We start from the raw sequence: 57,671 nt of genomic DNA, 5'->3' as shown, positions 1-57,671 counted from the left end.
GGCGCCACCAAACAAGGTTATAAAGGAATTTAAACCTATATTAAAGGAGGCACCAGCGGCAATAAGCGCATAAATTTCCCAACCAAAATAAATATAGGGCGTGCTTAATATAAAGGAAATAGCCACTGCAAAAATCATTAAATACCATTTAGACTCTAGGTATTTCCGGTATGAAATATTCTGACTCATCATCATTTTATAATACTCGCTGTCCCAGGAAGGCACCAATTGCCCAAAGGTTAGCAAAAAACCTCCGGTAACAAAAATACTTGCAAAGGCTAAAATAGCGGGTGTATCCTTGTAAGTATCCTGCGGAAAAAACACCAAACCATAAAATAGAAAGAGCACAGACATTTTTAAAACTTGCTTGGGCCTAGCGTTGCGCCAAATTAATTTAATATCGTTTTTAATAAAGGGCGCCACACTGCCAAACCTATTAAACCAAGATAAATCTGTTGTTCTTACCGTTTCTATTTTCCTTGAAATGACACCGTCTAGATAAAATCCTTTTTTAATGAAATTAAAATTTAGGGTGTACAAAAACACCAACAATAAGGCCGGCACACCAGCTAGGTACGGATTGTTATACAGTGTATTAAAAGCAAAACCAATAGGCTCCGAGGCGGCATATATACCGTAATATTCCAATCCTATAAGGCTTAGTAACAACACAGCTGTAATATAAAATCCAATATTACTTTTGTTAACTAAAAAATTCAGAAAATTTATAGACCAGGTTATAAACAACACTGCTAGAAACCAGAACACCACATTTACAACTGGATAGCCATTTACTAAAAGAACGATACTAAAAGGCAAAAACAAGAAAAGAGCCAAAAAATTAAAAAAAGATAACATGGTTTTACCCAGTAAATAATGAATAACAGCATCTCTTTTTACAGGAATAACCATTAAGGGTTTTACATTCATAACCGGCAACTGTTGCATAAAATAACGCAACAAAATTTCGAATAAAAACCAATAAATTATAAAATTATTAATCGTGACTACCGGATCTGTTTCTGGCAGTGCTTTTTTAGCAATAAAAAACAAGCCTACCCCAAGAAATAAGGCAATACCACCAAAATATAAAGCGCCTAGGATAAGAAAAATTTTTACGACTATGCCTTTTTGAAAATAAGAAGCTCTTAAAAACTGCTTCCATTCCAAGGTTATAAAATGTTTTATCATATGTTTATGTTTAGTTTACGACTCCACCAAGCGGTATTCTGGGTACGTATTTTGCAGATGAAATGTAGCATTTTTTGGTAACACTACGACAGAAATATAGGTATAAATTATAACGACCGTAAAAACCACTGCACAAATAAGCGGCACACAGCCAGTAAAACCACTGGTATCTGTAAAGGTTAAAATTTGAAAAATTTGCGGCCCTATAAACAAAGTGCCCATGGAGGCGTTACGGAATATAATATCCTCCAAAAGCCACAGTTTTTTATTTGCTTTTTGTTTCTGTTTTATTTTGCGGTTTAAAGCAATGGTTTTTGCAAAAAGTATTAGGCAAAGTAGTAAAAAAAAGGCAACAAAAATTAAGCCGCCATTTTCAAAGGAAAATACGGTATAAAGCGAACCAAAAATAGCCATAGTTACCAAAATTTGAGGCAACCTAAACCAATCTTTAGCGTAATTCCAGAGCAATTTCATATATATTTTAGACATGGCTTTTTGCCGTTCTTCTACCACTTCCATAAAGCCAAAAATGCCAAATTTTTTAAATGATGCATCGCGGGCTTCTTCAAAAGTCATCTTGGGGTTTTCCTCTAGAATAACTTCAATATCATTTGCCATGTGGTCTACGAGTTCTGTTTGCAAATCGTAATATTCCACATAATGTTTTCTGGTAAAAGCGTATAAATCTGCAATGTGTGCTTCGGTTAATGCCATATATTATATAACGGGTTTATATTTTGAAACATAAAATAATCGTAATTGAAATGCTTTAAAAACCAACAACAGAAGTAGCCATATAATAACAGTCGTAAACAATACTATAAATAAGGTTGGACTAGTTTCAATTGTTTGATTCGCGTTGTAACTATTATAAATCATATTTAATACATGAAAAAGAATCACAAAATAAAAACCAAGCCGTTCTAACAACGAAAAGCGCTCTTTTTCAATTCTAGTAAAAATAAAATACATGGAACCCAAAACAACGAATAATGTCATTGGTGCATATTTTAGAATGGTATGTGCTAAATCTGGTTCTAAATAATTTCTAATAAATAAAAAAAGTAAACCCAAGCCTCCTAATGATACAATCCCAAAACCAGAAGTCGTCATTTTAAACAAGGCCTTTACATTACGCTTATCTGCTAATTTATAATAGCCATCGCTTTGTTTTAACAAATGGCGTTTGTTGTTAACCATGTAATCTTTAAAAATACAATAGAAATCGGTTGCCTCATTTTCTTGCATGCGTGCTTCAATTTCCGAAGCCACATGATCTACCATTTCCAAACGAATATCCGTAAACACAACACCCGAATTTTTTAGATAGGTTTCAATAAAACGTATTTCGTTTGCGGTTAATGACATCGTTTAATAACTTAATTTCGGATTAATTAAAGCTTGCAGTGTGGCAATATATTGTTCTAATTCAGAAATTTTATGTACCGTTTCTGTAGTGCCTTTTTCGGTGAGTTTATAATATTTGCGCAACCTGTTGTCTACTTTTGCCACCTCAACATCCAGCAGTCCTTCGGCCTCCAACTTATGCAGTGAAGGATACAGTGCGCCTTCGGTAATTTGAAGCTCCCCTTTGGTTAACGCCTTTACTTTTTGCGTAATTTCATAACCATACATTTTACCATGCTCACTTAAAAGCTTTAAAATGATGGTGTTTAAGCTACCTTTATATAATTTGGAGTTTGCCATATTAAATCAAATATATACATAAATTTCTTATGTATTCAAATTTTTAAATAATTTTTAGCAATTATATGCTTAAAAACAAAGGCTTCACTATTTTTGTGAAAAATCAAATTTATGTCGCATTTCCATACACTTACTGTACAAGAAATTCATAGAGAAACCGATAAATCTGTTGTCATCACCTTTCAGGTTCCCGAGCATTTAAAAGAAACGTATCAGTTTCAAGCAGGCCAATATATTACACTAAAAACACGTTTAAATGGGCAAGAAATTCGTCGCGATTACTCCTTGTGTTCGTCGCCTAAAAGTGGCCAACTGCAAGTTGCTGTAAAAGCCGTTGCAGATGGGATTTTTTCGGCCTATGCCAATAATACGCTGCGCGTGGGCGATACACTAGACGTGGCACCACCTAAAGGCCGATTTGTTTTTGAACCAAACGATAAAAAAACAAAAAACATAGCCTTATTTGCAGCTGGTAGCGGCATAACACCTATTTTAAGTATTATAAAGTGTGCTTTAGAAGAAGAAATACACAGTAAAATTATATTGGTTTATGGCAATAAAAGGCCACAAGACACCATGTTTTTAAACACGCTTTTAAATTTACAACAGGCGTATCAAGACCGTTTTACCATACAATTTGTGTTTAGTCAGGCCGATGAAACCGATGCTATTTTTGGACGCATAGAAAAGAGCACGGTTAATTATGTGATGAAAAATAAACACAAAAACATTGTGGTAGATGCTTTTTATTTATGTGGCCCTGAAGCTATGATCCATACGGTTAAAGATGTTTTAACCGAACACAGCATCCCAACGGAGCGTATTCATTTTGAATTATTTAAAGCTGCCAAACCTACCGAAAACACCAGCAACAATGCCATTCCTGAAGGAAAAACGCAAATTACTGTGGTGGTAGACGAAGAGGAAACAACTTTTGAAATGAGCCAAAAACAAACCGTTTTAGAAGCCGCACTGGATGAAGATTTAGATGCACCTTATTCCTGCCAAGGTGGTATTTGCAGTAGCTGTTTGGCACGTATTACCGAGGGCGAAGCCACCATGCGCCAAAATAATATTTTAACTGATAGCGAAGTTGCCGAAGGTTTAATATTAACTTGTCAAGCACACCCAACCACGCCTACACTAAAAGTAGATTACGACGATATTTAAATAAATACACAAAAAACCTGTTACAGCAAGGAAGTCCCAATAGCTAACATAACGCTATTGGGATTTTATTTTAATGGGCATTTGGTAATGGCTCTGTAAGGAAACCAAGAGCATAAGTTGCAGTAGTTGTTGTAAAACCGACTTTTTTACATTTTACAAAACCCTTATTCCATTACCGCTATCACTTTTTCAACCACGCTAGAAACTGGAATACTACCAGCAGCATCTTTATAATGTTTCGGGTATTTATTACCGTATATAGACGTTGGAATTTTTGGATACTGGTTTCTATCGGCTAACAAGGCATAATCCTCTGGTTGGTTAAAAGGGGCAAAGCCCGCATATGGGTGCGTTACACCCCAAATAGTGACTACTTTTACACCAAGCATAGCAGCTAAATGTGCATTCCCAGAATCCATGGCTAACATAACATCTAAATTGGAAATAAGATCCAATTCCTCATTAAAGTTTAAGGCCCCTGCCACATTAACAACAGCAGGTGGTGTAGCTAATTGATTTAAAATTTGAATTTCCTTTGGTCCACCACCAAACAGCAGTACCTGGTGTTTTTTAGACAAGGTGGCAATAACCTGCTTCATTAGGTTTAGTGGGTATTTTTTGCCATCGTGAGCCGCAAAAGGAGCAATACCAATGCGTTTACCTGATTTTTTGCCCACCAATTTCAAAATATGAGCGTTTAAAGTTGCGGGTTTCGGAAAACTAGGCTGACTTAAACTTATGGGAAAACCCAAGGCTTCAAACACATCCAAATAGCGTTGTTGTGTGGTTTTTAACTGCTTAAAAACCTTGCCTTTTACAAGTTGCTTTTTAGCCTTTCTACCTTTATCTATTGTTACCACCTTCCGAATGCCAAGTAATGGTTTTAGCACTTTGGTGCGCAACACCTTATGCAAATCTAAAACAGCATCAAAACCTTCTTTTTTTAAGGCTCTGGACAATCTGTATAGCCCTGGCAAGCCTTTATGTTTGCCTTTAACATCGGCATGAAAAACCCGTACATTTTCTAAATTACGAAATAACGGAGCAAAATTACCACGTGTTAACACTGTAACCTTTACCTCTGGGTATTGCGCTGTAAATGCCCGCAGTACTGGAACGGTCATTGCCACATCGCCCATGGCAGAAAGTCGGATAACAAGTATGTGTTTGGGTTTAGACATGGCTAACGGTGTTAGCTTTAGTATTACTTAAAGTAACCAATGGACACTTAAAAAAAGGGATATATCAGTTTATTTTTGAGAGCGCAGTACAGGGTTTAGCTCATCATCATTATACATTTTCATTTGCTTGTACACCTTCATGTATTTATCGCCTTTTTCAATGTCGGCTAATAGCGTATCAATGGCAGTGGATAAATCCACACGCTGCTCCAACAAAACGTCAAGTTTACTTTGGCAGGCTGCTAGGTGTGCTTCTGAAGCATCTGTACGCGTAGCCTCTTCGTGCATATGGTACACTTTTAAGGCTAAAATAGATAACCTGTCAATTCCCCAGGCAGGGCTTTCCGTATTTATAGTTGCCTGTGCTTTTGGGGTAACATGCTTGTATTTATCTAAAAAATAGCTATCTATATATTCCACCATATCGGTTCTATCCTGGTTGGAGGCATCTATTTGACGTTTCAGTTTTAAAGCCGCTACCGGATCTATTTGTGGGTCGCGAATAATGTCTTCATAATGCCACTGTACGGTGTCTATCCAACATTTTCTGTATAGTAAATGCTCCAATGTTTGTGTGTCCTTATCGTAAGGATTGCTAAAAGGTTGGTCTACGGAATCAACAACATGATAGGTTTTTATAACCTCTTGAAATATTTTATTGGCTTTTTCTGAAAACATAATGTAAAAATTTTGAAAGACAAATATAAACCTATTTATTAACTTTACGGTTCAAAACAAAAACAGGATGCATATTCATAATATTTCGGACAACAATTCAATTTTAAATACTTTCATTTCTGAAATGCGCGACAAACACATTCAAAAAGACGCCATGCGTTTCAGACGAAATATAGAACGCATTGGCGAAATTTTGGGATATGAATTAAGCAAATCGCTGCAATACGAACCCATAAATATTCAAACACCACTGGGTACGGCTTCCGAATTTATAGCCACAGACAATATTGTTTTATGCTCCATTTTACGCGCTGGTGTTCCGCTACATAACGGTTTACTAAACTATTTTGATAAGGCAGAAAATGCTTTTATTTCAGCTTACAGACACCATAAACACAACCCGGAAAGTTTTGAAATAGTTGTTGAATATTTGGCCTGTCCAGATTTAGAAGGCAAAACACTTATTTTGGCAGATCCTATGCTAGCCACTGGGCAGTCTATGGTAGCTACTTTTGAAGCGCTAAAGCCTTTTGGAAAGCCAAAAGCGGTTCATTTGGTAAGTGTTATTGGTGCACAAGAAGGTTTGGAATACGTTGCAAAACATTTTAGTGCGGACACCCACCTTTGGATTGCCACGGTAGATGCCCAATTAACCAACAAAGGCTACATTATGCCTGGCTTGGGCGATGCTGGCGATTTAGCCTTTGGCCAAAAACTACAAAATTAGACCAAAACCTGTAGCTACAATAAGCAGCCAAATTAAAATTTCGCGAAACCATTTTTCCGAAATATGTTCTACATAGTTTGTTACAATAAGTGCCAACGGACCCACCAAAAAAATAAACTCGGCGCCCGTTTTTTCTGGCGCAATACCAATAATTAGCAAACCAATAATGGCCGTTAATAAAATAAGCATGTAGGAGGGCCTGTAATTTTTGGCTTTGTTTTTAATATTAAATAGGTAATAAACCGAAGCCCAAACAAAATACGACAAGTAACAAGTAGCTCCAATAATAATCTGCCGCGTATTTAAAGCACTAAAATCCAAACTAATGCTGGTATTAATTTGCTGTATAAAATACAAAACAGGAATACCCAAAAGTATTAAAACCGTGCAACCAATTAAGCCCACAGATAAAGCCCCTACAACCGGAATAAGCCAATTTTTTGTGCCGTTTATAACATACAACACAAGCGCTGCGTAGAGTATTACAAAAAATAAGATGCTCCAAAAATAAAACAAGCTAGCCAAACTTATCCAAATGGCAGCATCTAATATTTTTTTCTTAACATCTTTTTGCGAGCGCAAGCTAACCAAGCGCCGTAAAGCTAGTAAGATGAAAAAATGCGCCACAATTAATTTTGTATGTGTTAATGTTTGCAACATTAACAGCATAAACAAGCCATAAAACAGGAGGTTGTAACTGTTTTTTTGTGTGAGTTTGTTTTTGCTTGAAAAGAACTCGAAAACAAATAACGCAGCGAAACAAATAATAAAGATTCCTAGTTTTTGAACTGCCCATAAAATAGAAACTTCAGAACTTAAGCGATAATTGGCAATGCCGAAACCCACAAACAAACCAAGTAATACAAGCACAAAATGTACGGGTGTGGATTTTTTAAAAAACTTTGAAATCATTATTTTGGACGCACTAAAATATTTGGACGTTAAGTAAATTGGGTAAATTACTAATATTCTCAACAAATAATTTACATTTCTTTTGAAAAAGATGTAATTTTGCCTTTACAGAAGTTTATACAGACATTCAACGCTCATAATTTTGAGCTTTAAAAATTTATATCATGACAGATTTCTTTTATGCCATCGAGGACTTATTTGTAAATGTATTATTTGCTCCTTTTGATGCTTTTGCTGTTTTAGAGTTAGAAAATTGGTTTGCAGCCAATGCCGTAAATTGGCTTTTTATGATAATTGGAGCCGTAGCATTTGTTTACTGGATGATTCAACTAAAGAAGTTTAACGACAACAACGAGGAAGATAAAAGCATTACCTCGCACAGTTATCTATAAATCGAATCCAATATCTTTTCTATAATACATCGTATCAAAATATAGCTTATCTATGTTTTGATACGATTTTTTTAGTGCCTCTTGGTACGTATTGCCATAGCTAGTAACGGCCATAACCCTTCCCCCCGATGTAATTACCTTTTCATTTTCAAGTATGGCACCTGCGTGAAATACTAGCGAATCGGTTATGGTTTCTAATCCGCTTATTTCCTTCCCCTTTTGGTAAGCCTCTGGATAACCCCCAGACACCAACATTACAGTTGTAGCGGCGCGCTTATCAATTTCAATATCAATAGCATCTAGTGTTTCAGTAGCCATTGCCTGAAATATCTGAACCAAATCGTTTTTTAAACGGGGTAAAACCACCTCGGTTTCTGGATCGCCCATACGCACATTGTATTCAATAACTTTAGGGCTATTGCCTACCTTTATTAAGCCAATAAACACAAATCCTTTGTAGGGTAAATTGTCTTTTTGAAGTCCGCTAATTGTTGGTTTTACAACCTGCTCTTCAATTTTATTTAAAAATTCTGCTGTGGCAAAAGGCACAGGCGAAACGGCTCCCATACCACCCGTATTTAAACCTGTATCGCCTTCTCCAATACGCTTATAGTCTTTGGCAGTTGGTAATATTTTATAGTTTTTACCGTCTGTTAACACAAAACAACTTAATTCAATACCGTCTAAAAATTCTTCAATAACTACGGTTGTTCCTGCGCTGCCAAATTTAGAATTTAACAACATATTTTTTAGTTCGGTTTTAGCCGCTTCTAACTCATTAAGTATAAGCACGCCCTTTCCGGCCGCCAAACCATCTGCTTTTAAAACATAAGGTGGTTTTAAGGTTTCTAAAAAGGCACAACCAGCTTCCACTGTTTCGGCATTAAAACTCTGGTAAGCAGCGGTAGGTATGTTATGGCGCATCATAAATTGTTTGGCAAATGCTTTACTACCCTCCAACTGGGCGGCAGCTTTTTGCGGACCAATTACCACTACATGTTTTAGAGCCGCGTCCTGTAAAAAGAAATCGTGAATACCTTGTACCAGCGGATCTTCAGGGCCCACTACTACCATAGTAATATGTTTATCCAACACCAGTTCTTTTATGGCCTTAAAGTCTGTTACACTTACGGGCACATTGTTTGCAATGGCTGCCGTTCCGGAATTACCCGGCGCTACAAAAAGTGTGTTACACAACGGGCTTTGTTTTATTTTCCATGCAAATGTATGTTCTCTGCCGCCAGATCCTAGTATTAAAATATTCATATTTTTTGTATTGTAGTTGTTGCTGTTTGCTGCAAAAATAATTGCTTTTAAACTTAAAAAGCAATTATTTTACAAAAACATATAAACGCCATTTGGTTTGAACTTATTCGATTTTTCATTAAAACTTAACGGATTCCCCATAAAGCTAGCCGAAAAACATTTAATGGTTGTACAAAACCTAAAAGCCGATGCGTTTAAAGCCTATGTAGCAGAGAAAAAAACAGATATTGTTGCCTACCATATGGCAAACAATCCATTTTATCAGGATTTTGTAAAAAACATTAACCCGGAAAGTTGGAGCCAAATACCCATTATTACCAAGCAAGACTTACAACAGCCGTTGGCAAAACGTTTATCTAGAAACTACAGTAAAAACCAAGTTTATATTAATAAAACCTCCGGTGCTTCTGGCGAACCTTTTATTTTTGCGAAAGATTATTTCTGCCACGCCCTTACTTGGGCTGTTATAAAAAACCGATTTTCTTGGTATGGTTTAAACTTTAACAATTCCAAACAAGCCCGGTTTTATGGCATTCCACTAAACACCAAAGATTATTATAAAGAGCGCCTTAAAGACGTTTTAAGCAACCGGTATCGGTTTCCTGTTTTTAATTTAAGTGCCGCGGCTCTGGAGGCTTATTTAGAAAAATTTAAGTCTACCGCATTTCAGTATATAAACGGCTATACCAGTACTATTGTACAGTTTGCCAAGTATTTGGAGCAGAAGAATCTAGTTTTAAAAATAATATGTCCTACACTAAAGGTATGCATTGTAACTTCCGAAATGCTTTTTGATAGCGATAAAAAACTTATGGAAAAACAGTTTGGTGTTCCTGTTGTAAACGAATATGGTGCATCGGAATTGGACATCATTGCTTTTGAAAATACCCAAAACCAGTGGCAAATAACCAGTGAAACGTTGTTTGTTGAAATTGTAGATGAACAAAACAAAATAGTACCATTGGGCCAAGAAGGCCGCATAGTTATTACTTCTTTGTACAATAAAGCACATCCGTTTATTCGATACGATATTGGTGATATTGGAAGCCTTACGGAAAATAGTACTTTACAAAAACCCATACTTAAAAAGCTAACAGGGCGCTGCACAGATTTTGCCATGTTACCCAGCGGTAAAATAGCTCCCGGCTTAACCTTTTATTATATAACCAAACAAATTATTGAAAATGAGGGCTTGGTACGCGAATTTACCATTCAACAATTGGAGCCTAACACCTTTAAAATAACCTATGTTAGTGCAAGCAGTTTAACCCATGCTAAACAACAAGAAGTTATTACCGAAATGACGCGTTATTTAGAACCTAATTTAACCTTTATTTTTGAACGCACCACCAACTTAAAGAGAAGTAAAAGTGGTAAATTAAAACAGTTTTCCTCTGTTGTAAAGCAACCCTAATGGCCAAAAGTATTTTAATTATTACTAGTTACTACCCGCCAGAAAGCGGCGCTGCTGCCAACCGTATATTTGAATTGGCAACGGGATTACAAAAACACCATTTTAGGGTATCTGTAGTTACGCCCATGCCCAATTACCCAAAAGGAAGTATTTTTAAGGCCTACAGCGGTAAATTAAAACAAACGGTTCTAGAACAGAATGTCACAGTACACCGGTTATGGTTGTACGCTAGCAATTCTAAAAACAAGTTACTACGCTTGTGGGCCATGATATCCTATAGTTTAAGTTTAATTTGGTTTTTTATTTGGCATAAAATTCCGGATACTGTTATCGTGCAATCGCCCCCACTGGTAGTTGCGTTTACTTGCATGTTGTGCTTAAGACGCAAAAAAAGAAAACTTATTTTAAATGTAAGCGACTTATGGCCTATGGCGGGTTTAGAATTAGGCGCTTTTAAAAAGAATTTTAGTTATAAAATTTTGGAAAAAATAGAGCGATTTAATTACAACCAAGCCGATTTACTATTGGGACAAAGCCACGAAATTATTGCGCATATACGTGGTATGTTTCCAGAAAAAAAAACCTTCTTATACCGAAATTACCCCAACTTTAAGCCGCCCATTTTATTAGATTCCTCAAAAAATGCTAACAAAATTACGCTGGTTTATGCCGGCCTCTTGGGTGTTGCACAAGGTATTTATAAACTCTGTACCAGTTTGGATTACACGCATATAGTGTTTCATATTTATGGGGCAGGTGCAGAAAAAGAAAGCATCGTTCAGTTTATTAATAGCAACCCCCAATTACCCATCGTGTACCATGGCGAAGTGTCCAGGAACGCGCTACACCAAGTGTTAGGCCGTTATGATGTTACCATTATTCCGTTACTAAATAGAATTTATGGTTCAGTACCATCCAAAATATTTGAATACGCCAGGCTAGGAATTCCTATGCTTTATTTTGGTGGAGGCGAAGGTGAAACGCTCATTAAACAGTACGAATTAGGATGGGTTGTTGAAGCTGGAAATTATCAGGCATTAAACCAAACCATTAAAACGCTAACAACAGCGGGAATAGACAGTAAAAACCGTCTTATTATACAACAAACGGCTCAAAAAAATTTCGACTTTAACAAGCAACTCTCACAGCTGAAAAAATTGCTTTAATAGGCTTTTTCTTCGCCTTTAATGGCGTTTAAAAAGGTTTTAATAATGATTTTTAAATCTAATAGAAGCGACCAGTTTTCAATATAAAATATGTCGAATTTAACACGGCCAATAATGTCCTTATCGGTTTCTACTTCGCCGCGGAACCCACTAATTTGAGCCAAACCTGTTATTCCTGGCTTTACAAAATGGCGTACCATAAACTTATCTATACGCTTGGCATACATATTTGTATGGCTTACCATGTGTGGTCTGGGCCCTACTACAGACATATCGCCAAAAAACACATTATAAAATTGAGGCAATTCGTCAATGCTGGTTTTGCGTATAAACCTACCTATTTTAGTTATGCGCTGGTCGTCCCGTGTAGCTTGATACAAATGTGCGTCCTTATTAGGCATCATGGAGCGGAATTTATAACAATTAAACTCTTGGTAATTAAACCCATTTCTGGTTTGTTTAAAAAACACAGGACCTTTGGATTCTAATTTAATAAGGATAGCAATAATGGGTGTTAACCAGGATAAGATGAAAAGAATAACACAAGCAGAAAAAACAATATCGAAAAAGCGCTTTACAAATAAATTTGCGGGATCGTCCAGAGCGATATTTCGAAGAGATAAAACCGGAATATAATCGTAGTATTCATAGCGCAATTTTTTGGCATAAATATCCTTATTATCTGGAATAAACTTTAGTACAATTAAATTGTTATCGGCAAAATCGATAACCCGACTCATTTCCGAATTGGTAAGTTCAGATACGGAGCAGTACAGCTCTTCGATAGCTTCTTCTTTAAGAAACTTAAAACAGGCTTCTAGCGTGCTACCATTTTTATCTTTTAAACTAAAGGTTTTTTTTAGCTTATAGCCATATTCGGGTCTGGTATTGAAAAATTTTTCTAAATCGGCGGATTGTTTATTCCGTCCAATAATAACGGTAGTTCGGAAATTGCCTCCTAAAACACTTCGGTATTTTTGCAACAAATAATAAAACGTAATTTTAAATGCAGTAACAATTAAAAATACGGCACCAATGTATTTTAAAATAGTGCGAGGTTCCAAATCTAGTTCGCTATAAAAGCCAGAAAAAGCAAATACAAACAACCCAAACAGCACCATTTGCTTAAAAGCCAATGAAATAATGGTTACCTCTTTTGTGTATCTAAAAACCTCGTAAAATCCAGACTTTACAGATATAAAAATCCAGCCCAAAGTAGTTACAATGGTAAAAGGAATAGGGTTAATGTTAGGAAAAAAGTAAAACACCGCCAAGATATTTATAACACCTAAATCGAATGCATATGAAATAGGCCTTATATAAATGGAATATCTACCGTGTTTTATTTGACTCATTATGCTTTAATATGCTTGGAAAAATCTTTGTGCTCGCTTCTGTTTAGTTCCTCTGGTGTTAGCTGCTTAAAATATTGAAACGTTTTGGCCATGCCCTCTGCCCGGTCCACCTTTGGTGTCCAGTTTAATAGTTTTTTTGCCAACGAAATATCTGGTTGTCTTTGCAACGGATCGTCTGTTGGCAAAGCTTTGTAAACTATTTTTTGATTGGTACCGGTTAGTTTTATTATTTCTTCGGCAAAATCCTTGATAGTTATTTCGTGCGGGTTACCAATATTTACGGGGTAGGCGTAGTCACTAAAAAGTAATTTAAAAATACCATCTACCTGATCGTCTACATAACAAAATGAACGCGTTTGTGCACCGGTACCAAACACCGTTAAATCTTCGCCACGTAGTGCTTGCCCCATAAAGGCTGGAATTACACGCCCATCATTTAGGCGCATTCGCGGTCCGTAGGTATTAAAAATACGCACAATGCGGGTTTCTAAACCGTGAAATCTGTGGTATGCCATAGTTATCGATTCCTGAAACCGTTTGGCTTCGTCATAAACGCCACGTGGTCCTATGGTATTTACATTACCATAGTAGTTTTCGGTTTGTGGGTGTACAAGCGGATCGCCATAAACCTCGGACGTGGAGGCAATTAGTATTCTAGCCTTTTTAGCCTTTGCCAAACCCAATAAGTTATGAGTCCCTAAAGAGCCTACCTTAAGCGTTTGGATGGGTATTTTTAGGTAATCGATTGGGCTTGCCGGCGATGCAAAATGTAAAATATAATCCAAAGGTCCATCTATTTTTACAAATTGCGTTACATCGTGTTCAATAAATTCGAAGTTTTCATGCTCCATTAAATGCGCAATATTTTTTTTATCGCCCGTAATGTAGTTATCCATTCCGATAACCTGAAAGCCCTCTTTAATAAAACGGTCGCTTAAATGCGAACCTAAAAAACCTGCTGCCCCTGTTATTAATACCTTTTTCATAAATAAATTAATGCTTTAAAGCCAATTACTAGAGCCTTATGCTACCTAGCAAATGTTGTAATTATATCCAGTTATTATTAATTAGTTAGACTGCATAAAATTTGGCCGTTGGCTTCCTATTTTATAGTAAATAAACCCTATATCTTCCATTTCTTGTTGGTTTAAAATACCCCTACCGTCAAATACAAATGCTGGTTTTTCCATGGCGTCAAAAATGGCTTGCCAGTTATAAGTTGTAAATTCGTCCCATTCGGTTAAAACAGCAATGGCGTGCGCATTTTTACAAGCTTTGTAAGGGTCCTTTTCAACCGTTAAAAGTTGTCTGTTTTGCTCTGGCAACCGGGTATTTAAATATTCTAAATCTGCATAAATACGCTCCGAAGCCACTTTAGGATCGTATACAACTACATGAGCTTGCTCGCTTAACAAATTATCGGCTACTTGAATGGCTGCCGACTCGCGCGTGTCGTTTGTATCCTTTTTAAAGGCCCAACCCAGAAGCGTTATTTTCTTGCCAGAAACGGTATTGTATAGCGTTTTTACAATATGGTCTGAAAAGCGTTGTTTTTGATGATTATTCATAAGCACCACCTGCTCCCAGTAATTGGCAACCTCATCTAAACCGTAGGATTTAGCAATATAAACAAGGTTTAAAATATCTTTTTGAAAGCACGACCCTCCAAAACCTACGGATGCTTTTAAAAATTTTGGTCCAATGCGGGTATCCATGCCAATAGCTTTGGCTACCTCATTGACATCGGCACCTGTTTTTTCGCAAATTTCGGACATGGCATTAATGGAAGAAACGCGTTGTGCAAGAAAGGCATTTGCGGTTAGTTTGGATAATTCTGAAGACCACACATTGGTAGTTAAAATTCGGTTTTTAGGCACCCATTGCGCGTAAACATCCACTAGTGCTTGAATGGCTTTTTCGCCTTCTGGTGAGGTATCGCCACCTATAAGCACGCGATCTGGATGTAACAAATCCTGTACAGCGGTGCCCTCGGCTAGAAACTCGGGGTTCGATAATATTTGAAAAGAAGCCTTGTTGCCTGAATTGTCTAAAATACTTTTTATGGCCGATGCCGTACGTACGGGCAATGTCGATTTTTCAACAATTATTTTATCCTGTTTGGCCACTTTAGCAATTTGACGGGCACATAACTCGATATATTTTAAATCGGCTGCCATGCCTTTACCTTTACCATAGGTTTTGGTTGGTGTATTTACAGAAATAAAAATCATTTCGGCGTTGGTAATGGCTTTTTCTACATCTGTTGAAAAAAACAAATTTCTATTTCGTGCTTCCTTAACAATGGCATCTAAACCTGGCTCGAAAATAGGTAGATTATTTAAATCTGCATCATTCCAAGCAGCAATACGCGCTTCGTTAATATCTACTACCACCACGTTTATATCCGGACATTGCTGCGCAATTACAGCCATAGTAGGGCCTCCAACATAACCAGCACCAATACAACAAATGTTTTTGATTTTCATAATTTAAATTTTTAATATTTTGTAAGAACGCTTTCAAACAACCTTAAATATGCTTGGTTAATTTTTTCCCAATTAAATTTAGTAGCAATTTTATTTACATTGTTAGTAATAAGCGTTTTGTTATTTAATTTGTTTAAACTGTTTGCAAAAAAGACAACCTCTTCAGGGGTTTTAAAGTAATAAGCGTCCTCTGCAAGAATAGCTTTATTGAAAACATTATTGTGCGCAATAATTAACGCATTACTAGCCATGGCCTCCAATAACGATGGATTTGTACCACCCACAGAATGCCCATGGAAATACAGATTAGAAAAATAGCGTAAATTATTTAAATGTGCTAAATTATATACCCCACCAATGAATTTAATGTGCGGATAATCCTGATATTTTTCTTTTAAATAGGCTCCAAACTTGTTAACATCGTGTTTGCCAACCACTAGAAATGTTTGTTTGCTATTTGCCTGACTTATGCCATCTAAAATTGTTTCAATATTATTTTCTGGCTCCAAACGTGCCACAAGCATATTATAGTTATACGGCGCTACGTTATACGCTTTTAAAACAGTGCTATCTGGTGTTTTAAAAACATGTGCCCCATATGCGATATAAGTGGATTGTTTTTGGTACGTATCCGTTAGGTAAGCTTGTATTCCAATAGAATCGGCCACTAAATGATGACTACTTTTAACGGCCAGTTTTTCGGCATATTTTAAAAAGGTTTGTACTTTTCTAGAATATTTACTTCGTTTCCATTCCAGACCATCCATATTGGTTATAATAACGGCATTTTTTGGCAAAAACCAATGCCACACAGAACTACTGGTATAACCTAACTGCAAAATGATATCGAAGTTGTTTTTTCTGGTATCCAAAATGCACATTAAGTCGTAAACAAATTGAGCCGGCGTGCCCAAGGTTTTTTCCGGGTCCAAACAATGTTTAATTTTTACACCCTTAAAATAGCTTTCTTTATGGGGGTGTTGGCTGGAGTTATAAACCGTAACATCGTGCCCCTTTTCAACTAAAAAAACAGCAAAAAACTCTGCAAACTGCTCAAATCCACCATGGTAATTAGGAATGCCTCTTGTTCCTAAAATTGCTATTTTCAAAATAAATATGTTTTGCTATCAGAAGTGTGTTAAAAAAATAGAATAGAATAATGCCTATATTTCTCACTAAAATTACTTCAAAGATAAAAACAAATGACACTAAAGCTATAAAAAAGATGTGCAAAATGCTTTTACTTCGTATAGCCATGTAACAACTATATACCATATAGCAGATAAAAAACAAGCATGTAAAAACGCCATACGTAATAAACATATGAATGTACTGATTGTGAATGTTTTTACCTTCATTCCAATTAGGTGCTAAATTGTACGATAGGTAATAATAATCCAGATTATCTTGAATATCCCCTTCGCCAAAACCGGTTAAGGCATTTCCAGACTCTAGGGTGTGATAAATACCTAAAGTTGCCATAATATACCGCAACTCTAAATCGCTAATGGCTTGCTTTTCTTCGTAAGTAAAAATTTTCTTTTCCGGATAAACATTGGTGGGTTTAAAATTAAGTGTGCTTTTATGAAATTTTAAACCATCTACAAATCGTTCCTTTACAAAGGGTGTATTGTACACTAACGCCACGACAAGCAACCCAAGCACAAATTTAAGCTTGGCTTTTAGATTGTTTAATTTTAGAACCAGTAAAACGGTGTAAGCTACCGCATTAAAAAACAACACCGCCTTGGAAGCGCAAAAGGCCAATCCTACTATTAAAACAAAAACAGCATACGCTTTTACATATTTAGAAATGGATTGCCCATTAACATACAAAAAAATTAAGGCCAAGGATAACAAGATAGCATAGTAAACCGGATGCTGATCATAAAGTGCTGTAAACTCATGAAAAACCGTACTTGTAATACTGGCGCCATTAAACACTTTAATACACACATGCACTAGCAAGGCCGATACACTTAACACCGCTGCATAAAATAAAAACCGAAATACAGTAGTAACCGTTTTGGTATTAACGGTAGCATTAGCAACAATAAATGCCAATAATACCATGAGCAAATTTAGGTCTATAGACCGTATCCCTTCCTGAAAATTTCTGCTAAATACACTACTTAAAACAGTAATAACAAAAAATACTACCGGAAAAACAAAAACAAAGGATTTAAGTTTTTTAAGCGTTTCTCGTTTAAAAAAAACAATATTATAAACTACAGCTAGTATTACAGCTAGGTTGGCAATGTTTAGTTTAAAAAGTAACGCAGCAGCAACAAGCCCCAAAAGCACGTCTTGAACGCTTTTAGTATTGTGGTTCCTAATTTGTGCTAGCATTGTTTACAAGGTTTAACAGTTGTTGCGTTTTCGATTCCCAGGAATGGTTTTCTAAAACTAGGGGCGCTTTCTTGTTTTCGGTGGCGTTTATTTCATTTACAAACTCTTGAGGTGTATTAGCAATGTAAACATATTCCGATAAATCTTCCAACCCATTTGCATTGGTACCTACAACTTTTTTAGCCGTTGCTAAATACTCGTAAACCTTTATTGAGTTAGCGCCAGATTTTTTTTGATCTGCCACAACATACGGCACAATACACACATCAAAATGTTTAACATAAATGGGGTAGGTATCGTAATGCTTATCGCCCAGAAAAAAAACATTAGGCCGTTTAATAATCTGTTTGTAAACTTGTTTATCCAATATTTGCCCTACAAACACAAACGATAAATTTGGTGCCAATTTGGTAACTTTATTAATTAGGGCTACATCTAGCAACTGACTTATTTTACCCCCAAAACCAATTATTGGGTGCGGAATAGCCTGCATATCCTTTGGTTTTGGTAAAACGGTATTTTGCACAAAACGCTGGACATCTACACCATTTTTTATGAGCACCAATTTCTTTGGTTTGTAAGCCTTGTTAAAAGCAGTAATATTATCTTTAGAATTTGTAATCCAAAAATGCGCTCGGTTTGCATACGTATGGTAGCCCGCTTTTATTTGCGGCATTAAATGTTTGTACACTTTAAATTTTAAGAAATTATCCCAAGCATCTAATATAGAAAGTGGGGCGTGTAACTGTTCCGATAATTTATATGCAAAAATATTTTGATTAAGTAGGCAGTATTTAGACTCCATGTTTAAAAGCCTTAAACAGTCCTTTATAAAGGCCAAGTACTGTTTGTTGCCATATTGATTTATAAACCATTTATAGCCTGTAAACGCCTGTGAGAACATGTTTTTAGAAACATAATCTACAAGATAGACATCTTTTTTTATCTCGTATAATTTAAAATTGGACTTTGCCAGTATTACCTTACCTGAAATGAGATTTGGTTTTTTCTTTATTAGAATTTCTAAAAGGGTTGTTGGCCTGTTAATAATAAGGGTTGTAACACCAGGTGTTTTGGTTAATTCCCCTATAAAGTGAGCGTCCCGAGTCCTGCAACCTTCTAAAATAATTTTACGCCAATCGTGGAAGGGAACAACTACAATATTCATTAATTTGTGCTTTGTTTAAAAATTCCAAATACTGTTACCATTATTCCAATATCACCAAAAATGGTGGTCATAAAGGCATATGTACATAAAACAGAAAAAACAAAGATAGTTTGATACCTAGGAACATCCAAACTTTTTGCGAGCCGGAATAACAAAATAAACAATAACAATAGGCCCAAAATCCCCAAGTCGGCGTAGCTCCAAATTATCTGCGAAAAATGCTGGGTATTTGTAAATTTCCCTTTCAGAATATTGAAATAAGAGTACGGTCCGTCTCCAATAATTTTAAGTGGTACGTGTGTGGCGTAAGCTATAAGAACTTGAGGCCGTTTGGCTATGCCTCTTTCAAAATTTCTTATCGATTTTTCTTTATTATATTCATTGTAAATAAAATGAATTTCGCTCTGTACTGGTTTAATCTTTTTAATTTGAGAAATAAAAACAGTGGAAAAAGCTAAAGCAATAAAAAAGCCAATTAGTTTTAATTTTCTGGGTACTATTTTATAAATAGAATATACCGAAATAAGGATTAAAATTAATTTAGAAATATTGGATTCCGAATATAGAATTGTAAATGCCAAATACAAGAAAATTAAAACGGGGTACTTTGTAATCTCTTTATTCTTGTTGTTTTCAAGAATATTAAAAACATTTAATAATAAAAATAAACCTAAAGCGTGGTCGGCCTTTAAAAAAAAGGTTCCAAACATAATATCGGCTTCAATAATACCTTGACCACTTCTATTAATTTGAACAAGAACCGGATACGCTATTTTTTGGAGCATCATTAATGGCAACTGAACACAAGCAATAATCAAGAATAAGCGGTTTATAAACAACTGACTTATATAGCCCTCTTTTTTGTTAATACGAAAAAACAAATACACGCCTAAAGGCAATAAAAAAAAGAGTAAATACAGTACTGTTTTTAACCCCGATGTTAAATTAGTTAAAGCACTTAAGACTATTAAAAACCCAAACGCTAAAAACCACAGCACAACCCTATTTAATATTACAATTTGCTTGGTATAATAGTAAGCCGTAATAAAAAACAAAATAATAAATATTGAGATATAGGTTAACAGCGTATTAGGGAACCCAATAATAAGTTGTAAAAAACCGCCTGCCACAAAAGTGATAGCAATAATAGCATAAAAGCTAATAATAAACAGTTTTCTTAAATACTCCATATTTTAAAACTAGGCTGTTGGGTAATACTTAAAATTTAAAATTAATGGTTACAATGGCTGTAATGTATTCTTTTAAGGAAGCACCCGTCATTCTGTGGGTTAACAAGCGCCAACTAGGCACAAAAAGTGTGACCGCAGCAACTACTAACGACCACGCCACCGCTTCGATACTATAATTAGCGCCAATATAAATAAATATTGGCATTATTAGAACGTTTAGTAGGTTCCAATAAAATTCCAAATCCGTTCGCCCTGTGGCCGTAACTAAACTTCCAATTGGATTTCCAATAGCTCTAAAAATCATGTATAAGCTTAATATGCGCACAAGCGTAACAATGTTATCGAAACCAGCACCATACATAATGGTTACAATAACAGGTGCAAATACGATGATAAGAATATAAACTGGAATATTTATAGACGACACTATTTTTATTAGCTTCAAATAATTTGTTTTTAACAAGGCCTTATCCATTTGAAATTTTGCCAGTGTAGGCGAGGCCACTTTAATTAAAATTGGATTAATAATTTGTGCCGGCCTAAATACCAATTGTTTAGCTAAACTGTAACCACCTAAAATTTCGGTTGAAAAGAATTTACCAATAAGTAATATGTCTAAATCTCTATTAAAATAATTAACAACCTGACCACCTACCTGATATATTCCTATTCTTAAAAAAGGTAAGGTTTCGTGAAATTTAAAATGCATGAGTAAGCCATATTTTTTTAGGCCTAAAGCTATAAACAATAAATTGGCTAGCGCATATTGAAGTAACGCTGAATACACCAAAGCCAACACACCGTAGTTATTTACCGCAAGCCAAATGGCTAAAACTAACGACGCCACAGCGGCTATCATATCTATAAGGCTGATACTTTTAAAATTAAGATGTTTGGTTTCAATGGTTTTAAACTGAATGCCAGCACCTGAAATTATAAGGTTTAACCCTAACAACGGAATTAAGGTATTTAGCGCGGGTTCTTGATACAAGTTGGCTACCAATGGCGTTATTACCCATAATAAACCGTAAAGCCCCAAACACAAAACAATATTAAACCAATACAAGCTGGCGTATTGTTGTTTGCTAATAGTTTGTTTGTGCAAAATAGCCGTGGACAAGCCCATGTCGCTAAACAAGTTCATAAAGCCCATAACAAACGTTATTAAAGCCATGAGTCCAAAATCTGACTTATCTAAAAACCTAGCTAAAATACTTATTTTAAGGATAGCCACCACTGCTAAACATGCGGTAGCAAAGGTTGTCCATTTTAAACCTAATATTACTTGTCCTTTTAGCGACATATGGTTACATAATGGTTTTTATAAGCATGTTTATGTTTTGTAAAACCGCGTTTTCGCTAAATATTGCTCGTAGCTGTTGCCTGTTTTCTGTTACCACCGCGGCCTCTAATTTCGTGTTTTTAAATTTAGGGAAGTCTGTTTCCAGATTAAAAATAGTTATGTTTTTGGTACGAAAAAAATTAAAAGCTGGATTCTTTTCAGATAAATATACTCTGCAGCCTAAATACAGCATGGCAATAATGTTTCCCATGGCTTGTTGCCTGTAATGATAAAAAATACCTGTAGAACACGAAGCTAAAATTTTTAAATAATCCTGGCGCGGCATAAAATCTAATAAAGGCACAAAATTATCCTTAAAATGTGCTTTCCCTTCCTTTAAAACATAGGCTTTGTATTTTGGATTGTCTCCATAGCTTAAAGGTGTGTATAGTTTTATATTGTTGTGAAGCTGCTGTTTGGCTAAAAATGAAAAAACATCCACATGATTGCTCTCTATGGAATTAGAATTTCCAATTAAAATATGCGTAGCGTCGGTTTGCAAAGTTAGATGTTCGTTACCACCTAAATACTGATTTAGCGTACTAAAAGGAGAATAAATAAATTGAAACTTATTGGGGTAATATTTAGAAAAGCACTCGAAATCTTCCTGCAAATAAGAAACAAAGTAGTCTACTTTTTTTAATGCTTTAAAAATAGTGGTGTATCGGTCTTTTTCTCGTGTATCAATTTTAAAATATAAATCCCTTGTGCATCTATTTTTTAAAATTAATCTGCCCAACCTTAAGTTTTTAACAGTGTTTATTAAGTACTTGTTGGTAAAATAGGCATAGGTTTGTGGTTTTATTCTGGGCAACCCATAAATATCAAAACCCCACGGGTACCAAGCTATTTTAAGGTTTACCGTGAGTGCATTAATAACCCGGGCATATTCCAAATGACAGGCATGCATTAAAATAGCGGTAACTTGTAATTCCTGTACTAAATTATTAATATTATTTGAGGCTTCATTGAATTTTATAAGCGACCCCGCTCTGGATGTAATGTATTGGTAAGGCTCGTTTTTGTTTTCAACAAACACCAGAAACCGACTAGTTTTGTCCACTTTGCTAAAGTTTTCAATAATCTGATCGGTTACCTTTTCGTCTATTACAAAATGTAGAAGCATTACAATTGTACCTCGTTTAAAAGTTTTATTATTTTATTGGTATCTGCCACAGAAAGTTCATAATACATAGGCAAGCGCAATAGGCAATTTGAATAATGATTGGTTAAAGGCAGTTGTCTACCGTCGTGTTTATTTTTGTAAAAAGGACTTTCGTGTAGGCTTAGATAATGAAAAACCGACAAAATGCCATGGGATTTTAATTTTTCAATAGCCTTAGCGCGTTTAGTCGTATTTTTAAAAACTAAATAAAACATATGGCCATTATTGGTGGCATATGTAGGGATGTGTGGCATGCTAATATTGTTTTGGGCTGCCCAATCTTTTAATCCTTCGTAATAGGTTTGCCAGATCTGTATTCGTTTGGTTTGAATAGTTTCTAAATTTTCCAGTTGTGCCCAAAGAAAAGCCGATATAATTTCGGATGGTAAAAATGAAGAACCAACGTCCACCCAACCGTATTTATCTACTTCACCTCTAAAAAATGAAGATCGGTTTGTGCCTTTCTCCCAAATTATTTCTGCCCGATCCATAAATTGCGGATCATTAACTACCAGCATACCGCCTTCTCCCGAGATAATATTTTTGGTTTCATGAAACGAAAATGTAGCTAAATGCCCAATGGTACCCAAAGCTTTTTTAGTGCCGTCTGGGAACGTATAATAACTGTCTATTGCTTGAGCTGCATCCTCCACAACAAACAAATTATAGGCATTGGCTAGCGCCATAATTTTATCCATATTACAAGCAACACCCGCATAATGAACTGGTACAATGGCTTTGGTTTTTCCTGTTATAGCATCCTCTATCAAGTCCGCATCCATTCCGGGATGATTATTTTGGCTATCTATAAATACAATTTTTGCACCTCTTAATACAAAGGCGTTAGCCGTAGAAACAAAGGTATAAGATGGCATAATTACCTCATCGCCCGGCTGAATGTTAATTAAAATAGCCGCCATTTCTAAAGCGTCTGTACAGGAAGTGGTAAGCATGCATTTACCAAAACCATAGGTGTTTTTAAAAAAATCTTGGCATTTTTTGGTGTATTTTCCGTTACCCGAAATTTTTCCCGTTTGTACAGCATCGGAAATGTAATGGACTTCTTTGCCTGTTAAAAAAGGCTTATTAAAAGGAATGTCGTAATTCATGTAAATTTCAATCTAAATTTTTTAACGAAATTCAGGTTTTTTTAATTTGCACTGCGGCTTTGTTAAGCAATAATAATTCTTTTTCGCAAACTGCAATGCTTTTACGGTAAGCTTAAATAACCTCGTTGGTGCTTTAGCTTATTTTTTGCGCTACTAATATATACTGTATTTGGCACTGTAACGTTTCGGAATTGTGCTATTGAAACACTATAACATACTTATTGGCTAGACAGCGTAAACCGGCGCCATCCTGCTGTTACAACAGGCGTTTTATTAACGCTGTTTCTTGTTTTAAATACATGGTTGTAAGTTTTCTGTTTTTAATAAAAACACCTGTTTTATAGGTGAGTTGTGTTATATCTTTAAGATTGCTTAACAGATTAGAACCTATTATTTGTGTTACTGTTTTCAATTCTATTTTGCTAAAAAAACGTTTAATCATTTTATGCCTTATAGCTCTAATTCTATCTTTTTTATTAGCAATGGTCTTGCCGTTATAAACGGATCGTATTTATTTTCTATGGTTTTTCTTAAATAGCCACCTTCTATTTTTGTAACGTATTCGTTTGGCTGAAAAAAGCTATCCATAAGGGTATCATCTATGGCTATAACATTATTGTTTAACGTTAGTTTTATGCTGTTAATAAAAACAGGGGTTTCAAACTTATTACCATTGTCACCTATATCCAGCCTCATTTTATAAGGAAGACTGTTTTTAGGTAATTTAAATTCGATGGTTTGAAAATCTGAACCTGCTTCAATACTTTTTGCCATACGTTTCTCCCGCGTAAAAGGTGCATCTGGAAAATCGTCCACATAATACAATTCTAAAATATCAGCCTCTTCCGTTTTTAGTTCCACGCTAAACGTAAAGATGTTGTCTGTTACTTTAGCAATTGGTTCCGGTTCCTGTAATTCTTGGCTTTTAGTATTGGTGGTCTCATTTTTACAAGAAAAACAGAGTATCAGACCTAAAAAAAGTATTGTTTTTTTCATAGTAATTGAATTTTACAAGTAATACAAACCTAGTAAATTGAAACCAGTTACAAGCATGCCCTTACTACTAATTTTGATACCTAGTATGGTAAGATGCCATTAGCGTTTTAATTAAAATACAATAACTTTTTTTTAAGGTTTTTATTGTACCAACCTGCAGGATTAGGGGAATATGAGAACCTGAATTGTTTGCGTATATTTTACTGTTTACACCACCATACCAGCAGCTACTGTTTCGTGTGTGGCATCGTCTATTAAAATAAAACTACCCGTGGTTCTGTTTTCGCGATAGGCGTCTACCATTAAAGGTTTTGTGGTTCTAATGGTTACTTTGCAAATATCGTTCATGGCAATTGCTTTAGTATCTGTGTTGCGCTGTAAGGTTTCAATATCTATTTTATACAATACTTCTTTTATCATAGCTTTTTGGCTGTTATTACAATGTTGCACGCTATATTTTGTTCGCGGTTTTGCGGGATCATTATGCAGCCAACACAGCATAACTTCCAAATCTTGTTTTGCTTGTGGTTTGTTGTTTTTTCTTACAATCATATCGCCACGACTAACATCCATGTCATCTTCCAGCGTCATGGTTACAGACATGGGTGCAAAAGCTTCCTGAATTGTTTTATAACCCCAGTTAATCGATTTTATTTTTGAAGAAAATCCGGATGGCATAATGGTTACGTCATCGCCAACACGAAAAAAACCACTTGCAATTTGTCCGGCATATCCCCTGTAATCTGGTATATTAGCTAACTGTGGCCTAATAACTGTTTGAACCGGAAAACGAGCATCCACCCTATTGGTATCGCTACTTATATGCAAGGTTTCTAGCATGTGCAACAAAGGGGCGCCTTGGTACCAGGGCATTTGTGTTGAACGGTTTACTACATTATCGCCTTGTAAGGCGGAAATAGGAATAAAGCGTACATCCTTAACTACCATTTTAGCAGAAAATGCCTCGAATTGATTTTGTATTTCTTGAAATTTAGTTTCCGAAAATTGGACCAAATCCATTTTATTTACACAAACAATTATGTGCCCAATTTGTAATAATGACGCTATAAAAGCGTGTCGTTTTGTTTGTTCCACAACACCATAGCGTGCATCAATTAAAATAATAGCAGCATTTGCTGTGGAGGCACCTGTTATCATATTTCGCGTGTACTGAATATGACCGGGGGTATCTGCAATAATAAATTTACGCTTTGGTGTGGTAAAATATCTGTAGGCTACATCAATAGTAATGCCTTGTGTCCGTTCGTCTCGCAAACCATCGGTAAATAAGGCCAAATCGATACCTTGAAAACCTTTTTTCTGACTAATGGTTTCAATGGCTTGTAATTGGTCTTCGAAAAGCGACTTAGAATCGTATAATAACCTGCCTATTAGGGTGCTTTTACCGTCGTCCACGCTTCCAGCAGTTATAAATCGTAGTAATTGGTTCGTTTCCAACATAATCTGTGTGTTCTATAAATTTACAGAGTCTTAAAATGTTTATTCAGCGGCGTATAAGCATCCGTTTAAAAATAACCTTCGCGTTTTCTGTCCTCCATAGCAGACTCCGATCGCTTATCATCGCTTCGGTTACCGCGTTCTGTTTGGCGTATGGCGGCCACTTCGTTAACTATTTCGGCCAGCGTTTTGGCCTCGGATTCAATACCTCCGGTTATGGTAATATCGCCTAAAGTTCTAAACCTAACCGTTTTGGTTACTACAACTTCTTGATCCTCTAGCACCAGAAATTCAGAAACTGGAATCCACGAATTTTGGCGCCTTACTACCTGCCGTTCATGCGCAAAATATAACGAAGGAATGGCAATTTTTTCGCGTTTAATATAATTCCAAACATCCATTTCGGTCCAATTGCTTATAGGAAACACCCTAAAATGTTCGCCTTGAAAGTGGGAGCCGTTGTATATATTCCATAGCTCTGGTCGTTGATTTTTTGGGTCCCATTGGCCAAAATCGTCTCGATGCGAAAAAATACGTTCTTTGGCTCTGGCCTTTTCTTCGTCCCTACGGCCGCCACCAATGGCGCAATCTATATTGTGCGCTTCTATTGCATCTAATAAGGTGGTAGTTTGTAATGCGTTTCGGGTAGCATTTTTGCCTTTTTCTTCGGTTACGCGCCCGTTGTTAATAGATTGTTGCACAGACCCAACAATAAGCTGAACGCCAAGTTCTTTTACCAAATCATTTCTAAACTGAATGGTTTCAGGAAAATTATGACCTGTATCTACATGTAATAATGGGAAAGGTATTTTGGCCGGATAAAAAGCTTTTTTAGCCAAATGGGTTACTAAAATAGAATCTTTACCTCCCGAAAATAAAATAACAGGGTTTTCAAATTGCGCCCACACCTCACGAAGAATATACATGGCTTCGCTTTCTAACTCGTCTAAATAATTTAAGTAATACCTACTCATGTTTGTGTAATAATTTTGGCATAATACTATGTAAAATGCGTTTGGCGGCAGCTTCCACTAATTCGTTTGCTGTGTGTATTTCTAAATCTGGATTTTCTGGTGCTTCATATGGCGCAGAAATTCCGGTCATGTTTTTTATAATTCCAGCACGGGCTTTTTTATACAAACCTTTTACGTCGCGTTGTTCGCAAACTTCCAAGGGTGTATTGATATATATTTCAACAAAATTTGCTTCATTTACAATTTTCCGCACGCCTGCGCGATCCTTTTTATAAGGTGAAACAAATGCAGCCAAAACAACCAAACCGGCATCCAGCATTAAATTGGCAACCTCGGCAATGCGTCTTATGTTTTCGGCTCGGTGTTCTGGGGTAAATTGTAAATCGCTGTTTAATCCGCTACGTATTACATCGCCGTCCAAAGTATAGGTTTTTATCCCCTTGGCATGTAGCAAATTTTCTAGGGCATTGGCTATTGTAGATTTACCAGAGCCTGATAGTCCTGTAAACCATATTAGTAAAGGCTTGTGCCCTAACAACTTTTCGCGTTGCGCTTTTGAAATACTGTAATTATATGGTGTTATATGTGTTTCCATTACTACCTGTTTTTTCGGTTGGCTAGTCCGAAATTAATTTTATACCAAACACGTTCGTGCATGTAATATAACAACATTTTGGTAACTACTTCGGCCGTACCTATTTGTAGTGCGGCCACTGTACTGCCAGATATAAACCAAGCCAATAATACTGTGTCCAAAGTACCAATTACACGCCAGGTAATAGTTTTTAGAACATGACGCTTTTTACTGGATAACTTAACCCCTTTTGAGGTTAAATTAATTTTATACCAAATACGTTCGTGAATATAATATAAAATACTTTTGGTAGTTACCTCGGCAATTCCTAATTGAATGCCTACAAAAGGGTTTCCCGTAATAATCCATGATAGCAAAATGGTGTCTGCTGTTCCTACAAGGCGCCAAGTAATGGTTTTTGCCAAATGTCTCCTATAGGATATATCGTTCATCAGGCTTGCACTAAAAAATTGCTATTTAGAAGGTTTTCTTTATTATACTGTAATGGTTTGCGCGTATTCATAGCTATAACTTTTACACCAACGGCATTACAAATGGCCTGTCCAGCAGCTGTGTCCCACTCCATGGTAGGTGCAAAACGGGGATAAACATCTGCTAAGCCTTCTGCTACCAAACAGAATTTTAGAGAACTTCCTTTAGATACGATTTCTACTTTTTTCCCGGAGGTTTTTATCTGCTCTACAAAGTTTAATGTGGCTTCATTCATGTGCGAACGGCTTCCAACTACCAAAATCGTTTCCGTTTTGTTGGTTTTAGGCTTCACGGGTTTGGCTTGTTTCAACACCGTTTCTAGAGGTGTGCGATGGGTATTTAAATGAGCTTTAAAGGCCTGTTTGTTAAGAACATTTGCGTAATACAGGGTTTTAGTTGCTGGTACGTAAATGACACCTAATTGCGGTATTCCATGTGCTACCAAAGCAATATTTACCGTAAACTCGCCGTTTCGGTTTACAAACTCTTTTGTCCCATCTACCGGGTCTACAATCCAGCATGTTTCCCAAGATTTTCGAGTGGTGTAATCCGTTTGTTTATTTTCTTCAGAAATAATGGGCATATTCGTTGGTTTTAAAAAAGCGTTTATAATAGTATTGGCTTCTTTGTCTGCTGCCGTTACAGGCGATTGGTCTTCCTTTAAGGTTACAGAAAATGAGGTATTATAGACATCCATAATAGCTTCTCCGGCTTTTAGCGCGGCTTGTATAGCTGTATGTAGGTGTTTATTCATAATGCTTTTAGGGCTTTTTGTAAGCTAGTGCGCCAATAAGGAATGCTTATTTGAAACGTGTCCTTGATTTTGGTTTTATCTAACACGCTAAAAGCGGGTCTCTTTGCCGGCGTTGGATATGCTACAGTTTTTATAGGAATTACCTTAATGGTGGTTTGCGTTTCCTGAAAAATAGCTTGGGCAAAATCGTACCAGCTTGCCACACCTTCATTACTGTAATGATATAATCCGTATGCCGTTTGGTTTGTTGTAATTAACGTTAAAATAACTTCAGCCAAATCTTTGGCATAGGTAGGGGTTCCTATTTGATCGGACACAATACTTAATGTATCTCTCTCCTTGGCTAAGCGCAGCATTGTGCGCATAAAATTATGGCCGTGCTCCGAGTATAGCCAAGAAGTGCGCAAAATAAAATACCTTTTTAAGTGCTGTTGTATTTCAATTTCGCCTTGGTATTTTGTTTTACCATACACGCTTTGCGGGTTGGGTTTATGGGCCTCGGAATACAAGGTAGATTGTGCGCCATCAAAAACAAAATCTGTTGATATGTGGATAAGTGTAGCCTGATTAGCTTGACAAGCTATGGCGAGATTTTTAGCCCCCAACTGATTTACATTTTTAGCGGTAATCATTTCATTTTCAGCACTATCTACAGCTGTATAAGCCGCGCAGTTTACACAGTAATTAACGGTGTGTTTTGAGAAAAATTGAGTAACCGCCTTGTTATCTGAAATATCTAAAGTATGCGCATCTGTATAGGTTATATGAACGTTTTTATAATTAGAGGCTAAATCTTTAATACAGCTTGCCAACTGGCCGTTTCCGCCTGTTACTAAAATATGAATCATAACCGCGCATTAGAAAATTGAGGTAACAACTTATCTTTGTCAGAAACAAGGATATCTGAATCTGGTAGTTGCCAATTAATTTTTAAATCAGGGTCGTTGTAAATAATACCAGCTTCAGCTGTTTTATTATAGTAATTATCGCATTTATAAGAAAAAACTGCGGTATCACTCAGCACTACAAACCCGTGCGCAAAACCTCTAGGAATAAATACCTGCTTTTTATTGTCGGCCGATAACTCTACCGCTATGTGCTCCCCAAATGTGGGTGACTTAAGGCGAATATCCACAGCCACATCTATAACCCGTCCGGCAACAACCCGTACAAGCTTGGCTTGAGCATATTCCCCTAATTGATAGTGCAAGCCTCTTAACACCCCTTTGGTTGAAAAGGATTCATTATCTTGAACAAAAATAGTATCTGTTTGGGTTAGCTTATTAAAGTGTGTTTGGTTAAACGATTCAAAAAAATAACCACGACTGTCGCCAAAAATTTTTGGTTCTAGAATAAAACATCCTTTTAAATGCGTTTCTGTTACTGTCATTTATTTTTTACTTAATAACCCTAAAAGGTTTTTACCATAACCACTTTTTAATAAGGGCTCTGCTAGTTGTTTAAACATGTCTTCGGTAATATAACCCATTTCAAAAGCTGCGGCTTCTATGGAGCCTATTTTTAACCCCTGACGCTCCTCCAAAACTTCCACAAATTGTGAGGCTTGCATTAAGGATTGAAAGGTTCCGGTGTCCAACCAAGCTGTACCCCTATCTAAAATACTTACGCTTAAATTTCCTTGCTGTAAATAAACCTTATTAACGTCTGTTATTTCCAACTCCCCTCGGTGGCTTGGTTTTATATTTTTGGCAATATCTACAACCGTATTGTCATAAAAATAGATACCCGGTACCGCGTAATTAGATTTTGGGTTTTCGGGCTTTTCCTCTATGGAAATTACTTGACCTTCGTTGTTAAACGCAACAACGCCGTAACGCTCTGGATCGTGCACACGATATGCGTAAATTATACCGCCATCGGGATTGTTGTTACTTTGTAATAATTTTGCTAGTCCAGTGCCGTAAAAGATATTGTCGCCCAAAATTAAAGCCACTTTATCGTTTCCAATAAACGATTCGCCAATAATAAAGGCTTCTGCTAAACCGTTTGGTGCCTCTTGCGCTGCGTACTCGAAGCGGCATCCGTATTTTTCGCCAGTACCTAAAAGGTCTTTAAATAAGGGTAAATCCTTGGGTGTAGATATTATGAGTATTTCATTAATTCCAGCGTACATAAGCGTGGAAAGCGGATAATATATCATTGGTTTATCGTAAATAGGCATGAGCTGCTTACTTACCGATAAGGTTAAGGGGTGTAGCCTGGTTCCGGACCCACCCGCAAGTATAATACCTTTCATATAAATTAAGGATTTATAAAGAAGCGTTTTGTTAAAAACGCCGTTATTTAATTATATTGTTTGTTGTAATAGGTTTGATAGGCGCCGCTGGTAACACTTTCCAACCATTTGGTGTTATTTAAATACCAGGTAATTGTTTTTGCTAAACCCTGTTCGAAAGTTACCGATGGTTGCCAACCTAATTCATTTTTTATTTTGGAAGCATCTATGGCATACCGTAAATCGTGTCCGGGTCTGTCTTTAACGTAGGTTATTAACGTTTCCGATGTACCTGGTTTTTGGCTCAAAGCAGCATCCATTTGTTTGCATAATAGCCTAACCAAATCTATGTTTTTCCATTCATTAAAACCACCTATATTGTAGGTTTCACCTTGCGTTCCTGTATGAAAAACGGTATCTATGGCTCTGGCATGGTCTATTACAAATAACCAGTCTCGGGTATAATTACCATCGCCATAAACTGGTAGCGGCTTATTGTTTATTATGTTATTTATAAACAGAGGAATCAGTTTTTCTGGAAATTGATTTGGACCATAGTTATTAGAGCAATTGGAAATAACATAGGGTAAACCATAGGTTTCGCCGTAGGCTCTAACAAAATGATCGGAACTTGCTTTGGATGCTGAATACGGTGAATTTGGATCGTAGGCTGTTGTTTCTGTAAATAAACCAGTTTCTCCTAAAGTGCCATACACCTCATCGGTGCTAATATGATAAAATAGCTTTCCTTTAAAGTTGTTTTTCCAAGTATTTTTAAAGGCATTCAGTAAAATCATGGTGCCTATAACATTGGTTTTTACAAAGGCTAACGGATCTGTTATAGAGCGATCTACGTGCGATTCTGCTGCTAAATGAATGACAGCATCAAAACGGTGCGCTGCAAATAGCTTATTAATTTCAGTTTCGTTTGTTATGTCGACTTTTAAAAAGCTATAATTAGCTTTTGTTTCTACATCCTGCAAATTCTCTAGGTTACCCGCATAGGTTAAGCTGTCCAGATTATAAATGTGGTATTCTGGATAGGAATTTACAAACAATCTAACTACATGCGAGCCAATAAAACCAGCTCCTCCCGTTATTAATATCTTTTTTTTAGGCATCATATTTTTTTACGTAAACAACCATTTTGGTAACAAGATAAATTATGGCCAACAATACAAAAGCTGCCACAGGAAACAACACCACGTACCGTTTTGATAATGTTTGCTGGCGTTTTCCTATTTTCTGAAAATTCGAAATTACATCAAAAAATACGTCTTCGTCTACTTTTTTCTCCTGGAGTTCCTTTAATTCATTACGCAACTGTATTTCTTTTTCTAATAACTCGTATTCTTTGGTATTTGCTCTATCATTACCCAAAGAAAAACTTTCGCCACCAATGCTAAATTCACTACCTTGAGATTTTGAGTCGTTTTCTAAAACCTTAATATAAATTTGCTGTAAGGAATCTACTTGTTTTAATTGTGAAACTATGTTGTTTTGTTGAATAGTAAGCAAGGAATCGCGCTTTTGCATCCGTTTTAAGGAGTAGGAGTTTGTAAAGGAATTGGTAATCCCATTTTCTAATTTAGGAAAAATATCGTTTTTGGTTGCATGCACGGTTATTTGAAACAACTCGCCACTATAAATGGTTCTATTTTCTACAAATTGCTCGTAGCTAATAGGTTTTACTCGCGTGCTATCTAAATTATCCAAGAACATACTGTACTGAAGCAATTTATCGTTTTCGGTTTCTGGACCCGTTTCTATTTCAAAATCTTTAATAGCACTGGCTTCTTCTTCGCTTATTTCAAAAAGCTCGGCAATGGTGGTATACTTCTTATTTTCTAACAGTGCATTATAATAGCCCATGTTGGTTACAAATTGAAATTTAGACTCGAAATAGGGTCTAATTAACATAGACGAGGTGTAAATTACCGGTTTTTGACGCTCCAAAACATATCCTAAAATACCGGCAAGCACCATGGATACAACAATTATCTTAAAATTTACAATTATGGCTCTAAGCGCAAAAATTATTACAGAAAAAATAGCTTTAAATATGTCTGAAATAAAATTTGCTAACTTGCCAAAGGCATTCCCAAAAAGTCTAAACAATTGGGCTAAATCCACTTCTTCCGAATTATTTGGCTTGTTAGTTTCTGTAGGATTGTTGTTCATACGGGCTATTGGTTATTAAATATTTGTTGTAATATTTTATGTGTTATTAAATAAGTAGGTTTAACCCCAGAAGTTCCAAGACCTCCAGAGGCTAGCGTGCTGCCTGTTTCTAGCGGATTATCACTTGCGTAATAAGCGTAGCGCACCTTTACATTAGGGTTAATGGTTTTTCTTACTTTGGATGCCGATTGAATTGCTTTTTGGTAATGCGCACCCTCCATTTCTAAACCAATAACTTGCCAAGTGGAGTTGTAAAAGAATTTTAAAATATCCTTATTTTGTAAGGAGGTTCCTAGAACCGTTATCATAGAGCCTTCAAACACTTTTAAACCATGCCCATCTAAATCGGCTTTGGTTAATTCATTTTCAAACGGATAATTATCTGCTGTGCCTTCAAAAATATGTGCTGAAGGAATCATGATATCGCCTTTTCCTCCTTCTAAAATACCGGCTTTACCCATAATAGATACCGATGCTATATTGAGTTGAATGCGCTGACCGTCTATTAAGGCTGGTTTTAAGAGTTCATCTATGGTTTCGTAGGCCTGTTCGCCAAAGGCGTAATCCATAACGAATATAATAGGCTTTTCTGTTTGCGCATTATTTGAGGTAATATCTAAATCTGTTTTTGATAAGTCTAATTTGTCGGTATCAAAAATTTGTACATCTATGTTGGTGCCAGAGCTATCTGGAATATAAATCATACCGTTTTGCAAAGCGGTATTGGTGACTTTATTTCGTAAGGTTTCGTTTTCTTTTTTACTTAAAGCCTCGTAAACCTGATAGACTGTTTTTTTGTTTAAAAGTGTTTTTAAAGCCGTTGGTGCGTAAAGTGTGTTCATAACACTATGCATGTTGGCGCTAATAATGTGCATTGGCCGGTGCAACAGCTTATTTTTATGAAGGACACTTTTTATATTATCGGCCCAAATTTCGCCATGAATATGATGGCCCAAACGTTCTCTTAAAACAGGGCTAAATGTTATGGTGCGTTTGTTGTTATGCACCACTTCTTCAATAGCTAATTTTCCTAACCAATAAACAATGTGTAATAGGCGTTCCGGCTGATCTGGGGTTTGAAATTGCTCGTATACAAACCGCAACTCATCAAAGGTTCTACCCAATATATTTGCCGTGTGTGTTATGGCTACTTCGCGCTCGTTTTGCGTTAATTTTTTTTTTGCTAGGACAGCCTTCTCTAGTTTAACCCAATCGCGGGTAGTATTTCCTTTGTCGTCTATAAGTACGCGTTTACTTATTTTATGCGACTCAACAAACATAAAAGTTAAATGCGTTAGAATATCATAAATTTCCGAGCGACCTCTGGTAATTTCAATATTCATTTGCTCGTTATCTATTCGGTAGCAGTTTCGGCGTCTTTTTAGTGGAATAATTGGTTTAAAATGAGAGTTTCCGTAACCTTCATCGCTGGTAAGATTTATAAAGGTGCACTCCTCTATACCTTGTGGTAATCTGTCCACTACATACAATAGGCCTTCTAATTCGGCTTTTTCATCGCCTATGGACCCATATATTTCTGGACGTAACAATAGTAAGGCCTCGCGCAGTGTCTCGCCGGAAACACCCATTGGTTTATAAAACCCCCTATTAAATAGGTGTCTCATAGTAATGTACATTCGTTCTATGGCATTTGAGCTCTCTTGTGCTCTCGTTCTAGCATGGTACTTTTTCTTGTTCATAAAAACTGTTTAATTACCAAATATACTATTATTTAATCAAATTCAAATGGGATAATTTGTCGGCAATATTACGGTCGTTGGACAAGCGTGGTAATTTATTTTGGCCGCCTAATTTTCCTATAGATTTCATATATTCTTGAAAACCGTTTTTTGTAACTGTTGTTATTTTTAAGGGCTGTAACACCTTACCTTTTATAAGATCCAAATAGTATGTGTTTTGTTGTTGTAACGCGGTATCAATGTTAGCAGCCAACTCGGGTAAGTTATCTACGTCGTTTTCAAATTCTATAAACCACTCATGATATGGCAAACCCGAACTTGGATTTATTTGTGGTGCAACGGTAAATTCGGTAACTTGGTAGTTGGTACCCAAAAGCCCTTCTTGCAGGGCGTGTTCTACTTCCTTACCAATTACATGTTCACCAAAAGCCGAAATAAAATGTTTAATACGCCCCGATACAATAACGCGGTATGGATTTGTAGATGTAAACATAACGGTATCGCCTAAGTTGTATGCCCAAAGCCCGGCATTTGTAGAAATTATCATGACATAATTTACACCTACTTCAACATCCTTTATGGTAAGACGTTTGGGTGATTTATCGTAAAAATTAGCCACAGGAACAAATTCGTAAAAGATGCCTGCGTTTAAAAGCAGTAGCATGCCTTTTTCGTTTTGTTTGTCTTGGTAAGCAAAAAAGCCCTCGCTTGCCGGATACAGTTCTATGCTGTCTACTTTTCTACCTATGAGGTTTTCAAATTTTGCACGATACGGTTCGTAATTAACACCGCCATAAATAAATAGGTTGAAATTTTTAAAAACCTGTCCTACTGGTTTTCCTGTTTTTTCTTGAATTTTTTCAAAATACATTTGCACCCATGATGGAATTCCAGAAATAACCGCCATGTTTTCTGAAAGCGTTTCGGCTACAATGGCCTCCACTTTGGTTTCCCAATCTTCTATACAGTTGGTTTCCCATGTAGGCATTCTGTTTTTTTGTAAATATTTAGGCACAAAATGCGCCACAATACCTGACAAACGCCCCAGTTGAATTCCGTTTTTTTCTTCAAGTACCGGACTGCCTTGTAAGAAAATCATTTTGCCTGAAACAAAATCCGAATTTCCTGTTTCATGAATATAAGATAATATAGCATTTCTTGCCGCCCTAATATGTGTAGGCATACTTTCCTTGGTAAGTGGAATATATTTAGCACCGCTTGTTGTTCCTGATGTTTTTGCAAAATATAAAGGCTTTCCCTTCCAAACAATATTGGGCTCGCCCGCTACAACACGATCTATATAGGGTTTTAAGCCTTCGTAATCCCTAATTGGCACCTGTTTTACAAAATGGTCGTGATTTTTAATGTTTTGAAAATTATGGTCTGTTCCAAATGCAGTTGTAGCGGCGTCTTTAATTAAATTCTGAAAAACCCGTTCTTGCGTATCTACAGGATTTTGAATCCATTTTTCAGACTTTTTAATAATATAATGTGCAAAAGGTTTGGCCAAAAGGGCTTTTAATGAAAGCATTATTTAAAATCTATAAAATTAGTAGGGTTTATTGGATACCCGTTACTCCATAATTCAAAATGTAAATGTGGTCCAGTACTTATTTCGCCGGTATTTCCAATGGTGGCTATTACCTCGCCAGCTGTAACACTATCGCCTTGGGATTTTGTTAACATGGCATTGTGCTTGTACACAGAAATTAAGCCTTGACTATGTTTTAAAATAATCACGTAACCGCCATCGGTGGTCCAGTCTGAAAAAATTATGACACCATCTGCTGTCGCTTTTACAGGTGTGCCAACCACTGCAACGATGTCCACACCAAAATGCTTCTCGTCTATTTTAAATTCTTGCGAAATGGTTCCCGAAACGGGCGGAAACAAAATAAAGTTTGAATTAATTTTAGCCGATTCAAATAAATTATACTTATCCTCTTTTCTTACCTTTTCACGAAGTAAGGAATCTTCTTTACTCGGCGATAAATCGAATGTTTTGGCTTCTTGTTCCCTGGCTTTTATTATAGAATCTTTATTAAAGGCCAAGGTATCTACCTCGCCATGTAATACTTTTTTTATGGATTGAAAATATTGGTCGTTTATTGCAATAACCCGTTGTAACGAATCTGTTTTATAATAAAGCGCTGTAGCTCGTTTTTTTAGTGCCACAGACGAGTAGCCTGGAATATATTCGCGTAAGGGTGTAAATGCAATAAGGATAGTAGTGGCTACTACCAAAAATATGGTGGATAAAGAGAGCAGCACAAACACATTAAGCCGGGTTAATTTTAAAGAAACGCGTTCTTCAAACGTGTCTTCGTTTAAAATTACCAAACGGTACTTGTTTAATAGTTTTTTAGTAAACTTGGTGGTTTTCTTTTTTTTATGAGCCATAGGTCATACAAAATTACTTAAAATAACGGCACTTTCGTGTTTCGTAGGTGCTAAAATTAGTATTAAAACGCCTATATTAAAAGTTTAATTATTAACTTTGCTTTTTAAATTAAAGCTTTATGAGTTTATATATGTTACCATTGGCAATAGGGCCTTGGCAAATAGCATTAATTGTGGTAATTGTGCTATTACTTTTTGGCGGTAAAAAAATCCCGGAATTAATGCGAGGTTTAGGTAGCGGCATTAAAGAATTTAAAGACGCCAGTAAAGAAGAAGACAAGGATGAAAAAGCTAAAAAAGAATAGGCTTTTTGGAAATCATACAAAAAAACCCAACTTCCTATAAAGTTGGGTTTTTTTGTGTTTTTTAAGTTTTTTTAATTGAAGCTAATGGATTTAATAATAGCTTCCAACTCAAACATATAATCGCGTTTACCTACAGACGGTGCAAAAGCAAACCCTTCAACCACTAAAAGTCTGTTATTAGCTTTATCGTCTATAACATAATTAACAAATGGGCCAGACATAAAGGCATTTTTAACATCCCAAATTCCTTTGGTTTCTATTGCAAACTTATCATCTATAGTGGTTTTTGCTAAAAAAGGTGTGTAGGCATCTTCGGTTATCATAAACGACCCATCTAATGGTCCTGGAATGTGTTTTTTTCCTATAGAATCGCGAACCTTAATAATATCACGAACCACCGAATCTGAATCTTTAATACGGCCGTAAGGCAACTCGTACAATAAAATATTGGTGGTGCCTGTGGTTATATCCTTTCGAATCCAATAAAAATTATCAGTTTCGGTAGCTATGCGGTATACCGAAGGAAATTTAATAGAAATCCCTAATTTTTCTTTAATGGTGTTGTTTTTGTGAAGCGCTATTTGAATGCGACGTTGCTGCTCTTTTATTTCTTCTGCTTTTAAGGTGCTTACAATGTTTTGAGCATTGGATTTTATTTGTGCAACTAAAGCTTCTTCTGTTGGGGCAGCTACTAACACCACCCGTTGCGGTCGTGCAAATACATTTTTAGCAATTTTTAACTGCGTAGAATCCGATTTTTCAACTTTTAAAACAATTCTACTTTGTTGGGCAAAACCAGAAAAAACACTGGGCGGAATTTGACTTAAAATAAATAAGGGTTCGTCCTGTGGCAAACCGTGTACGGGTGCTGCTAAAACCTCTCGCAAGGTTTCGCCAAGACTGCCCGTCCATAAATCGTTGTCCACAACAACCGTTAAATTATTTAATTTACCCGAAGACTCTGGTAGTATTTTGTAGTTAGATGATTTGCCCTGGTTACACGATTGCAGAACAATAACAGACAAGCAGACAACTAAAATTTTATGAATCATAGTAAACAATTTGTTTTATTAGCTTTTTGATAACTTTAAAACCATACCCGGTTTTAAATTGTTACCACTAATATCATTCCAATCTCGAATATTTTGAACAGAAACTCCCGAAAACTTTTGCGAAATGCTCCAAAGCGAATCGCCTTGTTTTACAACGTAGGTTTTTGGCGCTTTGCTTGCGGGGCTATTAGCAGGTTTTGCCACAGGATTTCTGGGGTAAATAGTTAAACGCTGCCCTATTTGTAAATTGTTGCTTCGCAAGCCGTTCCATTGTTTTATTTGACTTACACGAACACCGTATTTTCGGGCAATTAGCCCGAGGTAATCGCCAGATTTTACGCGGTAACGCACCCTACTTTCGGTTTCAAAAAACTGTGGTAAGGGTTTTTCTCTCGCTTCAAACTCTGCTTTAGCAGCGGCGTAAATAGCTGTTTCATTGGCTACAAAAGAGCCAATGGCCTGAACAGGCAAACGCAAGGCGTATTGTTCGTCTGCTATATAAGGAATAATATCCAGTTTATAGGACGGATTTAAAAACTGCAAAGCTTCCACAGATACACCTGTGGCTTCTGAAACCTGATCCAAAGTTATCATTTGCTTTACCCTTATGGTATCCGTTTCAAAATGATGAAATGCGGGCTTTTCTGAGACTAAACCGTGGGCTTTGGCATATTCCATAATATACATGGTAGCTAAAAATGCTGGAACGTATCCGGCTGTTTCGCGCGGTAAATGATGCCTAATATTCCAGTAATTTTCATAACCACCAGAACGCCTAATGGCTTTTAAAACATTCCCTGGCCCCGAGTTATAGGCTGCTAACGCCAAATCCCAATCGCCAAACGTACTGTATAAAGCGGCCAAATATTTGGCGGCTGCTTTAGTAGATTTTATAGGATCGCTTCGTTCATCTACATAACTACTAACGTCTAAACCGTACTGTTTTCCGGTTGCAAACATAAACTGCCACAAGCCTGTGGCGCCAACACGCGATTTGGCGCGCGGTTTTAAAGCCGATTCCACAATGGCTAAATACTTAACCTCTAATGGAACATCTTGTGCGTCCAACTCTCTTTCGAACATCGGGAAATAAAAAGCACTTAACCCTATAAGTCTTTCAAAATGTGTACGTCTGTTTTTTAAAAAGGATTTAATGACACTTTCTAAAGATGGGTTATAAGCAATGTTAAAAGGTGTTTTGGCATTTAATTTTTCCAGGCGCTGCTTTAAGGTATCTGTTGGCAGTTCGGGGTAATACACTTCTTTATAATCTAGTTCCGAAATTGCATTATAAAGGGTATCATATAGCGCATTGCTATAGAGTTCTTCGCGCCATTTTTTGTCTATTTCGGCCGTAAAACTCAAATCTTTTAAGTTTTTTAAATCGGTTGAATCTGTTTGCGCTGCAATTTCTGTTTTCAAATAAACTGTCCCATCCGCTATGGTGTCTATCTTATTAGCAGTTATACGCCCCTTTTGGGTTTGGATAGCTTGCTTGTTTGCGGTTTTATTAGGAATTGAATCTTGCGCAAAGGTTGCCTTTATACCAAACATAACCAGCAGCCATATTGCAAAACACCTTCTATTTTTTATTGCCATTTACTTACACTTCCTATTAATTATGGGATCCATTTTTTCTCAAAAGCTATTCAGAAATAGCTGCAATTCCTGGCAGGGTTTTACCTTCTAAACTTTCCAACATGGCGCCGCCACCGGTGCTAACGTAGCTAACTTGGTCCTCCAATTTAAACTGCTTAACCGCCGCTACCGAGTCGCCACCACCTACTAAAGAAAAAGCGCCATTTTTGGTGGCTTCGGCTATGGCGTAACCTACAGCAATAGTACCTTTTGCAAAATTTGCCATTTCAAAAACCCCCATGGGCCCGTTCCATAATATGGTTTTGGATTGTTTAATAACCGCTGCAAAGCGCTCCTCTGTTACGGGACCTATATCCAAACCCATCCAGCCATCTGGAATGGCGTCTATAGGGCTTGTATTGGTGTGCGCATTATTATCAAAAGCATCGGCAATAACGGCATCTACAGGTAAATGCACTTGCACGCCTTTCTTTTTAGCTTCCTCTAAAATATGCTTTGCTAAATCCAATTTATCGTCCTCCACAAGCGAGTTACCAATGGCGCCTCCTTGGGCTTTAATAAAGGTAAAGGTCATACCGCCACCAATTATTAAGTGGTCTATTTTATCCAAGATATTATCGATAATTGTTATTTTACTGGACACCTTGGCTCCGCCTATAAGGGCACAAACAGGCTTGTCGCCAGTATGCATAACGGTATGGATACTTTTTATTTCTTGTGCCAGCAGGTAACCAAAACATTTGTTATCTGGAAAAAATTTGGCTACAACGGTTGTAGATGCATGGGCGCGGTGCGCAGTACCAAAGGCATCGTTAACATAAATATCGCCTAATTTAGATAATTGCTGGGCAAAGTTTTCGTCGCCAGCGGTTTCTTCAGCATAAAATCGGAGATTTTCAAGCAGTAAAATTTGGCCAGATTGTAAGTTTTTCACCGCTTCTTCGGCGGCTTCACCAATACAATCGGGACTAAAAAAGACTTCTACGCCCAAAATATCTTTCACCTTAGAAACAATATGCTTTAAAGATAAATTGGAATCTACGCCTTTTGGCCTGCCTAAATGCGACATTAATACACAACTTCCTCCATCTTCTAAAATTTTAATAATTGTAGGTTTTGCCGCTAAAATACGGGTAGTATCGCCTACCTGAAATTCAGCGTCTAGGGGCACATTAAAATCTACACGAATAAGGGCTTTTTTATTTTTAAAATTAAAATCGTCTATCGTTTTTAGTTGCATAGTATTGTCCTTTTGGTGGTTATTGTTTGTTGTAATTAGTTGTTGTAGTACAAATATATATGTTTCCCTCAATAATGCCTTTACAATTTACCGGACTTTACAGATTTACTTGCCATTTGGTACTGGTTTTGTTTTGTGCTGTAACAATTATAAACTGAAAAAAAATATGTAGGTTTGCTATATGTTATTTAGCGATATTTTAGGGCAGGATCATATTAAAAACCATTTAACGCAAAGCGCTGATAATGGTCGTATTCCGCATGCACAGCTTTTTGTAGGGCCAGAAGGATCTGGCACCTTACCCATGGCCATTGCTTATGCCAGATATATACTTTGCAACAACACAGCAGGTGAAAATACAGGACCAAATACAGCCTGCAACCTAAAATTTAAAAACTTTTCGCATCCAGATTTACATTTTTCGTACCCGGTAGCTGCTGTAGGTAAAATACGAAGCCATGCTGTTTCTAGTCAGTTTTTAGAAGCTTGGCGCGACTTGTTAAATCAGCAACCGTATGGCAATTTATTTGATTGGTATAAAAAAATTGGTATTGAAAAAAAGCAAGGTTTAATAAGTGTTCATGAAGCCAAAGATATTTTAAAAAACATCTCGCTAAAATCTTATGAAGGTGGCTATAAGATTACCATTATTTGGATGGCCGAAAAAATGAACGCCGATGCAGCCAACAAGCTGTTAAAACTTATAGAAGAACCGCCAGCTAAAACCATGTTTATTTTAATAACCGAAAACGAAGAACAACTTATTAGTACCATCCGATCGCGTTGCCAGGTTATACACTTTCCACCCTTAACCGAAACAGTAATTGCAAATGCGTTGGTAAAAGCATACCAAATAGAGGCTTCTGTAGCGGCAAAAATTGCCCATCAAGCCAATGGTAATTACAATAAAGCGTGCGATTTGGTTTATCATGATTCCGAAGACATTCAGTTCGAAACATGGTTTATTTTCTGGATTAGAAGCGCTTTTAAAGCTAAAGGAAACAAGGCGGCCATTCACGATTTAATAACGTGGAGCGAGGATATTGCCAAAACAGGGCGCGAAACCCAAAAGCAGTTTTTACAATTTTGCCTAAACTTTTTTAGGCAGGCCCTTATGCTTAATTACGGGGCCACGGATTTGGTTTATTTTGAACCAAAAACAGAGGGTTTTAAATTAGAAAAATTTGCACCTTTTATACATGGGAATAATATTACAGACATTTCCAATGAAATTCAGGAAGCGATATATCATATTGAACGAAACGGTAACGCAAAAATAATTTTAACCGATTTATCCATTAAGTTAACCCGGTTAATGCATAAAAAAGCCAGTTAAAAACTAACTGGCTTTTTTGGTTATAAAGTTACGAAGGCGCTCTGCTATTTAGCCTCTTTATAAGCCGCATTTAACGCTTCTGCAATAATTTTTGTTAAATCGTATTCGTCCTTACCATACATTACGCTTCCAGCCTCATTACTCCCTAAAATAAAAGTATACCCGTTTTGTTTACCATAATCTTTAACAAAGGTGCGCACTTTTTTAATTAAGGTATCTATACTCGCTTGACTTCTTTGCTGAATTTCAGACTCTTCTTGCTGAATTCGCTGCTGTAACATTTGTTGTTTCTGACCCAAAATTTGGTACTCCGCTTGTGCAGCCTCCGGTTTCATGCCTTGGGCTTTTATTTGGAACCCTTGTGCTTCTTTTTGAAACGCTTGACTAATACTATCCGTGCGCTTTTGGAATGCCTCAATTTCCAATTTTAAGGCCGCTTCCATATCAATTTTCTCTTGATAGGTGTTTATTAGTTCGCTGTTATTTACAAAGCCTATTTTTTCCGAGTTTGTATTACAAGACAAGACTGTTACAAGTACAGCAAATAATACTAAAAAGTTTTTTTTCATTATTAGTAGTTTAAATTTTTTTAGAGCGCAAATGTAGTAAAGTAATCTGCTTGTTTTACTGATGGCCCTTATTTTTAAAATATAACTAAAAACTATCGATTTTAAAAAAATAATTACTAAAAACAATTAAAAACAACGCATTTACAGCCTTTTTAACGCGTTTTAAAAACACCTGAACCCATTTCCAAGTAACACGGTTAAATCTGGTCTTATTTTAAGCTTAAATGCGTTTTATTGCTTTTTTATGATATATATAAGGGAAGAATAGGCTCCCGTATGCCGCGCATGCCAATTAGACTTCGCACCAATTAAAAATGCCTTAATAAAATTCATGTTTCCCGATTTATATTTTTCTGAAAGTAAGCTCACATAAAACGCATCAAAAATCATTGGTTTAACAGCAACAACTTGTAAACCGTGGTGTGCCATTAATTGTTTCATTCCTTTTTCCGAAAAGTGCCACAAATGTCTGGGCACGTCGTAAGCCGCCCAAAAGTTTTTATAATGTTGTGCATCAAAACTTTTAAAATTTGGAACGGCGACTACTAAAGCACCATCATCCGTTAAAAGTTTTTTAAACACGTTAATCTGTTCGTGTAAATTTGGAAGGTGTTCCAAAACATGCCAAAGTGTAATAACATCGAAAGATTTTGATGTTAATAAAGGCAACGCATCTATATCTGTTACTGCATTTTCAGTTTTAACATTAGCCAAACGTCGTGCCCCTTCATTTGGTTCAACACCTGTAACCTGCCAATTTTGCTGCTGTGCCTTTTGAATAAATTCACCGGTACCACAGCCAACATCCAAAAGGCGTTTTTTTGAGCCACCATACTTTTTAATAAGAGCTAACTTACGCTTCAATGCAAACTCGCGAACAAGATGGTATAATTTCTCAAAACTATTTCGTCTAGCATCTGTATGAGAAATATAATCCTCGCTTTTATAATACCGATATAATCCCTCTGCTTTTGGTTGTGGGGTAGTTACTAAAATATCGAAATCTGAATGCTTTTTCAAATGAAAGCTTTCATTTGAAACTGAATAATCGATAACCTGAAATACATTTTCTTTCGTCTTCACTTCACTTAATTTACAGCGGATATATGCTTATATTTTTTACCAACACACCAAAATATTATTGGCTATTTAAAAAAAATAAAACCTATTAAAATGCGCTATTTTATATAGGTTTATTTAAAAAACAAAACTGTTCCACGTGGAACAGTTAACAACTAACGACCCAAATAAACTAGCAACACCGACACATCGCTAGGCGATACACCACTAATTCTGGATGCCTGCGATATGGTAACAGGCTGAATAGCGTTTAATTTTTCTCGCGCCTCCATACTCATGGATTGCAATTTAAAATAATCGAAGTTTTTAGGAATTTTTATATTTTCTAGCCTGCTTAATTTATCGGCATTGTTCTTTTCCTTGTTTATATAACCAGCATACTTAACCTGAATTTCGGCTTGTTCAATTTCTTCTCCATCTAATTTAAAAGTTTCAATATAATCCGAAACGCTTGCTACTTTTTGCATATCCGAAATACTAATATTTGGGCGTGCAAAAATTTTAAACATTTTATCTGACTGCGACATAGGTGCCGAATTGTTAGCCTGCAAAATAGGATTTATCTCCTCTGGCTTTACACTAGTATCTTTAAAAAACTGAACGAATGCTTCTGCCTTACGATGCTTTTCTTCCATACGTTTTAAACGCGCTTCACTAGCCAAACCTAATTTGTAGGACAGCGGTGTTAAACGCATATCGGCATTATCCTGGCGTAATAGTGTTCTGTATTCTGCGCGAGAAGTAAACATTCTGTATGGTTCTTCCGTTCCCTTGGTAATTAAATCGTCTATTAAAACCCCTATATACGCCTCACTACGTGTTAAAATAAAAGGTTCTTTCTCTTGTACTTTTAACGACGCATTAATACCAGCCATTAAACCTTGACAAGCGGCTTCCTCATAACCCGTAGTACCGTTAATTTGACCGGCAAAATATAAACCTTCCACTAACTTGGTTTCTAATGTATGTTGTAATTGGGTAGGTGGAAAATAATCGTATTCGATAGCATAACCCGGTCTAAAAAATTTAACGTGTTCAAAGCCTGCCACCGAACGTAACGCCTTATACTGCACATCTTCTGGGAGCGATGTAGAAAAACCATTTACATAATACTCCACCGTATTCCAACCTTCTGGCTCAATAAATAGTTGATGCCGCTCCTTATCCGCAAAACGATTAATTTTATCTTCAATAGAAGGACAATATCGTGGCCCTAAACTTTTAATACGTCCGTTAAACATAGGCGACCTATCGAACCCTTCACGCAATAAGTCGTGAACCTCATTACTGGTGTAAGTTAAATGACAAGACCGCTGATTTGAAAGCGGTTTCGTAATATCTAAAAATGAAAATTTTTCAGGATTAGCATCGCCTGGCTGTTCAATCATTTTTGAAAAATCCAAGGACCGGCCATCCACTCTGGGCGGCGTACCTGTTTTCATCCTACCTGCTTCAAACCCCAAGCTTACAAGTTGCTCCGTAATACCGATAGCAGCCTTTTCTCCTGCGCGTCCACCACCAAAGTTTTTATCGCCTATATGAATTAAGCCATTTAAGAAAGTTCCGTTTGTAAGCACTACAGACTTCGCCTTTATAACAATACCCAAAGAGGTTTTAACACCAGTAACTTGACCCTTTTCCACAACCAAACCAGACACCATTTCTTGATAAAAATCCAGATTTTTAGTGCTCTCTAACATCATCCGCCAGTCTTCAGCAAAACGCATACGATCACTCTGCACCCGTGGACTCCACATTGCAGGTCCCTTACTTTTATTAAGCATCTTAAATTGGATTGCAGACGTATCGCTAACAATGCCGCTATATCCACCCAAGGCATCAATTTCGCGTACTATTTGACCTTTTGCAATTCCACCCATAGCTGGATTGCAAGACATTTGCGCAATGTTTTGCAAATTCATAGTTATAAGCAACGTTTTGCTTCCCATATTGGCAGCGGCGGCAGCGGCTTCGCTTCCTGCATGCCCACCTCCTACTACCACAACATCATAAATATCATTAAACATGACTATCCTATATTATATGTTCCACGTGGAACAATTACATTAATTGGTTTACCACCAAACAAAAATTTTGCAAATATACCATAAAATGCCTTATCCTTTAAAGCGGTTCAGATAGTAATCCTCCATCCGGCGCATGGCTGCCAATTCTAAATCAGATTTGTCTTTGTAGCCGCAGTAGTGCAAAATTCCGTGCACCATAACCCGGTGGAGTTCTTCCGCAAACGACACCTTAAAATCTTTAGCGTTATCGGCAACACGATCTGTTGAAATGTAAATATCGCCTTGTATTACATTTCCCACAGTGTAATCAAAGCTAATAACGTCCGTTAAGGTATCATGATTAAGGTATTTCACATTTAAATCATGTAAATACTCATCGCTGCAAAATATATAATTGATTTCACCCAACTCAAAATTTTCATTGGCAACAACCTCCGTAATCCACGTTTCTAACTGCTCGGGATCCGCTAAAACAAAATCATTTTCACTATTAAAACTAATCATTGGTATTTTTAAAATATTCCTGTACTTTCTTTCTGTATTCAGGCTGCAAAGGTAAACTTTGGCGATTTAAAATCTCCATTGTATTGAAATATTCTTGCGCTTTTGGAACTTTACTATTCGTGCGGTTGTTGTATTCCTTTTTATTTGCCTCCGATTCCCGCTTGGTGTCCTGACCTTGTTCCAAGGCAGCATTTTCTAATTTCATAAGCTGATGCTGCAAATTCATCATGCGTTGCAGGGTTCTGTTGGTCATGCCTTTATTTAACAAGTCCATTTCTACCTGCTCCATGTCACGTAAAATAGTTTTTCCAACACCCTGCAGACCGTCTTTAGCTAGTTTATCTTCCAGTGCTTGACGTATTTCTTGCTGCCGTTGATAAATGCGAAACAATTCACCTTTAGAAATTTCACTGTCGGTACCGTCTCCAGAATCTCCCTTTCCATGCGTGCCATCAGGTGCGGTTTCCGGACTACCCGCTTTACCTCTTTTGCCTTCTTCACCTTCCTTATCTCCTTTCTGATTGCCTTCCCCGGAATCTTTAGGCGAACCAGAATCACTCTTTTGCATCCCGTTTTCCATTTCCTTATTTAGCTCCTCCTGACTTTTTATAATATCCGGTAGGCCTTGTTCTGGTTTACCACCACTACCCGAACCCGACATTTGCATTTGCATTTGCATCTGATTCATCAAATCGCTTAACAAGTTAGCTAAATTGTTTGCAGCAGTAACCGTATATTGCTGATTGGCTACGCCCTGATACAGTCTGTTTTCCGAAAACTGATCCAAAGCTTTATTCATATTAAAAAATACTTCCGAAATTTCCTTATTAACCATTTCCGAAAGTTTAGGCTGCCTTAAGGAAAGTGCGAACAAACTATCATCTATATGCGAAAAGTGCTCCTTTAAATCGTTTTGTTTCCGCAAGTATCCAGCGTATTTATTGTGATTAATTTCAATAGCTTTGAACTGATCCATCAAGGCTTCTTGGTCAAACGAAAACAGGATAAGATTGTCTAAAATTTGGCGTAACATTTCCAAATCCTCCTCCATTTGTTCACCACCACTTGCTTGCATAGACATGCTCATTTGCTGCGCCATTTGCTTCATTTTTTGGGCAGCTTGACGTTGCTTTTGTTGGGCTTTTTTTAAATTCTTTTCGGCCTCGGATTCATTATTTTCAGCTTCGTTATCTTCCTTCTTGCCAAGTTGGCCAGCCGCTTCCTCCTGGTCCTCCTTAATATCTGCTTCCTTTTTATCATCTGCAGGTAAATCCATTGGCTGCTTTAATTGCTCGTTGTCCTTCTCCAAGGCGTCCATGGCCTTCTGAAAATCCTGAAAGGATTTATTTAAGGAGTCCTGTGCTTTTTTTGTATTTTCACTTTCAGTACTTTCTGCAAGTTGTTCCTGTTCTTTAGCCAATCGTTCTAAATCTTGCTGCAACTTCTCCATTTTTTTGGCCACGTAATACCGTTTGGTTAGTTCTAATAATTGCTCCAAACTACGTTTTTGGTTTTTATTTTGCTTGGCCAATTGCTCCAGCTTTTCTGTTAATTCTTCCTTATTAATTTTATCTTGAAGTTTCTCAAGCTCTTCCAGTAACTTTTCATCCTTTTTTAATTGCGCTTCGTTCTCTTTTAACCGCTCTTTAAGATCCTCCTTAAACGTATCCGCCTCATTCCTATCTTTTTGAAATTCCTCTAGATTCTCCTCGAGTTTTTTATTGAAGTTTTTCATTAAAGCTTCTTGTTCCTTTTGGCGTTTTATAAAGTTTTCGAACTTCTTCTTGTCGTTAAATGACAATTCCGATTTCTCCTTTTGGACTTTAGAAAAAGATTCTAACTCCTGTTCACGATCCTCCATACGCTCTAAAGATTTATTCAAATCTTTTATGGTTTCATTTTGCTCCGATAGTTGCTTACTAACCAGCTCGTCCTTGGTAAGTTTTCGATAGCTGTACAACCTACTATTAACAGATTTATAACCATTAACTACATCATTATCAGTAAGTTTGAAAAATAATTGATACACAACACCGGCTTCTAATTCCAAATTATCAGGAAAGGCAGTAATGAACTCCGCTACCGTTCCCGAACCAATTGTCAGATTAATAGATTTCGAATTAGATTCTTGATTTTCTGGATAATATATAAGCTGTAACCGTTTTAATCCATGATCGTCTAGGGCTTGGCCATAAAAATATAAATCTTGTTGGTTACTGCTATCCACTGCCATTTTTATGCGCAACTCTGGATTAGCATCCTTTATTACATTCAGAGAAAAAGCAAGCTGTTCAAAATCTTGTAACGACGCATTACTGGCTGCAATTAAATAGTCCAAATCCGCATGAAGTTTCTTTTCTAACTGGTAACGTCCAGCTGCCGATTTAGTAAATTGCAAGGTATCCGCAGCATATAATACCACCTCCTCGGTAGCTTTGGTTTGTAATTCCCATACCACGTTAGTTCCCTCTGGCACTGTAGCGTTTCCGGTGCCCTTAAAAACCTCATTGGCTTTATTTAAATATTTAGGGTAGTTAACACGCATTTGAAAACTCACAATACTTGGTACGGCAACCACATTTAACCGGTATGTTTTAGAAAACACCCCATTGGCAACCAATTGAAAATTAACATCGGTTTGTAATCTGTTAAAAACGTACTCAAACATCCCAACACTGGTTTGCTGCAAAACATAGGTTTCGTTGTTATACACAACCGATACATTTTCTGGTACTACACGCCCCTGGGTTGTTACCTGCAATTTAAAATTACTGTTTTCCAAAGCCTCAAGCTTGTCGTTTAATACAAAAAATTGAAACGGCGCCGGTGGTTGATAAGCCACATCATGATTTACCACACGCTTATAACCATCGCTAAACCATGATTGTTTCCCAAATAAAACCGACAGCAAAATAATGGCTACTGGTATAGCCGCATATTTTAAAAACTTAATATTTTGTTTAAAGTTAATAGCTAATTTAAACGGAATGGGCTGTAGTTCTTTAGATTTCTGATTAATACTAGCCAACAACAGTTCCGAATTTACCCCTTGTGCCTGTAATTGAAGGACGTTAATCAGTTTATCATTAACCTCTGGAAAATGTTTACCTATAATTTTTGACGCTTCTACATAGTCTATACCACTTTTTAGCTTAAACAGTTGCGCCAATGGTATTGCAATAAACTTTACAAACAACGCCACTTCCACCCCAACAAAAGCCCAAAATAAAACCGTTCGTGTTGTTGTACTAAACCAAAAAACATATTCAATAAATACCGTAAATAAAAAATACAAAAAGCCAATGGCAAAAAACAGAATACTACCCCTAATTAATTCGTTGGTGTAGTAACGTTTAACAAAAGCCTCTAATTTTTGCACTATTAAGTTAAAATGCGTCACGTTTTTAGTGTTTTTTATTTAACCTACTAAATTACACTTTTTTTTTATGTCCAATTAGCCTCATATTATAACATTCTGTTAATGTTAGCTTCTATAAACCAACCTTTAAAGAAACAGCTCGCTTTTAATTAAAATGTATCCTTTACCATATTTTCTTTGTGGTTTGTTAACAGCTAGATTATATTTGCCTCTTAAAACAAAAACCATGTCTAAACCAGTACGTGTGCGCTTTGCGCCGAGTCCAACAGGACCACTTCATATAGGCGGTGTTCGCACAGCTCTTTTTAATTATTTATTTGCTAAAAAACACAATGGCACCTTTATTCTTCGCATTGAAGATACAGATCAAAATCGTTTTGTAGAAGGCGCTGAAACCTACATTGAAGAATCCTTAAAATGGTGCGGTATTGTGGTTGACGAAGGTGTAAATACCAACGAAAAATTTGGACCATACAGACAAAGTGAACGCCAAGCTATTTACAAAAAATATGCCGATCGGTTACTGGCAAGTGGCCATGCCTATTATGCATTTGATACCGCCGAAGATTTAGACGCCATACGCAAGGAACATGAAGCTGAAGGCAAGACCTTTATTTACAACTGGCATAATCGTGAAAAAGGCCGTTTGGTGAACTCGCTGGTCCTTTCAGCTGAAGAAACGCAAGCAAAACTAGATGCTGGTGATGATTATGTGATTCGGTTTTTATCGCCAGAAAATGAAACACTGCATTTAGTGGATAGTATTCGCGGTTATATGACCATTGATACCAATATTCTAGACGATAAAGTATTGTTTAAAAGTGATGGCCTACCAACCTATCATTTAGCGAATATTGTAGACGACCATTTAATGGAAATTTCCCATGTTATTCGTGGCGAAGAATGGTTACCATCTTTAGCACTGCACTATCAATTATATGATGCTTTTGGTTGGGAAAAACCTGAATTTGCACATTTACCATTAATTTTAAAACCAACTGGAAAAGGCAAGTTAAGCAAGCGCGATGGCGATAAACTCGGTTTCCCTGTATTTCCGTTAGCCTATAAAGATCACCAAACCGGTGCTATATCTCGTGGTTACCGAGAAGATGGTTATTTTCCAGAGGCAGTTGTGAATTTCCTAGCCTTTTTGGGTTGGAATCCAGGAACAGAACAGGAAATTTTTAGCATGGACGAGCTCATTGCTGCCTTCGATTTAAAACGTGTGAATAAAGCAGGCGCCCGTTTTGATCCAGATAAAACCAAATGGTTTAACCACCATTATATGCAAGAGCAATTTAATGATGATTTAGCGGTTACGTTCAAGCAAATTCAGCCGGAATTAGCCGAAATTGATGTAAATTATATAGAATTGGTTGTAGCTCTTATAAAAGAACGCGCCACCTTTGTTACCGATTTTTGGCCATTAAGTCACTTTTTCTTCCAAACGCCAACCGATTTAGACGAAAAAGCGGTTAAAAAAGCGTGGAAAGACGATTCTCCAGAAATTATGACACAAGTCGTTTCAGTTATAGATTCTGTAAACGATTATACGGTTGAAAACCTTCAAACCGAACTAAAAGGTTGGATTACTAAAAACAACATAGGCTTTGGAAAAGTGATGATGCCGTTGCGTTTAGCATTGGTTGGTGCCTTACAAGGTCCAGACGTGTTTGATATTATGTATTTAATTGGTAAGGATGAAACCAAACGACGCATTGAGAATTTGGTAAATACGTTGGGGTAAATTTAAGAGACTAAAAGAACATAGAGGTTAGAGAATAGACTGGATGGTTAGGACTTGATGTTTTTTTTGAATTGAATCCAATAATCGAAAGTGAAAGTTAGAAAGCTATTAGAATTACCGTTTGTTGAAAAGAACTAAAACATGTTAAAATACTTTTTGTATTATATTTAAAAAATAAAGACAAATTTGAGTTGTTTGTTCTTTCAAGAGAATCTAAAAGAAATCAAGAAGCCTTACATAATTATCTATTTTATGAAAGCTTATATTTTCCTGTTTATTTAACAAACAAAAAATCATTTTCCACTATTATAAAAACCTTATGTCCAGATTGTATAGAAGATGTTATGAGCGATTCTAGCTTTTATATTTTGGATGCTGACAATACGCTACTAACTCAAAGTCGTTATGATTTAACAACAGAAGAAAAGAAAAATTTATTAAGTAAATATCTAAATTAAATAGACTTCTAAAACGAAATCATAGCCGTAAACGTAGATTGGTTTCCTTTAAACTTATTAGGGTTTCCCGTTTGGTTTAAATTGCTATCATTTAGCTTATCTAAAGTGTTTAAAAATCCATAAATATATTAGGCTTTAAGTCTAAAGTGGCTAAAACCTGCTGATAATCCGATTGCGCCATTTACATTTAAGCGGGGAAAACTTTGTGATTTATAAATTGGTTATTGGAGCATAAAACAGGTCTTGCAGCTATTTCTAAATGGTTTTAGCGGGTTGAATGGTATAACTAACATGGTACCATTTAATAGCTAAGTCTACTGTTGTAGAAGCACCAGCCATTCAACCGTTACCTTCTTTAGTTAAAAAATTATCAATTAAAATATCATAATGGGTTATACCACTGGAAATCGCTTTACATTAACCATTTTGAAGTTTTTAAGCTGCGTTACACCCATGAATACTAAACTAAAATATAGGGAAAAGGATAAAAAACAAGACCTTAATTTTAAGAAAATAAACCTTTTTATTTTAAACAAACCTATAAAAAAATAGCATAACCATTTCCTTTTCATTGGAACAAAATACCTTCAAACAGATTTATATCCAAATTAACAGTTACCATTAAAATATAATGTAAATTAGTAACTCATTTTCTAACTTAAAAAAATAAACTATGCTCTTTTATATTCCCTTCATTTTAATTGGACTTTTTGTATTATTCTCCTCCTTTTTTATGGTAAAGCAACAAACAGCCGCCATTATTGAACGTTTTGGAAAATTCCAAAGTATTCGGCAATCTGGTTTACAAATGAAAATACCACTAGTTGATAAGGTAGCCGGCAGATTAAGTTTAAAAATTCAGCAATTAGATGTTATAATTGAAACCAAAACCTTAGACGATGTATTTGTAAAACTAAAGGTATCTGTACAATACAAAGTAATTAACGATAAAGTTTACGATGCCTTTTACAAACTAGATTACCCACATGAGCAAATAACCAGTTATGTGTTTGATGTGGTTCGTGCCGAAGTTCCAAAAATGCGCTTAGACGATGTTTTTGTTAAGAAAGACGATATTGCGCTTGCCGTTAAGGCAGAATTAAATGATGCCATGATGGATTATGGTTTTGATATTATTAGAACTTTAGTAACCGATATTGATCCAGATCCACAGGTAAAAATAGCTATGAACCGCATTAATGCAGCCGATAGGGAAAAAACAGCTGCCCAATATGAAGGTGATGCCCAACGTATTTTAATTGTTGAAAAAGCCAAAGCAGAAGCTGAAAGTAAACGTTTGCAAGGGCAAGGTATTGCCGATCAACGACGTGAAATTGCCCGTGGTTTAGAGGAATCTGTTGATGTATTAAATCGTGTCGGTATTAATAGTCAAGAAGCATCCGCATTGATAGTGGTTACCCAACATTACGATACCTTGCAAGCCATAGGTAGTGAAACCAATAGTAATTTAATTTTACTTCCAAATTCGCCTCAAGCTGGCAGTAACATGCTAAATGATATGGTAGCGAGTTTTACGGCTAGTAACCAAATTGGTGAAGCCATGAAAAACAGTAAAAAAACAGAAGAAGAGTAATTACAACATTTTTTATGGTAACTAAAGCCTTTTAAACAGCCTGTAATAAAGCAAAAAGACTGATGAAATTCATCAGTCTTTTTGTTTGTATATTCACACTTACGCGCTTTGGTAGTTTTAAATTACAGCACAACAAATAGCCTTTTTTAATTATATTAATAGGTTAGCTTCGGCCACTAATAACGCGTTTTTATCTTCTAAAGCCTTCGTAATGAATGCGGTTATAGGCTCGTTCTTTTCAAGACCATTTTCTAATAAAACACCCAAGGTTATCATGGTAATAATGCGTGTTCCAGATTTTTTAACCGAAGTATTAAACAAAGGCTCCAAATCTGTATACGCAACATGTTTGGCAAGCTCCCGAATTTCTGAACGCACCTGACTGCGTTCTTCTGGTTTTAGTTTATCGTATTTTTTTCCAAACGATTTAATTTTATCGATTGCCAATTTAGTACTTGGTTGGTTTAATGTCTTGTCCGTTGGTTTTGCTTCGGTTTTAGAAGTTTGTTTAGCCCATGTATCGCGCAGACCAACAGTTTTATTAAACACTAAATGAGCTTGTGTACTCGAATCGTCTACATTAAAATAGCCTAAACGCTGAAATTGAAAGCGGTCTCCTATTTTAGCATCTAACAAGCTAGGTTCTACAAAGGCGTTTACTACTTGTAAGGAATTAGGATTAATAAAGGACATAAAATCTTTATCTGCATGGCTATCTGGTGCTTCATCTAAAAAAAGTCTGTCGTACTGCCTAACTTCAGCTTTAACAGCATGTTTAATAGATACCCAATGCAGGGTACCTTTCACTTTCTTTTCGGTGTCTGTACTGTACGTAGCCTGAATTTCGCTAATGTTACCATTAGCATCTTTAAGAACTTTATGCGCCTTAATAATGTATGCATTTTTTAAGCGTACTTCGCCCCCAAGTTTTAATCTAAAATACTTGCTACTAGCTTCCTCTTTAAAGTCGTCTTTTTCAATATATAATTCTCTGGAAAAAGGTACTTTTCTAAAACCAGCAGCGGCATCTTCCTGGTTATTTTCGGCATCCAACCACTCTTCTTTATCTTCTGGGTAATTGGTAATTACAAGTTTTACTGGATCTAAAACAGCCATAACCCGCGGTGCTGTTTTGTTTAAATCCTCGCGGATACAAAATTCTAATAAAGATACATCAATGACATTATCGCGTTTTGCAACACCCACTTTTTCAATAAACTGTTTAATAGCATTAGGTGTATAACCGCGCCTGCGAAGCCCAGAAATGGTTGGCATACGCGGGTCGTCCCAACCGCTTACAATACCTTCTTCCACCAATTTAAGTAACTTACGCTTACTCATAATAGTATAACTTAAATTTAAACGGGCAAATTCGCGCTGTTTTGGCAGCATAGGCAAGGTATCTTTTGCATACTTATGCACTTGCTCCTTAAACCAGTTATAAAGCTCTCTGTGCGGTTTAAATTCCAATGAGCATAAGGAGTGCGATATTTGTTCAATGTAGTCGCTTTCACCATGTGTCCAATCGTACATAGGGTAAATACACCAATTGGTTCCTGTTCTATGATGCGCTTTTTTAAGAATGCGATACATAATAGGATCGCGCATAAGCATATTGGGATGTTGCATGTCTATTTTAGCGCGCAAAACATGAGTGCCTTCAGGAAATTCGCCAGCTTTCATACGTTCAAATAACTCTAAATTTTCTGCCACGGTTCTGTTTCTGTACGGACCCTCTACACCAGGTTGCGTAGGCGTGCCTTTTTGTTCGGCCATGGCTTCACTAGATTGCGAATCTACATAGGCTTTTCCTTCTTTAATTAAGGCTACTGCCCACTCGTATAGCTGCTGAAAATAATCGGATGAATACAACTCATTTGCCCACTGGTATCCCAACCAAGCAATATCGCGCTTTATAGCATCTACATATTCTTGTTCCTCTTTGGCTGGATTGGTATCATCAAAACGAAGATTTACCGGCGCATTGTATTTTTCACCCAACCCAAAACTAATACCTATAGCTTTGGTGTGGCCAATATGCAAATAGCCATTTGGTTCCGGCGGAAACCGAAAGCGAAGTGCTTTTTTATCTAAACCGTTTTTTAAATCTTCTTCTATAATGTGCTCAATAAAATTGAGGGATTTTGCTTCGTCAGACATATCTGGAATGTATTATTAAAAACTGCTGTAAAATTACGGAAATATACGTACCAAGACTTAAAATTTTCCGCATTAATATGTATTTTTATCGAAATTTTTAATGTAAAAACAACAGGACAAAAAGTTGTTTAAAATAAGTTTTTATGGGTACCATTAGAGTCGAAAATATTAGAGTATTTGCCTATCATGGCTGTTTAAAAGAAGAAACTAAAATTGGAAGCGATTACCGCGTGGATTTAGAAGTTATGGCTAATTTGCAAATTTCGGCCAATACAGATTTGCTTCAAAATACCGTAGATTATGTATTGTTAAATCAAGTGGTACGCGAGGAAATGGCCAAGCCTTCTGCCCTTTTAGAAACGGTTGCTAAACGGATATTAGATCGTATTTTTGAAGAAGATAACATGATAAAGAAAGCGACTATTTGGGTAAGTAAACTAAATCCTCCAATTGGTGGCGACGTGGAAATGGTAACTATAAAAATGAGCGACAAACGAAAAAAGAAAAAGTAACTGTAGCAAAACAGGTTTATTTTTTTATATTTGTGCTCCCATAAAAAATTGTAAATTTAGTTTACATTTTAGGGTGTCGTGGCCGAGTGGCTAGGCAGTGGTCTGCAACACCATTTACAGCGGTTCGAATCCGCTCGACACCTCTAAAAAACCTTCAGATTAAACACTGAAGGTTTTTTTTATCTCTAATTTTTAGAAAAAATTATTTAAAACACCAACCATTTACAGCGGTTCGAATCCGCTCGACACCTCCAGAAAACCTTCAGATTAAACACTGAAGGTTTTTTTTTATTTCTAATTTTTAGAAAAAATTATTTAAAACACCAACCATTTACAGCAGTTCGAATATGGGCGACACCTCTAGAAAACCTTCAGT

The 57,671-nt window shown here is 36.5% G+C and carries 52 protein-coding genes and 1 tRNA gene (1 of these 53 running past the window's edge); 11 read left to right on the top strand and 42 right to left on the bottom strand.

The features are described from left to right. The 4 genes in view from ACFSQP_RS06965 to ACFSQP_RS06950 are tightly spaced (at most 15 nt apart) and all read right to left on the bottom strand, a layout consistent with a single transcriptional unit that may run on beyond the window. Window positions 1–1,191, bottom strand: partial view of a DUF5687 family protein gene (locus tag ACFSQP_RS06965; protein WP_376892764.1) — the 5' portion only. Its footprint begins 282 nt before the window's first position; 1,191 of the gene's 1,473 nt are visible here — the first part of the coding sequence; it begins with the start codon at window positions 1,189–1,191; its stop codon lies off the left edge, out of view. A gap of 15 nt (window positions 1,192–1,206) precedes the next feature. Next, complete coding sequence (locus ACFSQP_RS06960) at window positions 1,207–1,905, bottom strand: hypothetical protein (RefSeq protein WP_376892762.1); 699 nt, start codon at window positions 1,903–1,905, stop codon at window positions 1,207–1,209. Window positions 1,906–1,908: 3 nt separating this feature from the next. After that, entirely contained in the window at window positions 1,909–2,559 is a 651-nt protein-coding gene (locus ACFSQP_RS06955; protein ID WP_376892761.1) for a hypothetical protein, read from the bottom strand. 3 nt (window positions 2,560–2,562) lie between these two features. Then, window positions 2,563–2,898 carry a PadR family transcriptional regulator gene (locus tag ACFSQP_RS06950; protein ID WP_376892759.1) on the bottom strand — a complete coding sequence of 112 codons (336 nt, stop codon included), beginning with the start codon at window positions 2,896–2,898 and terminating at the stop codon, window positions 2,563–2,565. A gap of 111 nt (window positions 2,899–3,009) precedes the next feature. Here ACFSQP_RS06950 and ACFSQP_RS06945 point away from each other — a divergent pair, with 111 nt between their 5' ends. Further along, on the top strand, window positions 3,010–4,068 hold the full coding sequence (locus tag ACFSQP_RS06945) for a 2Fe-2S iron-sulfur cluster-binding protein (RefSeq protein ID WP_376892757.1): 1,059 nt from the start codon (window positions 3,010–3,012) through the stop codon (window positions 4,066–4,068). A 164-nt stretch (window positions 4,069–4,232) separates the two neighbouring features. Here ACFSQP_RS06945 and ACFSQP_RS06940 read toward each other — a convergent pair whose 3' ends face one another. Both ACFSQP_RS06940 and ACFSQP_RS06935 read right to left on the bottom strand, forming a co-directional pair. Continuing rightward, the gene (locus tag ACFSQP_RS06940) at window positions 4,233–5,249 is read right to left on the bottom strand and encodes a glycosyltransferase family 9 protein (RefSeq protein ID WP_376892755.1); all 1,017 of its coding nucleotides are present in this window, start codon (window positions 5,247–5,249) and stop codon (window positions 4,233–4,235) included. A gap of 69 nt (window positions 5,250–5,318) precedes the next feature. Beyond that, window positions 5,319–5,927 carry a DUF4254 domain-containing protein gene (locus tag ACFSQP_RS06935; RefSeq protein WP_376892753.1) on the bottom strand — a complete coding sequence of 203 codons (609 nt, stop codon included), beginning with the start codon at window positions 5,925–5,927 and terminating at the stop codon, window positions 5,319–5,321. A gap of 67 nt (window positions 5,928–5,994) precedes the next feature. Between ACFSQP_RS06935 and upp the strand changes: the two genes are divergently transcribed. Further along, window positions 5,995–6,654 carry a uracil phosphoribosyltransferase gene (gene upp, locus ACFSQP_RS06930; protein ID WP_376892751.1) on the top strand — a complete coding sequence of 220 codons (660 nt, stop codon included), beginning with the start codon at window positions 5,995–5,997 and terminating at the stop codon, window positions 6,652–6,654. Here the strand turns inward: upp and ACFSQP_RS06925 are convergent. After that, window positions 6,643–7,566: a DUF6427 family protein gene (locus ACFSQP_RS06925; protein WP_376892749.1), complete on the bottom strand. Its 924-nt coding sequence runs from the start codon at window positions 7,564–7,566 to the stop codon at window positions 6,643–6,645. The two genes, upp and ACFSQP_RS06925, sit on opposite strands and share 12 nt — an antisense overlap. A gap of 164 nt (window positions 7,567–7,730) precedes the next feature. Here ACFSQP_RS06925 and ACFSQP_RS06920 point away from each other — a divergent pair, with 164 nt between their 5' ends. Further along, a complete protein-coding gene (locus tag ACFSQP_RS06920) occupies window positions 7,731–7,958 on the top strand; it encodes a DUF6341 family protein (protein WP_376892747.1) in 228 nt (75 codons plus the stop codon). On the opposite strand, the gene purD is transcribed toward ACFSQP_RS06920, so the two are convergent. Continuing rightward, entirely contained in the window at window positions 7,953–9,224 is a 1,272-nt protein-coding gene (gene purD / locus ACFSQP_RS06915) for a phosphoribosylamine--glycine ligase (protein ID WP_376892745.1), read from the bottom strand. The two genes, ACFSQP_RS06920 and purD, sit on opposite strands and share 6 nt — an antisense overlap. Window positions 9,225–9,321: 97 nt before the next feature. Between purD and ACFSQP_RS06910 the strand changes: the two genes are divergently transcribed. Together ACFSQP_RS06910 and ACFSQP_RS06905 are read left to right on the top strand one after the other, a co-directional pair. After that, window positions 9,322–10,638: a phenylacetate--CoA ligase family protein gene (locus tag ACFSQP_RS06910; RefSeq protein ID WP_376892743.1), complete on the top strand. Its 1,317-nt coding sequence runs from the start codon at window positions 9,322–9,324 to the stop codon at window positions 10,636–10,638. Next, entirely contained in the window at window positions 10,638–11,804 is a 1,167-nt protein-coding gene (locus tag ACFSQP_RS06905) for a glycosyltransferase family 4 protein (RefSeq protein WP_376892741.1), read from the top strand. Before ACFSQP_RS06910 ends, ACFSQP_RS06905 begins: the two co-directional genes overlap by 1 nt. On the opposite strand, the gene ACFSQP_RS06900 is transcribed toward ACFSQP_RS06905, so the two are convergent. The 25 genes from ACFSQP_RS06900 to ACFSQP_RS06780 form a co-directional block, all read right to left on the bottom strand. Further along, a complete protein-coding gene (locus ACFSQP_RS06900; RefSeq protein WP_376892739.1) occupies window positions 11,801–13,159 on the bottom strand; it encodes an exopolysaccharide biosynthesis polyprenyl glycosylphosphotransferase in 1,359 nt (452 codons plus the stop codon). The genes ACFSQP_RS06905 and ACFSQP_RS06900 overlap by 4 nt on opposite strands. Next, window positions 13,159–14,145: a UDP-glucuronic acid decarboxylase family protein gene (locus ACFSQP_RS06895; RefSeq protein WP_376892736.1), complete on the bottom strand. Its 987-nt coding sequence runs from the start codon at window positions 14,143–14,145 to the stop codon at window positions 13,159–13,161. Before ACFSQP_RS06895 ends, ACFSQP_RS06900 begins: the two co-directional genes overlap by 1 nt. Before the next feature lie 81 nt (window positions 14,146–14,226). Next, window positions 14,227–15,645: a UDP-glucose 6-dehydrogenase gene (locus tag ACFSQP_RS06890; RefSeq protein ID WP_376892734.1), complete on the bottom strand. Its 1,419-nt coding sequence runs from the start codon at window positions 15,643–15,645 to the stop codon at window positions 14,227–14,229. An 11-nt stretch (window positions 15,646–15,656) separates the two neighbouring features. Next, window positions 15,657–16,754, bottom strand: a complete 1,098-nt coding sequence (locus ACFSQP_RS06885; RefSeq protein ID WP_376892732.1) for a DUF1972 domain-containing protein — start codon at window positions 16,752–16,754, stop codon at window positions 15,657–15,659. Beyond that, window positions 16,717–17,994, bottom strand: a complete 1,278-nt coding sequence (locus tag ACFSQP_RS06880; RefSeq protein WP_376892730.1) for a hypothetical protein — start codon at window positions 17,992–17,994, stop codon at window positions 16,717–16,719. The genes ACFSQP_RS06885 and ACFSQP_RS06880 overlap by 38 nt, the downstream gene beginning before the upstream one ends. Next, the gene (locus ACFSQP_RS06875) at window positions 17,978–19,162 is read right to left on the bottom strand and encodes a glycosyltransferase (RefSeq protein ID WP_376892728.1); all 1,185 of its coding nucleotides are present in this window, start codon (window positions 19,160–19,162) and stop codon (window positions 17,978–17,980) included. The genes ACFSQP_RS06880 and ACFSQP_RS06875 overlap by 17 nt, the downstream gene beginning before the upstream one ends. Further along, window positions 19,162–20,352 carry a hypothetical protein gene (locus ACFSQP_RS06870; RefSeq protein WP_376892726.1) on the bottom strand — a complete coding sequence of 397 codons (1,191 nt, stop codon included), beginning with the start codon at window positions 20,350–20,352 and terminating at the stop codon, window positions 19,162–19,164. Before ACFSQP_RS06870 ends, ACFSQP_RS06875 begins: the two co-directional genes overlap by 1 nt. 28 nt (window positions 20,353–20,380) lie before the next feature. Continuing rightward, window positions 20,381–21,655, bottom strand: a complete 1,275-nt coding sequence (locus ACFSQP_RS06865) for an MOP flippase family protein (RefSeq protein ID WP_376892724.1) — start codon at window positions 21,653–21,655, stop codon at window positions 20,381–20,383. Window positions 21,656–21,659: 4 nt separating this feature from the next. After that, a complete protein-coding gene (locus ACFSQP_RS06860) occupies window positions 21,660–22,820 on the bottom strand; it encodes a TDP-N-acetylfucosamine:lipid II N-acetylfucosaminyltransferase (RefSeq protein ID WP_376892722.1) in 1,161 nt (386 codons plus the stop codon). Next, the gene (gene rffA, locus ACFSQP_RS06855) at window positions 22,820–23,968 is read right to left on the bottom strand and encodes a dTDP-4-amino-4,6-dideoxygalactose transaminase (RefSeq protein WP_376892720.1); all 1,149 of its coding nucleotides are present in this window, start codon (window positions 23,966–23,968) and stop codon (window positions 22,820–22,822) included. Before rffA ends, ACFSQP_RS06860 begins: the two co-directional genes overlap by 1 nt. A 256-nt stretch (window positions 23,969–24,224) precedes the next feature. Beyond that, the gene (locus ACFSQP_RS06850) at window positions 24,225–24,410 is read right to left on the bottom strand and encodes a hypothetical protein (protein ID WP_376892718.1); all 186 of its coding nucleotides are present in this window, start codon (window positions 24,408–24,410) and stop codon (window positions 24,225–24,227) included. 8 nt (window positions 24,411–24,418) lie between these two features. After that, a complete protein-coding gene (locus ACFSQP_RS06845) occupies window positions 24,419–24,964 on the bottom strand; it encodes a hypothetical protein (protein ID WP_376892716.1) in 546 nt (181 codons plus the stop codon). A 207-nt stretch (window positions 24,965–25,171) separates the two neighbouring features. After that, complete coding sequence (locus ACFSQP_RS06840; RefSeq protein WP_376892714.1) at window positions 25,172–26,425, bottom strand: sulfate adenylyltransferase subunit 1; 1,254 nt, start codon at window positions 26,423–26,425, stop codon at window positions 25,172–25,174. A 65-nt stretch (window positions 26,426–26,490) separates the two neighbouring features. Beyond that, a complete protein-coding gene (gene cysD / locus ACFSQP_RS06835) occupies window positions 26,491–27,396 on the bottom strand; it encodes a sulfate adenylyltransferase subunit CysD (RefSeq protein WP_376892712.1) in 906 nt (301 codons plus the stop codon). Further along, a complete protein-coding gene (cysC, locus tag ACFSQP_RS06830; RefSeq protein ID WP_376892710.1) occupies window positions 27,389–27,991 on the bottom strand; it encodes an adenylyl-sulfate kinase in 603 nt (200 codons plus the stop codon). The genes cysD and cysC overlap by 8 nt, the downstream gene beginning before the upstream one ends. Window positions 27,992–27,993: 2 nt before the next feature. After that, window positions 27,994–28,422, bottom strand: coding sequence for a DUF2061 domain-containing protein (locus tag ACFSQP_RS06825; protein WP_376892708.1), 429 nt, complete (start codon window positions 28,420–28,422; stop codon window positions 27,994–27,996). Further along, a complete protein-coding gene (cysQ, locus tag ACFSQP_RS06820) occupies window positions 28,422–29,216 on the bottom strand; it encodes a 3'(2'),5'-bisphosphate nucleotidase CysQ (RefSeq protein ID WP_376892706.1) in 795 nt (264 codons plus the stop codon). The genes ACFSQP_RS06825 and cysQ overlap by 1 nt, the downstream gene beginning before the upstream one ends. Next, a complete protein-coding gene (gene rfbD / locus ACFSQP_RS06815; protein WP_376892704.1) occupies window positions 29,213–30,064 on the bottom strand; it encodes a dTDP-4-dehydrorhamnose reductase in 852 nt (283 codons plus the stop codon). Before rfbD ends, cysQ begins: the two co-directional genes overlap by 4 nt. Further along, window positions 30,061–30,606 (bottom strand): dTDP-4-dehydrorhamnose 3,5-epimerase, encoded by a 546-nt coding sequence (gene rfbC / locus ACFSQP_RS06810; RefSeq protein ID WP_376892702.1) that lies wholly within the window; start codon window positions 30,604–30,606, stop codon window positions 30,061–30,063. Before rfbC ends, rfbD begins: the two co-directional genes overlap by 4 nt. After that, window positions 30,607–31,473: a glucose-1-phosphate thymidylyltransferase RfbA gene (gene rfbA, locus ACFSQP_RS06805; protein WP_376892700.1), complete on the bottom strand. Its 867-nt coding sequence runs from the start codon at window positions 31,471–31,473 to the stop codon at window positions 30,607–30,609. Window positions 31,474–31,520: 47 nt separating this feature from the next. Further along, entirely contained in the window at window positions 31,521–32,573 is a 1,053-nt protein-coding gene (gene rfbB / locus ACFSQP_RS06800; protein ID WP_376893200.1) for a dTDP-glucose 4,6-dehydratase, read from the bottom strand. Further along, window positions 32,566–33,633: a hypothetical protein gene (locus ACFSQP_RS06795; protein ID WP_376892698.1), complete on the bottom strand. Its 1,068-nt coding sequence runs from the start codon at window positions 33,631–33,633 to the stop codon at window positions 32,566–32,568. Before ACFSQP_RS06795 ends, rfbB begins: the two co-directional genes overlap by 8 nt. A gap of 5 nt (window positions 33,634–33,638) precedes the next feature. Further along, a complete protein-coding gene (locus ACFSQP_RS06790; RefSeq protein ID WP_376892696.1) occupies window positions 33,639–35,333 on the bottom strand; it encodes a DUF6909 family protein in 1,695 nt (564 codons plus the stop codon). 28 nt (window positions 35,334–35,361) lie between these two features. Then, entirely contained in the window at window positions 35,362–36,864 is a 1,503-nt protein-coding gene (locus ACFSQP_RS06785; protein WP_376892694.1) for a GH3 auxin-responsive promoter family protein, read from the bottom strand. Then, complete coding sequence (locus ACFSQP_RS06780) at window positions 36,864–37,733, bottom strand: M23 family metallopeptidase (protein ID WP_376892692.1); 870 nt, start codon at window positions 37,731–37,733, stop codon at window positions 36,864–36,866. Before ACFSQP_RS06780 ends, ACFSQP_RS06785 begins: the two co-directional genes overlap by 1 nt. A gap of 119 nt (window positions 37,734–37,852) precedes the next feature. Between ACFSQP_RS06780 and ACFSQP_RS06775 the strand changes: the two genes are divergently transcribed. Then, window positions 37,853–38,038, top strand: a complete 186-nt coding sequence (locus ACFSQP_RS06775; protein WP_376892690.1) for a Sec-independent protein translocase subunit TatA/TatB — start codon at window positions 37,853–37,855, stop codon at window positions 38,036–38,038. A gap of 71 nt (window positions 38,039–38,109) precedes the next feature. Here the strand turns inward: ACFSQP_RS06775 and ACFSQP_RS06770 are convergent, their stop codons facing one another. The 3 genes from ACFSQP_RS06770 to ACFSQP_RS06760 all read right to left on the bottom strand — a co-directional run bounded on the left by ACFSQP_RS06770 (window position 38,110) and on the right by ACFSQP_RS06760 (window position 41,929). Continuing rightward, window positions 38,110–39,090, bottom strand: coding sequence for a DUF4837 family protein (locus tag ACFSQP_RS06770; protein WP_376892688.1), 981 nt, complete (start codon window positions 39,088–39,090; stop codon window positions 38,110–38,112). Window positions 39,091–39,108: 18 nt separating this feature from the next. After that, complete coding sequence (locus ACFSQP_RS06765) at window positions 39,109–40,644, bottom strand: LysM peptidoglycan-binding domain-containing protein (RefSeq protein ID WP_376892686.1); 1,536 nt, start codon at window positions 40,642–40,644, stop codon at window positions 39,109–39,111. 91 nt (window positions 40,645–40,735) lie between these two features. Then, a complete protein-coding gene (locus tag ACFSQP_RS06760; RefSeq protein WP_376892685.1) occupies window positions 40,736–41,929 on the bottom strand; it encodes a phosphoglycerate kinase in 1,194 nt (397 codons plus the stop codon). 181 nt (window positions 41,930–42,110) lie between these two features. On the opposite strand from ACFSQP_RS06760, the gene ACFSQP_RS06755 reads away from it, so the two are divergent. Continuing rightward, window positions 42,111–43,265 carry a DNA polymerase III subunit gene (locus tag ACFSQP_RS06755; protein ID WP_376892683.1) on the top strand — a complete coding sequence of 385 codons (1,155 nt, stop codon included), beginning with the start codon at window positions 42,111–42,113 and terminating at the stop codon, window positions 43,263–43,265. A 44-nt stretch (window positions 43,266–43,309) separates the two neighbouring features. Here the strand turns inward: ACFSQP_RS06755 and ACFSQP_RS06750 are convergent, their stop codons facing one another. The 5 genes from ACFSQP_RS06750 to ACFSQP_RS06730 all read right to left on the bottom strand — a co-directional run bounded on the left by ACFSQP_RS06750 (window position 43,310) and on the right by ACFSQP_RS06730 (window position 50,845). Next, window positions 43,310–43,834 (bottom strand): OmpH family outer membrane protein, encoded by a 525-nt coding sequence (locus ACFSQP_RS06750; protein WP_376892681.1) that lies wholly within the window; start codon window positions 43,832–43,834, stop codon window positions 43,310–43,312. 231 nt (window positions 43,835–44,065) lie between these two features. After that, complete coding sequence (locus ACFSQP_RS06745) at window positions 44,066–44,917, bottom strand: class I SAM-dependent methyltransferase (RefSeq protein WP_376892679.1); 852 nt, start codon at window positions 44,915–44,917, stop codon at window positions 44,066–44,068. A 152-nt stretch (window positions 44,918–45,069) separates the two neighbouring features. Beyond that, the gene (gene mnmG, locus ACFSQP_RS06740) at window positions 45,070–46,941 is read right to left on the bottom strand and encodes a tRNA uridine-5-carboxymethylaminomethyl(34) synthesis enzyme MnmG (RefSeq protein WP_376892677.1); all 1,872 of its coding nucleotides are present in this window, start codon (window positions 46,939–46,941) and stop codon (window positions 45,070–45,072) included. 90 nt (window positions 46,942–47,031) lie between these two features. Continuing rightward, a complete protein-coding gene (ybeY, locus tag ACFSQP_RS06735; RefSeq protein WP_376892675.1) occupies window positions 47,032–47,445 on the bottom strand; it encodes an rRNA maturation RNase YbeY in 414 nt (137 codons plus the stop codon). Then, entirely contained in the window at window positions 47,438–50,845 is a 3,408-nt protein-coding gene (locus ACFSQP_RS06730) for a hypothetical protein (protein ID WP_376892673.1), read from the bottom strand. Before ACFSQP_RS06730 ends, ybeY begins: the two co-directional genes overlap by 8 nt. A gap of 205 nt (window positions 50,846–51,050) precedes the next feature. Between ACFSQP_RS06730 and gltX the strand changes: the two genes are divergently transcribed. Further along, window positions 51,051–52,571, top strand: a complete 1,521-nt coding sequence (gltX, locus tag ACFSQP_RS06725; protein WP_376892671.1) for a glutamate--tRNA ligase — start codon at window positions 51,051–51,053, stop codon at window positions 52,569–52,571. Window positions 52,572–53,702: 1,131 nt separating this feature from the next. Next, window positions 53,703–54,623 carry an SPFH domain-containing protein gene (locus ACFSQP_RS06720; RefSeq protein WP_376892669.1) on the top strand — a complete coding sequence of 307 codons (921 nt, stop codon included), beginning with the start codon at window positions 53,703–53,705 and terminating at the stop codon, window positions 54,621–54,623. A 150-nt stretch (window positions 54,624–54,773) separates the two neighbouring features. On the opposite strand, the gene ACFSQP_RS06715 is transcribed toward ACFSQP_RS06720, so the two are convergent. Then, entirely contained in the window at window positions 54,774–56,783 is a 2,010-nt protein-coding gene (locus ACFSQP_RS06715; protein ID WP_376892667.1) for a glutamine--tRNA ligase/YqeY domain fusion protein, read from the bottom strand. 143 nt (window positions 56,784–56,926) lie between these two features. Here ACFSQP_RS06715 and folB point away from each other — a divergent pair, with 143 nt between their 5' ends. Next, window positions 56,927–57,295 (top strand): dihydroneopterin aldolase, encoded by a 369-nt coding sequence (gene folB, locus ACFSQP_RS06710; RefSeq protein ID WP_376892665.1) that lies wholly within the window; start codon window positions 56,927–56,929, stop codon window positions 57,293–57,295. A 72-nt stretch (window positions 57,296–57,367) separates the two neighbouring features. Then, a tRNA-Cys gene (locus ACFSQP_RS06705) sits at window positions 57,368–57,438 on the top strand. Window positions 57,439–57,671: the final 233 nt, after the last annotated feature.

It is taken from the genome of Bizionia sediminis (assembly GCF_042684585.1).
GTDB lineage: Bacteria > Bacteroidota > Bacteroidia > Flavobacteriales > Flavobacteriaceae > Algorimicrobium > Algorimicrobium sediminis.
This window is presented reverse-complemented; position numbering and strand designations above follow the sequence as displayed.

Coding starts and splice junctions, on each gene's coding strand:
- ACFSQP_RS06850 (WP_376892718.1), bottom strand. CDS start 24,410: ATGATTAAACGTTTTTTTAGCAAAATAGAATTGAAAACAGTAACACAA.
- ACFSQP_RS06845 (WP_376892716.1), bottom strand. CDS start 24,964: ATGAAAAAAACAATACTTTTTTTAGGTCTGATACTCTGTTTTTCTTGT.
- ACFSQP_RS06920 (WP_376892747.1), top strand. CDS start 7,731: ATGACAGATTTCTTTTATGCCATCGAGGACTTATTTGTAAATGTATTA.
- ACFSQP_RS06940 (WP_376892755.1), bottom strand. CDS start 5,249: ATGTCTAAACCCAAACACATACTTGTTATCCGACTTTCTGCCATGGGC.
- ACFSQP_RS06860 (WP_376892722.1), bottom strand. CDS start 22,820: ATGCTTCTACATTTTGTAATAGACGAAAAGGTAACCGATCAGATTATT.
- ACFSQP_RS06760 (WP_376892685.1), bottom strand. CDS start 41,929: ATGCAACTAAAAACGATAGACGATTTTAATTTTAAAAATAAAAAAGCC.
- cysQ (WP_376892706.1), bottom strand. CDS start 29,216: ATGAATAAACACCTACATACAGCTATACAAGCCGCGCTAAAAGCCGGA.
- ACFSQP_RS06900 (WP_376892739.1), bottom strand. CDS start 13,159: ATGAGTCAAATAAAACACGGTAGATATTCCATTTATATAAGGCCTATT.
- ACFSQP_RS06865 (WP_376892724.1), bottom strand. CDS start 21,655: ATGTCGCTAAAAGGACAAGTAATATTAGGTTTAAAATGGACAACCTTT.
- ACFSQP_RS06765 (WP_376892686.1), bottom strand. CDS start 40,644: ATGTTTGGTATAAAGGCAACCTTTGCGCAAGATTCAATTCCTAATAAA.
- ACFSQP_RS06890 (WP_376892734.1), bottom strand. CDS start 15,645: ATGAAAATCAAAAACATTTGTTGTATTGGTGCTGGTTATGTTGGAGGC.
- ACFSQP_RS06925 (WP_376892749.1), bottom strand. CDS start 7,566: ATGATTTCAAAGTTTTTTAAAAAATCCACACCCGTACATTTTGTGCTT.
- ACFSQP_RS06750 (WP_376892681.1), bottom strand. CDS start 43,834: ATGAAAAAAAACTTTTTAGTATTATTTGCTGTACTTGTAACAGTCTTG.
- ACFSQP_RS06875 (WP_376892728.1), bottom strand. CDS start 19,162: ATGAATATTGTAGTTGTTCCCTTCCACGATTGGCGTAAAATTATTTTA.
- ACFSQP_RS06755 (WP_376892683.1), top strand. CDS start 42,111: ATGTTATTTAGCGATATTTTAGGGCAGGATCATATTAAAAACCATTTA.
- ACFSQP_RS06720 (WP_376892669.1), top strand. CDS start 53,703: ATGCTCTTTTATATTCCCTTCATTTTAATTGGACTTTTTGTATTATTC.
- ACFSQP_RS06770 (WP_376892688.1), bottom strand. CDS start 39,090: ATGATTCATAAAATTTTAGTTGTCTGCTTGTCTGTTATTGTTCTGCAA.
- ACFSQP_RS06935 (WP_376892753.1), bottom strand. CDS start 5,927: ATGTTTTCAGAAAAAGCCAATAAAATATTTCAAGAGGTTATAAAAACC.
- ACFSQP_RS06905 (WP_376892741.1), top strand. CDS start 10,638: ATGGCCAAAAGTATTTTAATTATTACTAGTTACTACCCGCCAGAAAGC.
- upp (WP_376892751.1), top strand. CDS start 5,995: ATGCATATTCATAATATTTCGGACAACAATTCAATTTTAAATACTTTC.
- ACFSQP_RS06880 (WP_376892730.1), bottom strand. CDS start 17,994: ATGCTAGCACAAATTAGGAACCACAATACTAAAAGCGTTCAAGACGTG.
- ACFSQP_RS06955 (WP_376892761.1), bottom strand. CDS start 2,559: ATGTCATTAACCGCAAACGAAATACGTTTTATTGAAACCTATCTAAAA.
- folB (WP_376892665.1), top strand. CDS start 56,927: ATGGGTACCATTAGAGTCGAAAATATTAGAGTATTTGCCTATCATGGC.
- cysC (WP_376892710.1), bottom strand. CDS start 27,991: ATGGAAACACATATAACACCATATAATTACAGTATTTCAAAAGCGCAA.
- ACFSQP_RS06795 (WP_376892698.1), bottom strand. CDS start 33,633: ATGAACAACAATCCTACAGAAACTAACAAGCCAAATAATTCGGAAGAA.
- rfbA (WP_376892700.1), bottom strand. CDS start 31,473: ATGAAAGGTATTATACTTGCGGGTGGGTCCGGAACCAGGCTACACCCC.
- ACFSQP_RS06780 (WP_376892692.1), bottom strand. CDS start 37,733: ATGGCTCATAAAAAAAAGAAAACCACCAAGTTTACTAAAAAACTATTA.
- ACFSQP_RS06790 (WP_376892696.1), bottom strand. CDS start 35,333: ATGAACAAGAAAAAGTACCATGCTAGAACGAGAGCACAAGAGAGCTCA.
- cysD (WP_376892712.1), bottom strand. CDS start 27,396: ATGAGTAGGTATTACTTAAATTATTTAGACGAGTTAGAAAGCGAAGCC.
- mnmG (WP_376892677.1), bottom strand. CDS start 46,941: ATGTTTAATGATATTTATGATGTTGTGGTAGTAGGAGGTGGGCATGCA.
- ACFSQP_RS06840 (WP_376892714.1), bottom strand. CDS start 26,425: ATGTTGGAAACGAACCAATTACTACGATTTATAACTGCTGGAAGCGTG.
- ACFSQP_RS06785 (WP_376892694.1), bottom strand. CDS start 36,864: ATGCTTTCATTAAAAGCCCTTTTGGCCAAACCTTTTGCACATTATATT.
- purD (WP_376892745.1), bottom strand. CDS start 9,224: ATGAATATTTTAATACTAGGATCTGGCGGCAGAGAACATACATTTGCA.
- ACFSQP_RS06945 (WP_376892757.1), top strand. CDS start 3,010: ATGTCGCATTTCCATACACTTACTGTACAAGAAATTCATAGAGAAACC.
- ACFSQP_RS06960 (WP_376892762.1), bottom strand. CDS start 1,905: ATGGCATTAACCGAAGCACACATTGCAGATTTATACGCTTTTACCAGA.
- gltX (WP_376892671.1), top strand. CDS start 51,051: ATGTCTAAACCAGTACGTGTGCGCTTTGCGCCGAGTCCAACAGGACCA.
- ACFSQP_RS06715 (WP_376892667.1), bottom strand. CDS start 56,783: ATGTCTGACGAAGCAAAATCCCTCAATTTTATTGAGCACATTATAGAA.
- rfbB (WP_376893200.1), bottom strand. CDS start 32,573: ATGCCTAAAAAAAAGATATTAATAACGGGAGGAGCTGGTTTTATTGGC.
- rfbD (WP_376892704.1), bottom strand. CDS start 30,064: ATGATTCATATTTTAGTAACAGGCGGAAACGGCCAGTTGGCAAGCTGT.
- ACFSQP_RS06775 (WP_376892690.1), top strand. CDS start 37,853: ATGAGTTTATATATGTTACCATTGGCAATAGGGCCTTGGCAAATAGCA.
- rfbC (WP_376892702.1), bottom strand. CDS start 30,606: ATGACAGTAACAGAAACGCATTTAAAAGGATGTTTTATTCTAGAACCA.
- ACFSQP_RS06950 (WP_376892759.1), bottom strand. CDS start 2,898: ATGGCAAACTCCAAATTATATAAAGGTAGCTTAAACACCATCATTTTA.
- rffA (WP_376892720.1), bottom strand. CDS start 23,968: ATGAATTACGACATTCCTTTTAATAAGCCTTTTTTAACAGGCAAAGAA.
- ACFSQP_RS06825 (WP_376892708.1), bottom strand. CDS start 28,422: ATGAACGATATATCCTATAGGAGACATTTGGCAAAAACCATTACTTGG.
- ybeY (WP_376892675.1), bottom strand. CDS start 47,445: ATGATTAGTTTTAATAGTGAAAATGATTTTGTTTTAGCGGATCCCGAG.
- ACFSQP_RS06870 (WP_376892726.1), bottom strand. CDS start 20,352: ATGGAGTATTTAAGAAAACTGTTTATTATTAGCTTTTATGCTATTATT.
- ACFSQP_RS06895 (WP_376892736.1), bottom strand. CDS start 14,145: ATGAAAAAGGTATTAATAACAGGGGCAGCAGGTTTTTTAGGTTCGCAT.